At 62.0% G+C, this 41,533-nt stretch carries 51 protein-coding genes (1 of these 51 only partly in view); 27 read left to right on the top strand and 24 right to left on the bottom strand.

Annotated features, from left to right (window positions below; genetic code table 11):
• Nucleotides 1-313, top strand: a 313-nt coding sequence (locus F3H98_RS11860) for a transposase (protein ID WP_149760332.1), incomplete at its 5' end; no start/stop codon positions are given.
• Between the two features lie 90 nt (nucleotides 314-403).
• On the opposite strand, the gene F3H98_RS11855 is transcribed toward F3H98_RS11860, so the two are convergent.
• Nucleotides 404-931: a gamma carbonic anhydrase family protein gene (locus F3H98_RS11855; protein ID WP_149760331.1), complete on the bottom strand. Its 528-nt coding sequence runs from the start codon at nucleotides 929-931 to the stop codon at nucleotides 404-406.
• A 304-nt stretch (nucleotides 932-1,235) separates the two neighbouring features.
• Here F3H98_RS11855 and F3H98_RS11850 point away from each other — a divergent pair, with 304 nt between their 5' ends.
• On the top strand, nucleotides 1,236-1,964 hold the full coding sequence (locus F3H98_RS11850; protein WP_149760330.1) for a hypothetical protein: 729 nt from the start codon (nucleotides 1,236-1,238) through the stop codon (nucleotides 1,962-1,964).
• Between the two features lie 15 nt (nucleotides 1,965-1,979).
• On the opposite strand, the gene F3H98_RS11845 is transcribed toward F3H98_RS11850, so the two are convergent.
• Nucleotides 1,980-2,180, bottom strand: a complete 201-nt coding sequence (locus F3H98_RS11845; protein WP_149760329.1) for a DUF3126 family protein — start codon at nucleotides 2,178-2,180, stop codon at nucleotides 1,980-1,982.
• A 267-nt stretch (nucleotides 2,181-2,447) separates the two neighbouring features.
• Here F3H98_RS11845 and F3H98_RS11840 point away from each other — a divergent pair, with 267 nt between their 5' ends.
• Complete coding sequence (locus tag F3H98_RS11840) at nucleotides 2,448-2,933, top strand: CAP domain-containing protein (RefSeq protein ID WP_149760328.1); 486 nt, start codon at nucleotides 2,448-2,450, stop codon at nucleotides 2,931-2,933.
• Nucleotides 2,934-3,003: 70 nt separating this feature from the next.
• Here the strand turns inward: F3H98_RS11840 and cysE are convergent, their stop codons facing one another.
• Complete coding sequence (gene cysE, locus F3H98_RS11835) at nucleotides 3,004-3,849, bottom strand: serine O-acetyltransferase (RefSeq protein ID WP_149760327.1); 846 nt, start codon at nucleotides 3,847-3,849, stop codon at nucleotides 3,004-3,006.
• A 110-nt stretch (nucleotides 3,850-3,959) separates the two neighbouring features.
• On the opposite strand from cysE, the gene F3H98_RS11830 reads away from it, so the two are divergent.
• The 3 genes from F3H98_RS11830 to F3H98_RS11820 all read left to right on the top strand — a co-directional run bounded on the left by F3H98_RS11830 (nucleotide 3,960) and on the right by F3H98_RS11820 (nucleotide 5,922).
• Nucleotides 3,960-4,760, top strand: coding sequence for an enoyl-CoA hydratase-related protein (locus F3H98_RS11830; RefSeq protein ID WP_149760326.1), 801 nt, complete (start codon nucleotides 3,960-3,962; stop codon nucleotides 4,758-4,760).
• Between the two features lie 9 nt (nucleotides 4,761-4,769).
• Complete coding sequence (locus tag F3H98_RS11825) at nucleotides 4,770-5,357, top strand: HD domain-containing protein (RefSeq protein WP_149760325.1); 588 nt, start codon at nucleotides 4,770-4,772, stop codon at nucleotides 5,355-5,357.
• 193 nt (nucleotides 5,358-5,550) lie between these two features.
• The gene (locus tag F3H98_RS11820; RefSeq protein WP_149760324.1) at nucleotides 5,551-5,922 is read left to right on the top strand and encodes an SPW repeat domain-containing protein; all 372 of its coding nucleotides are present in this window, start codon (nucleotides 5,551-5,553) and stop codon (nucleotides 5,920-5,922) included.
• A gap of 58 nt (nucleotides 5,923-5,980) precedes the next feature.
• On the opposite strand, the gene F3H98_RS11815 is transcribed toward F3H98_RS11820, so the two are convergent.
• The 4 genes from F3H98_RS11815 to F3H98_RS11800 form a co-directional block, all read right to left on the bottom strand.
• Entirely contained in the window at nucleotides 5,981-6,835 is an 855-nt protein-coding gene (locus F3H98_RS11815) for an alpha/beta fold hydrolase (RefSeq protein ID WP_149760370.1), read from the bottom strand.
• A gap of 302 nt (nucleotides 6,836-7,137) precedes the next feature.
• Nucleotides 7,138-7,893 (bottom strand): alpha/beta fold hydrolase, encoded by a 756-nt coding sequence (locus F3H98_RS11810; protein WP_149760323.1) that lies wholly within the window; start codon nucleotides 7,891-7,893, stop codon nucleotides 7,138-7,140.
• A gap of 23 nt (nucleotides 7,894-7,916) precedes the next feature.
• The gene (locus F3H98_RS11805) at nucleotides 7,917-8,429 is read right to left on the bottom strand and encodes a DUF192 domain-containing protein (RefSeq protein WP_149760322.1); all 513 of its coding nucleotides are present in this window, start codon (nucleotides 8,427-8,429) and stop codon (nucleotides 7,917-7,919) included.
• A gap of 31 nt (nucleotides 8,430-8,460) precedes the next feature.
• On the bottom strand, nucleotides 8,461-9,057 hold the full coding sequence (locus F3H98_RS11800) for a cold-shock protein (RefSeq protein ID WP_149760321.1): 597 nt from the start codon (nucleotides 9,055-9,057) through the stop codon (nucleotides 8,461-8,463).
• 207 nt (nucleotides 9,058-9,264) lie between these two features.
• Between F3H98_RS11800 and F3H98_RS11795 the strand changes: the two genes are divergently transcribed.
• Both F3H98_RS11795 and F3H98_RS11790 read left to right on the top strand, forming a co-directional pair.
• Entirely contained in the window at nucleotides 9,265-9,705 is a 441-nt protein-coding gene (locus F3H98_RS11795) for a VOC family protein (protein ID WP_149760320.1), read from the top strand.
• 111 nt (nucleotides 9,706-9,816) lie between these two features.
• On the top strand, nucleotides 9,817-11,349 hold the full coding sequence (locus tag F3H98_RS11790; protein WP_149760319.1) for an acyl-CoA carboxylase subunit beta: 1,533 nt from the start codon (nucleotides 9,817-9,819) through the stop codon (nucleotides 11,347-11,349).
• Nucleotides 11,350-11,360: 11 nt separating this feature from the next.
• On the opposite strand, the gene F3H98_RS11785 is transcribed toward F3H98_RS11790, so the two are convergent.
• Nucleotides 11,361-12,374 (bottom strand): hypothetical protein, encoded by a 1,014-nt coding sequence (locus F3H98_RS11785; protein ID WP_149760318.1) that lies wholly within the window; start codon nucleotides 12,372-12,374, stop codon nucleotides 11,361-11,363.
• A 229-nt stretch (nucleotides 12,375-12,603) separates the two neighbouring features.
• Nucleotides 12,604-12,828, bottom strand: coding sequence for a hypothetical protein (locus F3H98_RS11780; protein WP_149760317.1), 225 nt, complete (start codon nucleotides 12,826-12,828; stop codon nucleotides 12,604-12,606).
• Nucleotides 12,829-13,126: 298 nt separating this feature from the next.
• On the opposite strand from F3H98_RS11780, the gene F3H98_RS11775 reads away from it, so the two are divergent.
• Nucleotides 13,127-13,375 (top strand): hypothetical protein, encoded by a 249-nt coding sequence (locus F3H98_RS11775; protein ID WP_149760316.1) that lies wholly within the window; start codon nucleotides 13,127-13,129, stop codon nucleotides 13,373-13,375.
• A gap of 129 nt (nucleotides 13,376-13,504) precedes the next feature.
• On the top strand, nucleotides 13,505-14,530 hold the full coding sequence (locus F3H98_RS11770; protein ID WP_149760369.1) for a DNA topoisomerase IB: 1,026 nt from the start codon (nucleotides 13,505-13,507) through the stop codon (nucleotides 14,528-14,530).
• Between the two features lie 3 nt (nucleotides 14,531-14,533).
• On the opposite strand, the gene F3H98_RS11765 is transcribed toward F3H98_RS11770, so the two are convergent.
• Entirely contained in the window at nucleotides 14,534-15,004 is a 471-nt protein-coding gene (locus F3H98_RS11765) for a hypothetical protein (RefSeq protein WP_342211608.1), read from the bottom strand.
• 346 nt (nucleotides 15,005-15,350) lie between these two features.
• Between F3H98_RS11765 and F3H98_RS11760 the strand changes: the two genes are divergently transcribed.
• The gene (locus F3H98_RS11760) at nucleotides 15,351-15,515 is read left to right on the top strand and encodes a DUF1127 domain-containing protein (protein WP_149760315.1); all 165 of its coding nucleotides are present in this window, start codon (nucleotides 15,351-15,353) and stop codon (nucleotides 15,513-15,515) included.
• A gap of 161 nt (nucleotides 15,516-15,676) precedes the next feature.
• Nucleotides 15,677-16,735, top strand: a complete 1,059-nt coding sequence (locus F3H98_RS11755; protein ID WP_149760314.1) for a DUF1176 domain-containing protein — start codon at nucleotides 15,677-15,679, stop codon at nucleotides 16,733-16,735.
• Nucleotides 16,736-16,797: 62 nt separating this feature from the next.
• Here the strand turns inward: F3H98_RS11755 and F3H98_RS11750 are convergent, their stop codons facing one another.
• The 8 genes from F3H98_RS11750 to F3H98_RS11710 form a co-directional block, all read right to left on the bottom strand.
• Nucleotides 16,798-17,217, bottom strand: coding sequence for a DUF1330 domain-containing protein (locus F3H98_RS11750; RefSeq protein WP_149760313.1), 420 nt, complete (start codon nucleotides 17,215-17,217; stop codon nucleotides 16,798-16,800).
• Between the two features lies 1 nt (nucleotide 17,218).
• Nucleotides 17,219-18,136 (bottom strand): alpha/beta hydrolase, encoded by a 918-nt coding sequence (locus F3H98_RS11745; RefSeq protein ID WP_425294834.1) that lies wholly within the window; start codon nucleotides 18,134-18,136, stop codon nucleotides 17,219-17,221.
• Nucleotides 18,137-18,303: 167 nt separating this feature from the next.
• The gene (locus F3H98_RS11735) at nucleotides 18,304-19,914 is read right to left on the bottom strand and encodes an NTP transferase domain-containing protein (RefSeq protein ID WP_149760312.1); all 1,611 of its coding nucleotides are present in this window, start codon (nucleotides 19,912-19,914) and stop codon (nucleotides 18,304-18,306) included.
• Nucleotides 19,911-20,621 (bottom strand): XdhC family protein, encoded by a 711-nt coding sequence (locus F3H98_RS11730; RefSeq protein WP_149760311.1) that lies wholly within the window; start codon nucleotides 20,619-20,621, stop codon nucleotides 19,911-19,913. Before F3H98_RS11730 ends, F3H98_RS11735 begins: the two co-directional genes overlap by 4 nt.
• A 205-nt stretch (nucleotides 20,622-20,826) precedes the next feature.
• Entirely contained in the window at nucleotides 20,827-21,165 is a 339-nt protein-coding gene (locus F3H98_RS11725) for an XdhC family protein (protein ID WP_149760310.1), read from the bottom strand.
• Nucleotides 21,166-21,194: 29 nt separating this feature from the next.
• Nucleotides 21,195-22,439 (bottom strand): vWA domain-containing protein, encoded by a 1,245-nt coding sequence (locus tag F3H98_RS11720; protein ID WP_149760309.1) that lies wholly within the window; start codon nucleotides 22,437-22,439, stop codon nucleotides 21,195-21,197.
• A gap of 135 nt (nucleotides 22,440-22,574) precedes the next feature.
• Entirely contained in the window at nucleotides 22,575-23,507 is a 933-nt protein-coding gene (locus tag F3H98_RS11715; protein WP_149760308.1) for an AAA family ATPase, read from the bottom strand.
• A 171-nt stretch (nucleotides 23,508-23,678) separates the two neighbouring features.
• On the bottom strand, nucleotides 23,679-24,173 hold the full coding sequence (locus F3H98_RS11710) for a flavin reductase (protein WP_149760307.1): 495 nt from the start codon (nucleotides 24,171-24,173) through the stop codon (nucleotides 23,679-23,681).
• Between the two features lie 942 nt (nucleotides 24,174-25,115).
• On the opposite strand from F3H98_RS11710, the gene F3H98_RS11705 reads away from it, so the two are divergent.
• Together F3H98_RS11705 and F3H98_RS11700 are read left to right on the top strand one after the other, a co-directional pair.
• The gene (locus F3H98_RS11705) at nucleotides 25,116-26,207 is read left to right on the top strand and encodes a branched-chain amino acid ABC transporter substrate-binding protein (RefSeq protein WP_149760306.1); all 1,092 of its coding nucleotides are present in this window, start codon (nucleotides 25,116-25,118) and stop codon (nucleotides 26,205-26,207) included.
• A 2-nt stretch (nucleotides 26,208-26,209) separates the two neighbouring features.
• Entirely contained in the window at nucleotides 26,210-27,238 is a 1,029-nt protein-coding gene (locus F3H98_RS11700; RefSeq protein WP_149760305.1) for a P1 family peptidase, read from the top strand.
• A gap of 11 nt (nucleotides 27,239-27,249) precedes the next feature.
• Here F3H98_RS11700 and F3H98_RS11695 read toward each other — a convergent pair whose 3' ends face one another.
• On the bottom strand, nucleotides 27,250-27,492 hold the full coding sequence (locus F3H98_RS11695) for a DUF2171 domain-containing protein (protein WP_149760304.1): 243 nt from the start codon (nucleotides 27,490-27,492) through the stop codon (nucleotides 27,250-27,252).
• A gap of 133 nt (nucleotides 27,493-27,625) precedes the next feature.
• Here F3H98_RS11695 and F3H98_RS11690 point away from each other — a divergent pair, with 133 nt between their 5' ends.
• From F3H98_RS11690 to F3H98_RS11675, 4 genes are read left to right on the top strand one after another with little or no spacing between them, the layout of a single operon-like run.
• Nucleotides 27,626-28,345: a DUF2259 domain-containing protein gene (locus F3H98_RS11690; RefSeq protein WP_149760365.1), complete on the top strand. Its 720-nt coding sequence runs from the start codon at nucleotides 27,626-27,628 to the stop codon at nucleotides 28,343-28,345.
• 17 nt (nucleotides 28,346-28,362) lie between these two features.
• Nucleotides 28,363-28,875 carry a hypothetical protein gene (locus F3H98_RS11685; RefSeq protein ID WP_244621675.1) on the top strand — a complete coding sequence of 171 codons (513 nt, stop codon included), beginning with the start codon at nucleotides 28,363-28,365 and terminating at the stop codon, nucleotides 28,873-28,875.
• Nucleotides 28,876-28,935: 60 nt separating this feature from the next.
• Nucleotides 28,936-30,243, top strand: coding sequence for an adenylosuccinate lyase (purB, locus tag F3H98_RS11680; protein WP_149760303.1), 1,308 nt, complete (start codon nucleotides 28,936-28,938; stop codon nucleotides 30,241-30,243).
• A gap of 2 nt (nucleotides 30,244-30,245) precedes the next feature.
• On the top strand, nucleotides 30,246-30,983 hold the full coding sequence (locus tag F3H98_RS11675) for a metallophosphoesterase family protein (RefSeq protein ID WP_149760302.1): 738 nt from the start codon (nucleotides 30,246-30,248) through the stop codon (nucleotides 30,981-30,983).
• Nucleotides 30,984-31,006: 23 nt separating this feature from the next.
• On the opposite strand, the gene F3H98_RS11670 is transcribed toward F3H98_RS11675, so the two are convergent.
• Both F3H98_RS11670 and F3H98_RS11665 read right to left on the bottom strand, forming a co-directional pair.
• Nucleotides 31,007-31,501: a GNAT family N-acetyltransferase gene (locus F3H98_RS11670; RefSeq protein WP_149760301.1), complete on the bottom strand. Its 495-nt coding sequence runs from the start codon at nucleotides 31,499-31,501 to the stop codon at nucleotides 31,007-31,009.
• The gene (locus F3H98_RS11665) at nucleotides 31,502-32,317 is read right to left on the bottom strand and encodes a VOC family protein (protein WP_149760300.1); all 816 of its coding nucleotides are present in this window, start codon (nucleotides 32,315-32,317) and stop codon (nucleotides 31,502-31,504) included. It abuts the gene before it with no gap.
• A 217-nt stretch (nucleotides 32,318-32,534) separates the two neighbouring features.
• Between F3H98_RS11665 and F3H98_RS11660 the strand changes: the two genes are divergently transcribed.
• The gene (locus F3H98_RS11660; protein ID WP_149760363.1) at nucleotides 32,535-33,101 is read left to right on the top strand and encodes an RBBP9/YdeN family alpha/beta hydrolase; all 567 of its coding nucleotides are present in this window, start codon (nucleotides 32,535-32,537) and stop codon (nucleotides 33,099-33,101) included.
• On the opposite strand, the gene F3H98_RS11655 is transcribed toward F3H98_RS11660, so the two are convergent.
• Together F3H98_RS11655 and F3H98_RS11650 are read right to left on the bottom strand one after the other, a co-directional pair.
• A complete protein-coding gene (locus F3H98_RS11655; protein WP_149760299.1) occupies nucleotides 33,102-33,875 on the bottom strand; it encodes an HpcH/HpaI aldolase family protein in 774 nt (257 codons plus the stop codon).
• Nucleotides 33,876-33,990: 115 nt separating this feature from the next.
• Entirely contained in the window at nucleotides 33,991-34,311 is a 321-nt protein-coding gene (locus F3H98_RS11650; RefSeq protein WP_149760298.1) for a DUF1476 domain-containing protein, read from the bottom strand.
• Nucleotides 34,312-34,583: 272 nt separating this feature from the next.
• Between F3H98_RS11650 and purC the strand changes: the two genes are divergently transcribed.
• From purC to F3H98_RS11620, 6 genes are read left to right on the top strand one after another with little or no spacing between them, the layout of a single operon-like run.
• The gene (gene purC, locus F3H98_RS11645) at nucleotides 34,584-35,375 is read left to right on the top strand and encodes a phosphoribosylaminoimidazolesuccinocarboxamide synthase (RefSeq protein ID WP_149760297.1); all 792 of its coding nucleotides are present in this window, start codon (nucleotides 34,584-34,586) and stop codon (nucleotides 35,373-35,375) included.
• Nucleotides 35,376-35,405: 30 nt separating this feature from the next.
• Entirely contained in the window at nucleotides 35,406-35,648 is a 243-nt protein-coding gene (gene purS / locus F3H98_RS11640; protein ID WP_149760296.1) for a phosphoribosylformylglycinamidine synthase subunit PurS, read from the top strand.
• 18 nt (nucleotides 35,649-35,666) lie between these two features.
• Nucleotides 35,667-35,924: a hypothetical protein gene (locus tag F3H98_RS11635; protein ID WP_149760295.1), complete on the top strand. Its 258-nt coding sequence runs from the start codon at nucleotides 35,667-35,669 to the stop codon at nucleotides 35,922-35,924.
• Nucleotides 35,921-36,589 carry a phosphoribosylformylglycinamidine synthase subunit PurQ gene (gene purQ / locus F3H98_RS11630; RefSeq protein ID WP_149760294.1) on the top strand — a complete coding sequence of 223 codons (669 nt, stop codon included), beginning with the start codon at nucleotides 35,921-35,923 and terminating at the stop codon, nucleotides 36,587-36,589. Before F3H98_RS11635 ends, purQ begins: the two co-directional genes overlap by 4 nt.
• Nucleotides 36,590-36,623: 34 nt before the next feature.
• Complete coding sequence (locus F3H98_RS11625) at nucleotides 36,624-37,295, top strand: glutathione S-transferase family protein (protein ID WP_149760293.1); 672 nt, start codon at nucleotides 36,624-36,626, stop codon at nucleotides 37,293-37,295.
• Complete coding sequence (locus F3H98_RS11620; RefSeq protein ID WP_244621674.1) at nucleotides 37,292-37,717, top strand: hypothetical protein; 426 nt, start codon at nucleotides 37,292-37,294, stop codon at nucleotides 37,715-37,717. The genes F3H98_RS11625 and F3H98_RS11620 overlap by 4 nt, the downstream gene beginning before the upstream one ends.
• A gap of 282 nt (nucleotides 37,718-37,999) precedes the next feature.
• Here F3H98_RS11620 and F3H98_RS11615 read toward each other — a convergent pair whose 3' ends face one another.
• Entirely contained in the window at nucleotides 38,000-38,233 is a 234-nt protein-coding gene (locus F3H98_RS11615; RefSeq protein ID WP_149760292.1) for a DUF1127 domain-containing protein, read from the bottom strand.
• 95 nt (nucleotides 38,234-38,328) lie between these two features.
• Between F3H98_RS11615 and F3H98_RS11610 the strand changes: the two genes are divergently transcribed.
• A complete protein-coding gene (locus F3H98_RS11610; RefSeq protein ID WP_149760291.1) occupies nucleotides 38,329-39,741 on the top strand; it encodes an aminotransferase-like domain-containing protein in 1,413 nt (470 codons plus the stop codon).
• A gap of 108 nt (nucleotides 39,742-39,849) precedes the next feature.
• On the top strand, nucleotides 39,850-41,533 hold the 5' portion of the coding sequence (gene purL / locus F3H98_RS11605) for a phosphoribosylformylglycinamidine synthase subunit PurL (RefSeq protein WP_149760290.1). The gene runs 542 nt beyond the window's last position; only the first 1,684 of its 2,226 coding nucleotides appear in the window; it begins with the start codon at nucleotides 39,850-39,852; its stop codon lies beyond the right edge, outside the window.

Here is a 41,533-nt window from a genome sequence, read left to right as displayed (position 1 = left end):
GAACGACATGGCGCCGGCTTGCGGCCTCGTCACCGGGCTTGCCTCCGGCAAAGTCATCGCCGACCGCGCCTATGACGCCGACAGCCTCCACGACACCATCCTCGACGAAGGCGGCCAGCCCGTCATCCCGCCACGCCGCCATCGCAAATACCAGCACAGCTACGACAAGATCGCCTACCGGCAGCGCTGGGGGATCGAGGGATTCTTCGCCAAACTCAAGCAGTGGCGCCGCATCGCAACCCGCTACGACAAACTCGCCGCCACATTCCTCGGCTTCGTAAAGCTCGTCAGCATCATGCTCTGGCTCAAATAATTAAATCGTCACTACAACCTAGTGTCCTTTCGATTCTGAAATTCGCAACTGCCCTGATATCGGATTCATGCGAATTTCAGAATCGGGACCCTAGGCAGGCTTGAGACCGGCCATGAACCGGCGCGCGTTGGCGACATAATGTTCGGCCGAACCACGCAACATGGCGATCGCATTGTCGTCGAGGCCGCGCACCGCCTTGGCCGGGGCGCCGACGATCAGTGAGCCGTCCGGAAATTCTTTTCCTTCGGTCACTAGGGCGCCGGCGCCGACCAGCGAATTCCTCCCGATCTTCGCGCCGTTGAGAACGATCGCCCCCATGCCGATCAGGCTGTTGTCGCCGATAATGCAGCCATGCAGCATCGCCTTGTGGCCGATCGTACAGCCCTTGCCGATGCTGAGCGGAAAGCCGGGATCGGTGTGCATCACCGTGTGTTCCTGCACATTCGTGTCTTCACCAATCTCGATGGGCTCGTTGTCGCCGCGGATGACGGCGCCGAACCAGATTCCGGCGTTGCGCCCCAGCCGCACGCGGCCGATCAGCGTCGCGTCGGGCGCTATCCAGTTGCTTTCCCGGTCATCGAATTGCGGGCTTGTTCCATCAAGTGCGTAGATCGGCATTGCTGCTCCCTCAGGCTGTCGCGGCTCCAATGCATGTCGCCCGAAAGTGTCCTCGGTTTCGGGGGACGCGACATGCACAAACAAGAGCTACAGCGCATCCGCCGAATCCCGGCATGACGCGCTGTAGCCGCCTGTTTAGCCTAGAACATCGGACGAAAAGTGCGCAGCCGTTTTCGGAAAAATCCGACGGGCTTCCCCACGCCCATGTTTACCGTCCATTTACCATGAGAAAGCACAGTCGATTCCGCTACGGCCATTGTGCTGTTTGGACACAACGGCTCCGAAAACACCCGGGAATCGGAATATGAAGCAGGCGCAGGCGCTCGTCGAACCCCAGGTGAAGGCGCCCGATTCCTTCATGGTGCGCGCATTTTATGCTTTTTCCGCACTCGCGGTGCTGTCGATCGGCATCAGCATCGCTGGAAAATGGTTCGGTCAGTCGATCGCGCTTGCCGGGCACACCGAGGATAGGACGATCCACGAGATCGTCATCGGCAACAATGTGCTGACGGTGCCGGCAAACGCCATCCGCTTCGAGCGTGCCCGCCGCGACGGTATCGCCGAGCGGCTCGATCTTTATCTTCGCTGGCCCGCAATGACCGGTTATTCGGCCGCCACGCGCGACGATTTCAACCATGTCGGCGCCGAGAAGAAGATACTGTTCCTCTCCTTCGAGAGCCAGATGATGTCGCGCGACATGAGTGGCCGCTTCGACCCTATCTACAGCGCATTGATCGCCCAGCCGGGCACCCCGGGCCAGGGCGGCGTCACGCTCTACGATTTCACGGAAAAGTCGGGCTATGTGAACGAGGTTCTGGCGGTGGCCGAACGGAACGGCGAAGCGCCCTTCGTCGCCCGCTGCCTTTCCGGCGAAAATGCTGCCCAATCCCTGGCGCCCTGCGAGCGCGACATCCTGGTAGGCGACAATCTCAGCCTGTCCTACCGTTTCCCCAAGGAATTGCTGCCGGGCTGGCGGGCGCTCGACGCGGCGGTGCGAGCGACCGCCGCGGATTTCCTGAAAACCGGCCACTGACCGGCAGGCGGGTGCCTACAGGTCGATGTCGAGGATCGCCATCGAGAAATTGTAGTCGCCGTCGTCCTCATCCTTGTAGACGAGGCCAAGGAATTCGTCGCCGATGTAGAGTTCGGCGGAATCTTCCTTGCGTGGCCGCGCCTTCACTTCCAGGCGGGGATTCTGGAAGGTGCGTTTGAAATAGGCGTCGAGTTTTCTGATTTCTTCGGGCTTCAACGGTTCTCTCCGGTCGCGGCTGGGCGCAAGCTCCCGAAAACCCGAATCGGTTTCCGGCAACGGTCTTGCTGACATCTAGAGTGCTACAACGCCCCTTGCGCGTCCATCCGGACACGGGCGCTGCGGGTTTGAAGGGCGCTTCTGGCATGCCAACAATGGCGATGTAAAGGCGGCACCGGCGATCCGGTGGAGAAGCATCATGAGCCGACCGCCAACCAAAAGCCATGATCTGAGGGGATCACGGGGCAAACGAAAAGTGGGGTCGTCATGAAAGAATATCCGCGCACCGCGGCACACGGCAGGTTGCTGCGCGCCGCTTCCATTGCCGGGCTTCTCGCATTGGCAGCCTGCGGAACCGTGCGGCCGATCGGCGAAGGTGGCGCGGTTTCAGCGGGCGCTTACCTCGGCAGTATCCGGTCTCAAAACGGTCTCACCGCCCTCTCCGCCGATCCGGCGCTCCAACGGGCGGCACTCGAGCAGGCCGGCTACATGGCGCAGACACAGAGGATGTCGCACACGACCCGGCTCGGACGGGATTTCCGGTCGCGCCTGCGGGAAAACGATATCCGCGGCGCCGCTGCCGAAAACGTCGCTTACGGACAGAAAGATCTGGGGAGCCTTTTCCAGGCGTGGATGAATTCGTCAGGCCACCGCCGCAACATGCTCGACCCGCGCTTCAGCAGATACGGGCTGGCTTATGCCGCAGCGGAAGGCAGCGGCCGACGCTATTGGGCGCTGGTTCTCGCGCGCTGACGCCTCGGAGGCTGTTTGATAACGCGCTGCGGTGAGTTGGCCGCCGCAGTAGAGTTAGCAAACGGATCTCTCAGATGTCGAAGCTGACGACGTGATCCATCGACTGCGACGGCAGCAACTGGTCCATCTGCCGCGACGGCTGGTCGCAGCCGGTCTCGCCGACCACCCTAGCCGGCACGCCGGCGACCGTCTTGTTGTGCGGCACAGGCGAAAGCACCACCGAACCGGCGGCGATCTTCGAGCAATGGCCAACCTCGATATTGCCGAGGATTTTGGCGCCGGCGCCGATCAGCACGCCGTAGCGGATCTTCGGATGCCGGTCGCCGCCGGCCTTGCCGGTGCCGCCGAGCGTCACGCCGTGCAGGATCGAGACATTGTCCTCGATCACCGCCGTTTCACCGACGACAAGCCCGGTCGCATGGTCGATGAAGATGCCCTTGCCCATGCGCGAAGCCGGGTTGATGTCGGTCTGGAACACCGACGACGAGCGGCTCTGCAGATAGAGGGCGAAATCCTTGCGTCCTCCGTTCCACAACCAGTGCGCCAGACGATGCGTCTGGATGGCGTGAAATCCTTTGAAGTAGAGGACAGGCATCAGGAAACGGTCGCAGGCCGGGTCGCGGTCGTAATAGGCCTGGATGTCGACGCGCACGGTCGTCGACCAGTCGGGATTGTCGCGCAGCATTTCCTTGAATGTCTGGCGGATCAGGTCGGCGCTGAGATCCTGGTGGTCGAGGCGTTCGGCTAGCCGATGGATGACCACATCTTCCAGATTGTCATGGTTGAGGATGGTCGCATAGAGAAACGCCGCCAGCAGCGGATCGCGCGCGACCGCCTCTTCCGCCTCGGCACGGATGGCGCTCCAGATCGGGTCGATCGGCTGCAATTTGCTGCGCGATGCGCTGATGGAATTCATGGGACCGTCTCCGTAACTTGCGGCCTGCCTGTTTGGACGTGATACATACGCCAGAATATAGGGCGGTTGAACTCAATTTTCCTTAAGCGGCGCTCAAATGGATTTGGTTCATGGAAATTCAGGCTGACAGAGAAAACAAACCTTTGCTGGTCGAGCGGCGCGACAACATCGCAATCGTCACGATCAACCGCAAATCGCACAAGAACGCCGTCAGCTTGGCCATGTGGCATGAACTGGCCGCATTGGCGACTGAATTGAGCGGCGACCGCGAAATTCGCGTCATCGTGCTACGTGGCGCGGGCGATGATTTCTGCGCTGGGGCCGATATCGGCGAGTTCGACAACGTGCGCCGCGATGCGGCGACAGCACGCATCTACGAGGCCGCCAACTCCGCCGCCTTCGCTGCCTTCCGCAATGCGCCCATTCCGGTCGTCGCGGCGATCCGTGGCATCTGTTTCGGCGGCGGCTTCGGGCTTGCCGCAGCCTGCGACCTGCGCATCGCCACCCCCGACGCACTGTTTTCGGTGCCGGCCGCGAAACTCGGCCTCGCCTATCCGCATGACGCCATGGCCGATATCGTGCACGCCTCCGGACCACAGATGGCGAAATATCTCGCCTTTTCTGGAGCACGCATCGACGCACAGGCAGCGCTTGCCGCCGGCTTCCTGCTGGAGATCGTGGAGACGGCAAAATTCGAGGCGCGGGTAGCAATGCTCGCTGAAGAAATCGCCGCCAATGCGCCGCTGTCAAACCGCGCGTCGAAAGCCGCCATCCGGGCGGTTCTTTCAGGTGATGCTGCCGACGCCATGCGTGCAAAGACCCTTGGCGACGAGACGTTCGACAGCGCCGACTATGCGGAAGGCCGCGCCGCCTTCACCGCTCGCCGCAAGCCCGTTTTTGCCGGCCGATAGGGTGCACGCATGCCTCTCGTCGACGACGGCCTGAAGAAGGAGCTTTCCCAGCTCTACGGCGCGCCCGAGCGCCACTATCACGGCCTCGCCCACATCGAGGTCCTGCTGGCGCTGGCCAAGCATCACCGCGCGGATTTGGCCGATCCGGAAGCGGTGGAAGCCGCGATCTGGTTTCATGACGCTGTCTACGACAGCACACGCAAGGACAATGAGGAGAAAAGCGCCGAACTTGCCACCGAACGTCTGTCCGGCCGGGTGGTGGCGGAACGGCTGCGGCGCATCGCGGGAATGATCGAGGCGACCGCCACGCATCGGATACCCGACTTCGCCGATGAAACCGCCCGGCGGGATGCGGCACTTTTCCTCGACATGGACCTGTCGATCCTCGGCGCGCCGCCCGCCGAATTCGATGCGTACGAAGAGGCGGTGCGACAGGAATATGGCTGGGTCGACGAACCAACCTGGCGTGCCGGACGGGCGGCCGTGCTGAAGGGCTTTCTCCAGCGCCCGTTCATCTTCCACTCGGAAATTTTCCGGCAAGGCCGCGAGAAACAAGCGCGCGAAAACATCGCCCGCTCGCTTGCGAGGCTCGGCTAGCTCAGGCCTGTCACGGCCCGACGGCCGCCTGCGACAGGGCATGCGACACAGATTTCATTGCTTTTTTCGGGATTGTTTGGGATAATATTCTTAGTGCGTACGGACGCCCGGTTGAGGAGTTCGGCAACCACACGCATCATCCTCGCTGGCGCCTGAGCTACGCTCAAAAAGTAGCCCTGAGAGGAGTATCGTCATGGCAACCCTCGACAAAATGCCGTCGGGCCTTATGGCGCATCGGCGCTGGGAGGACATCCTGTCGATGATCCTCGGCGCCGCGATCATGATTTCGCCGATGGTCATCGATGCAACCGCAACGCCTACCGTCATCGCCATCACCGGCGTGGTCGGCGCGGCAATCTTCGTGCTCGGCGCGCTCGAGCAGTTCTCGCTGCGCCGCTGGCAGGAGTTTCTCTCCCTCCTCGGCGGCATCTGGGTCATGGTTGCGCCATTTGTGCTCAACTATGGTGGCATGCTGCGCAACTGGCATATCGCGCTCGGCGCCTGCGTGGCCCTGCTCGCCTTGCTTGAACTGTGGCAGGACCGCGACCGTCAGCTCGGCATGTAGCCGCCTGAAGGCAAGAACGCCGCCGGAGTTTTTCTTCGGCGGCGCTTGTTTTGTGGCCTTACGCTGCCTCTCGGTCGGTGAGAAAATCCAGAATGGCGCCGCAGAAAATGTCGTTCTTGTCGCCGGCCACCATGTGACCCGCGCCGCCGACATCAACATAATTCGCCGAAGGCGCCAGTTCGACGAATTCGCGCGCATAGGCCTCGTGCACCAGCTCGGACTGCATGCCGCGCACCAGGAGCACCGGCAGGTGCAGGCCAGGCAGCCCCGCCATCAGCTCTTCCATCAATTCGCGCGCGTGGAGATTGATGTTGCGTTCGCTGGTCATGAAAGCTGGGTCCCAGTGCCAGCGGTATCGCCCGTCTTGCGAACGACGGAGGTTTTTGCGCAAGCCATCGAGCGAAGTCGGCCGCTTGCGGTGCGGCAGATAGCTGGCGATCGCTTCTGCCGCCTCTTCCAGCGTGGCGAAACCTTCCGCCATGCGCTCGCCCATGAAGCCTTGCACCTTGGCGACGCCATCCGGGTCCATGCGCGGCGTGATATCGACCAGCACGAGTGAATCGAGCAATGGCCCGTGCCGGCTTTCCGCCGTCAGCGACGACAGGCCGCCCAGCGATGCACCGACCGCCGAGGGTGCGGCGTGGAACTTTTCTGCCGTCTGGCGCACCACCGCAGCCACGTCGTCGGCGAAATCGGCAAAGGTATAATTGCCGCTCTTTACCCATTCGCTTTCGCCGTGACCGCGCTGGTCGACCGTTATCGCCCGCATACCGGCCGCCGCAACACGCCTGGCGGTGGCATCCCACGCCCGGCGGGTCTGCCCGCCACCGTGGAAAAACAGCACCGGGTGCCCGCGCCCGTCCCATATGTCGGCGGCAAGCCGGTTGCCTTCGGCTCCGGTGAATTCGGTCATATGCGGTCCGCTCAAGCCGCCCTCCATGCCTTTGTCATTTATTATATTTATTTAGCAATTGCCCGGTCGGGGCAAGACCGGTGCCGGCGACGCCAGTGGTCCGATTCCGACATTTGCATCCCTTTGGGGGTGGGCGTTCGAGCAAATGTCGGAATCAAAGGACCACTCGCTAAACATTTGAATCCAGTGGAGCTTACAATTTGACATTTGATATCGAGTTCTCCGTCAAGCGGGAATCAAATGTCAAATTTGCTCCACCGGGGCAGTCGAAACACGGTGCCATTGCCCCTACCCCGGCCGCGCTACAGCGGATGTTTTTTCAGGAATTCCAGCACCTTCTGCTTGAACGCCTTGTCGCCCACCGCAAGCATATGGTCGCGGCCATCGATGCGAAAACTTTCCGCATTCGGCATCAGCCCGGCCAGTTCCTCCGGCGATCCGCCGATGTCATCCCTGCCGCCGACTGCAACCAGCGCCGGTTGGGTGATGCGTCCCATGTCGGCTTCGCTCAAAAGTTCGCGCGAATTGGCGATGCAGACCGCCAGCGCCCGGCGGTCGCTCTTCGTCTTGTCGGCAAATGTTCGAAACATCTTTCCTCGCGGATGCGTGACGGTCTCGGGATCGTCAGCCATCAACGCGTCGGCGATCGGGTCCCAGTCGCCGACGCCGTCGACCATGCCGATGCCCAGGCCGCCGAAAATCACTGTAGCCACCATGGTCGGCTCGGCCAGCGCCAGAAAAGCGGCGACGCGGGCGCCCATCGAATAGCCCATGACATGAGCCCGGTCGATGCCGAGATAGGAAAGCAGGGCGGCGGCATCGCCGGCCATCCTGTCGGGATAATAGGCTGCAGGATCGTAGCTCTTCGACGTCTGGCCATGGCCGCGATGGTCGAAGGCGATCACCCTGTATCCCGCATCGTTCAGCGTCTTCACCCAGCCCGGCGACACCCAGTTGACGAAATGCGTGGAGGCGAAACCATGGATCAGCAGGATGGGATCGCCCTCGCCCCGGTCGATGAACGCGAAGTCGAAGCCGTCATGAGAGAAAAATTGCATGCTTGCCCTGCCTGGTGAGCGGTCTAGCCTGTAGCGCCGGTCACCTTGTCGATTGCTGGATGGCGAACGCGGTCGCCGCTGGCGATACCGGCTTTTTCGGCGATGCCCGCCTTTAGTTCAAGCACGAAACGGCCGGGTTCCGGTCCGCCGATAACGGCTTCCGACATTGGCTCGCCGTGTCCGATGTAATTCACCACGCCATCCTGGCCAATGAAGATCAGGTCGAGCGGCATGGGCGTGTTCTTCATCCAGAAGGCAAGCGGCTGCGTCGCCTCGAACACGAACAGCATGCCGTGATCGTCATCCATCGACTGGCGGAACATCAGCCCGCGTTCACGCTCGTCGTGACTGCCGGCCACCTCGATGCTGAAGGATATCTTGCCCGTCCTCGTCTCGATGACCAGCGGCGCCGGGTCGACCGGAAGCAGCATTGCGGTGTCGCCGCCTGCCGTCTGTTCCTGCACATTGAAATAGAGAAACGCCGCGACGATCGCGGCGGCAATCGCGCCTGCGGCCAGCCAGATTTTTCGAGACATCGGCATTGCCAGTCAGCCGGGGGCGCGGCTTTCAGTGCGCGACCGGCAAAGTACCTATATCGGGGTGGATTTCGGCCGCCATGAGACCCTTGTCGCCACGTCCGAAACGCACCAGGACGACCTGGCCGGGGCGAAGCTCGGTGACGCCGTAACGCCTGAGCGTCTCCATGTGGACGAAAATGTCTTCCGTGCCCTCGCCGCGGGTGAGGAAGCCGAACCCCTTGGTGCGGTTGAACCATTTGACCAGCGCGCGTTCCAGGCCGCTTTCGGGCGTCACCGCGACATGGGTGCGCTGCTCCTGCATTTCTGCGGGATGCACGGCGGTCGAGTTGTCCATTGATATGACGCGGAAAGCCTGCATACCGCGCTCGCCCTGCTTTACCAGGCAGACGACGCGGGCGCCTTCGAGCGCGGTCTGGAAGCCGTCGCGGCGCAGGCAGGTCACATGGAGAAGCACGTCGCCGATGCCGCCGCTGTCCGGCAGGATGAAGCCATAGCCCTTGGCAACGTCAAACCACTTGATGGCGCCGGATATCTCGACCAAGCCGGCGTGATCGCCAGCTTCGTCCCGGGTCAACGCGTCGCCCCCCGACACGCTGCGCCCCGCGAAAGAGGTTTTGTCCCCCATCCGAACGCACCCTTTCTTCGAAACACTACAACTGATTCTTGTAGTGGAGAATAGCACTCGGCATTCCGGTATGTGCAAGAGCCGCAAAGGACTTTTCAACATTCACACACGAAATACCGTCAGCCCTTTTTCTACCAGCCGAAGCTTGCCGCAACCTGTCCACCCGCCCTATGTTCCGGCAAATATTTTCAAACAGGGAATGGCAGGATGCGTTATCTCCACACCATGGTCCGTGTCGCCGACGTCGACCAGTCGCTTGATTTCTACGTCAACAAGCTCGGATTGAAGGAAGTCCGTCGCTACGAGAACGAGGCGGGGCGCTTCACCCTGATTTTCCTTGCCGCGCCGGAGGATGAACATGACGGCATCACCAACAAGGCGCCGCTGGTCGAGCTGACCTACAATTGGGACCCGGAAGACTACAAGGGCGGCCGCAACTTCGGCCACCTTGCCTACGAGGTCGACGATATCTACGTCACCTGCCAGCGGCTTATGGACAGCGGCGTCACCATCAACAGGCCGCCGCGCGACGGCAACATGGCCTTCATCAAGTCGCCCGACGGTATTTCCATCGAGCTGTTGCAGAAAGGCCCGGCCAAGGAAAAAGCCGAGCCATGGGCCTCGATGGCCAACACCGGCAATTGGTAGAAGCGCACTTCCGCCTTCCCTGCTCCGATGTTCAGCGGGCTGTAGTACCCGTTTGCGCGACTTTGCCGGCGTGCTAACACCGCTGGCAAAACAATTGCCGAGGGAAACGCCATGAAGGAAGTGCTGAACGAGCTCGAACGCCGCCGCGCCGTGGCGCGCGCCGGCGGGGGCCAGCCCCGCATCGATGCCCAGCACGCCAAAGGCAAGCTCACCGCCCGCGAACGCATCGACATCTTCCTCGACGAAGGCACGTTCGAGGAGTTCGACATGTTCGTCGAGCACCGCTCCACCGATTTCGGCATGTCCGAACAGAAGATCGCCGGCGACGGTGTCGTCACCGGCTGGGGCACCGTGAACGGCCGCACCGTCTTCGTCTTCGCCAAGGACTTCACCGTGTTCGGCGGCTCGCTATCGGAAGCCCATGCCGAAAAGGTGGTGAAGGTGCAGGAGATGGCGCTGCGCAACCGCGCACCGATCGTCGGCCTTTACGATGCCGGCGGCGCCCGCATCCAGGAAGGCGTGGCAGCGCTCGGCGGTTACGCGGAAATCTTCCAGCGCAATGTTCTTTCGTCGGGCGTCATCCCGCAGATTTCCCTCATCATGGGGCCGTGCGCCGGCGGCGACGTCTATTCGCCGGCGATGACGGACTTCATCTTCATGGTGCGCAACACGTCCTACATGTTCGTCACCGGCCCGGATGTCGTCAAAACCGTCACCAACGAGACGGTGACCGCCGAACAGCTCGGTGGCGCGTCCGTGCACACGACCAAATCGTCGATCGCCGACGGCGCCTACGACAACGATGTCGAGGCCCTGCTGCAGATGCGCCGGCTGATCGACCTCCTGCCGCAGTCGAACACCGGCGAATTGCCGGAGATCGAGAACTACCAGAGCGTCGACGAGCACGACCTGTCGCTCGACCGCCTCATTCCGGACAACGCCAACAAGCCCTACGACATCAAGGAACTGATCCTCAAAACCTGCGACGAGGCGGATTTCTTCGAAATCCAGGCGTCGTTCGCCAAAAACATCGTCACCGGGTTCGGCCGAGTCGAAGGGCGCACCGTCGGCTTCGTCGCCAACCAGCCGATGGTGCTGGCCGGCGTGCTGGACTCGGATGCCTCCCGCAAGGCGGCGCGTTTCGTCCGCTTTTGCGATTGCTTCAACATCCCGATCGTCACCTTCGTCGATGTGCCCGGCTTCCTGCCGGGTACGGCGCAGGAATATGGCGGCCTGATCAAGCACGGCGCCAAGCTGCTCTTCGCCTATGCCGAGGCGACGGTGCCGAAGATCACGGTTATCACGCGAAAAGCCTATGGCGGCGCCTATGACGTGATGGCTTCGAAACATCTGCGCGGCGACATGAATTATGCCTGGCCGACGGCGCAGATCGCAGTGATGGGGGCAAAGGGCGCGGTCGAGATCATCTACCGCAAGGACATCGGCGACAAGGACAAGATCGCCGCCCACACAAAGACCTATGAGGACCGCTTCCTGTCACCCTTCGTCGCCGCCGAGCGCGGTTACATCGACGAGGTCATCATGCCCCATTCGACCCGACGCCGGGTAGCGCGGGCGCTGCGCATGCTCAGGAACAAGGACCTCCAGAACCCCTGGAAGAAACACGACAACATTCCGCTGTGAGGGGGGCGTGTTCACCCCGCCCACTGTGCTACGAAGCCTGCCGTGTCCTGGTGCATGAGGTATCCGTAGAGATCGTGCGGGTTTGAGACCAGATTGCCCTTCTTGACATCGACGTAGTGCCAGCAGTTGTGGATCTTCTTGTCGGAAATCGCCCGGCAGAATTTCCTGGCAAGCATTTTCGCAAAAGCGGTCCGCATCCGCTCGGCGTGCGCTATGTAGTCGTCTTCGGCATAGACGTTCACCCAGTCGAGAAACTGGTTGCGCGGGTATTTTTCCTCTTCCAGCGCCGGTGCGTCGAGAAGGTTGCGCTGCACGCCGAGCTCGCCAAGCGGACAGCCGAGCGTCACCCACAGGCTGACCGGCTTCTTCGGCTTGCGCATGGACTCGTATTCGCTGCGGAACGAGTATTTCCAGAAGAGGTCGTAAGCCACCATGCAGCCCATGCTGTGGGTGATGAGGCAGATGTCGTCGCCGGCAACCATGGACGGCTGCAACACGTCCTGCAGTCGCTGGCGGACCCTCGAGCCGACCACCTGCGAGGTCAGGTAGGCGGTCAGGTCGGATTTCACCGTGTCGATCAGGAGTGTGTTGAGCAGACCGAATGTCAGCAGGCTGCCGAACATGCTCGCCGCATCAGCCGCTTCGTCGAGAAAACGCCAGTCGTCGGCAATCTTGAGCACTTGGCGATAGGACGCCAGGTTGAAGGTTTTTATCGCGTCGGTGCGCTTGAACGCGTCTTTCAGCGCCGCACTCGGGAAACATGGCTTGAAAGTGTATGCGGCGTCGTTCTGCGCGGTCAGCAGCGCCTTCGTCTTCTTGCTGAAGGAGGCTTCGATCTCGTTGTTGATGTCGCCATAATAGGCGGACGAGAACTTGATACCTCCCTGCTTCAGCTTGTTTGCGGTGGCCGCCTTGCCTGTCCGCTCGAGCCCGCGCGCCAGAGCCTGCCTGGCAAGCGCCGTAAGTTCGGAACCTGCCGGTTTAATGTCCCTGCCGTGAACGACGATGATATGTTTTGCAGCCATGACCACCTCCAAACAAAGGAGCGATCATACCATGCATATCTTTTCTTCTATACTCTGCTACAGCGTCAATTCGAGCGCAATGCACGGAATTTTCTTCGTCAATCCTTCAAGCACTACAGTCTACGCTAATATTCCGTAGGCGGATGGAAATACCTGGCGTCGCGCAATGGCTAAAACAAGAGCGGAGCGCTGAGTTAACCCGGCACTCCGCTCCAAAATTCTCAGCGCCTCAGGCGTCCAGCGGCGACTTTTCAAACACCATGGGCGCGCTGACGCTCTTGGCGTAATGCATCAGCCATTCGGAAATGTCCTCAAGGGCGACGTTCTCGGCCTCGTTGCGAATGCGGATCTGTTCGGCGAGCACCGGAATATTGATGATGCGGTTTTTCTGCAACTCGGTACGGAAACTCGCTACCAAATCGTCCTGAAGTTGGTTGGACAAGATCCTTCGCATGACACACCTCCGCAGTTGGGCCTCGTGAGTCCCTCTTCACTTCGGCGTCTTTCCACTGTGCCAGCACAATGCACCTCCCTCTTGTCGAAAGCAAGGCAAATTTTGAAAAATTTGCTAGTTTTTTCAATAAGTTAGTAGGTTTAGGCACCATCTAATATATACCCATGTGCTCATTGATCCAAAGATGTGCAGGTGGCCCCAAAAATGACATTGCATCAATATGGCGATCGGATACAGAATGGGTGGAATAGGTCGATTACTCATTCGTCGTATTGGACTATTTTTGAGGAAGTCTAAGATGGCTGACCTTGAGAGGCCTGAACGTTTGCAGGTCATGCTGAGCGGCGAAGAACTCCAGGCGTTAGAGAACTGGCGTTTCGAAAAACGCATGCCGTCGCGCGCCGCTGCCGTGCGCGAACTTCTGCGGCGCGGCCTGGCCTCCGAGGGTTTCCTGACGGCCGGTTCCGGCATCAAGTCGCAGGATTTCGGCGTGATCGACCATGACAGCCAAGCCAAATCGACGGAAGGCGAAGGTTCGGACGCCTGAGGACCTGTTTCCGGCGTCCGGCTAGAGGCCCGGTGGAACCAACATTCCCGACAACGGTTACCGTGCGGATCGCCTCCCGTCGGAGTTCCTGTGCTGGACAGCCCCAAACCGCTCGAAAAAGTCCTGCCCATGCCGGAAGCCTCGGCCAGGCGCGCATCGCTCATCCATACCAGCGACGAAGAACCGGGCATCCGCCGCAAGGGCAGCCCGCGGCGCTTCTTCTATCTCGCTCCGGGTGGAAAAAAACTCGGCGAGGGCGAGACACTGGCCCGCATCCGCGGCCTGGCCATCCCACCGGCCTGGACCGACGTGTGGATCTCTCCGGAGCCGGATGGCCATATCCAGGCGACCGGCCGCGACCAGCGCGGCCGCAAGCAGTACCGGTACCATCCGCGCTGGTCGACCTGCCGCGACGAGGTGAAATATTCGAGCCTTGTCGCCTTCGCCAAAGCCCTGCCCCGGTTGCGCGCCCGGGTTGACGCGGACCTGCGACGGCGCGGGCTGCCACGCGAGCGTGTCATCGCTTCGATCGTCTGGCTGCTCGACAACACCATGATCCGCGTCGGCAACGCCGCCTACGCCCGCGACAACAAGAGTTTCGGCCTCACCACGCTGCGCGACCGCCACGTTGAAATCACCGGCGCAACGCTGCGCTTCACCTTCAAGGGCAAATCCGGCAAGGAATGGCGCCTGAAGCTTGCCGACCGCCGCATCGCCAAGGTCGTGCGCGGCGCCCAGGATATTCCGGGCCAGCACCTGTTCCAGTATCTCGACAGCGATGGCAGCCGCCGCGCGATCCGCTCGCAGGACGTCAACGACTACATTCGCGAGGCGACGGGCGCCGATTTTTCCTCAAAGCATTTCCGCACCTGGGGCGGCACGATCCACGCCGCCACGCTGTTTGCGTTGGAGCCGCCGCCGGACAGCAAGGCGACAAGCCGCCGCGTGATGAACCGTCTCATCGACCAGGTGGCGCACCGGCTGGGCAACACCCGCGCTGTCTGCCGCAAATGCTACATCCATCCGCGTGTCATGGAGACCTGGGAAGCGGGCAAGCTGGCCGAGGAAATACTGGCTGCCCGTCGCTCCTTCCGAAAGCCCCTGTCCAGTCTCGATGAAGAAGAGACGCTGATCCTGAAATGGTTGTCCCGGTAGAACTTACGAACGGACCTTGGCGAGCGCCCGCCGCTTGGCCTCGTCTATCAAGACGTTCGCCACCTGCATCCGCTGGATGGCGCGCTCCCGCAGATGCGGTGCGACACGGTCGGGATGGTTGCGGAAGGCGAAATCGCGTCGGACCCGGCTGAAATCGCGCACAGCCTTCAGTTTCTCCAGTCCGAGTTCGCGGGCGATCGCTTCAGGCTCGATGGGTGGCAGTTCAGCGACCGGCGGCAGTTCCGCCGCAGCAAGCAAAGCGTCGAACGCCATTTCCGGCGCGGCCGCGATATCGCGATATTCCGCCGCCGCTTCGTTAGCGACCTTGATTCGGCCGGAGTGCAATTCGTCCGCCACCGAAAGATAGTCGAAAGGAATGGTTGGGCGCTTCTCGAAATCTTTTTCCGGCTCGGGCGCCCGAAAAAGATCATCAAGCAACGAAGCAAAATCGTGCTTGCCGTTTGTGCCCATCATTCCTCGCCGAAAACTTGCCTCACCGATGCATGGGACCGTAGGCAAGGCTGGTTAAGATTCGTTGCCGCAGATGCTGCGCAATTTACGCGATGGAGAGAATTCCGGCCCTTTTTCTCCTCCAAAAAGCCGGGCTGCGCGAGCAGCCCGGAATTTCGCCAGGATGGCGAGGAAAGCCGGCGCTAGCCGGCAAATATGCCAACGGCGTAACGCTTGAAAAAGTTTCAGAGCCGCCGCGTTTTTCTCAGGGCGCGGCAGGTCGGCATGGCAGCCATGCGGATGCTGCACTGCACAATTTTTTGGAATCGCCTATTTATTGCGGTGGGAGGACCCAACAGGAGCCTGGATCATGGGGTTCTTTACAGACTTGTTCGCCCGCCCCCGCCCGAAAGAAGAATTGCGCTATCGTGCCGCCCTTGCGGTGCTCAGTTCGATGAGCAACGCCGACCGCGCCGATATCGGCGTCAAGCCCGCGGATTTTCCCCGCATTGCCCACGAAATGGCGGAACGCTGAGATTGCACATCGCCGGGGATAGCCGAAGCTAGCTGGCGTATACCGCATGACACGCCGGCCCAGATCATCGCGCGGATCATCCACGCCACGAGGGCGGACGTAGGGCCGCCGCCAGGCTGCCGCATTCGGTGCTAGACTTGGCCATCGTTCGGAGATTCGCGATGAATGCGCCTCGCCTCGCCGTTGCTGCAGCCGCCCTTGCCTGCTCGCTGGCCCCGTTTGCCGCCGCGCAGGAACAGCAGCCGCCCTATCTCGACAACCGTTCCGATGCCGCCGAACTGGTGCGCTCGCTCTACAACGCGATCAGCCGCGGCGAATATGGCCGCGCCTGGGATTATTTCGGCGACGAGAAGCCAGCAGAGGACTTTTCCGCCTTCGCCGAAGGCTATGCCAGGACGGCGCGCGTCGAGGTCGAAACCGGCACCGTTTCAGAGGAAGGGGCAGCCGGCAGTATTTATTATTCAGTTCCCACCGCGATCAGGGCGGTCGCCCAGGATGGCAGCGAAACCATCTTTGCCGGCTGCTACACGGCAAGGCTTGCCAATCCACAGATCCAGTCGACGCCTTTCGTGCCGTTGCAGCTGGAAAGGGGCGCGCTGAAGCGCGCCGACGGCGGACTTGCGGAAGCGTTGCCGGCGAGCTGCGGCGATGCTCCGCCGCCACCGAAACAGGATGCAATGCTGGAGGCGGTCAAAAAGCGTTTTGCCGCGGACTATACCGATACCTGCCAGACACTCGAACCGGACGCCGAAGCGGGCGCCGCCAACCCGAGCGAGCACGTCATCGGCTTCCACTACAAATCCGATAGCGAAACCGATCCTGAACGCCAGGCGCGCCTGTTCCGCTTCCCCTGCGGTTCGGGCGCCTACAACACAATGGAAGTCTACTATTTCGCCGACGACACCGGCGAGATGCGGCAGTTGCAGTTCACCACGCCCGAACTCGACATCCACTATGAAAATGACGATTTCGAAGGCAAGGTCGAAGCCGTCAACATCATCGGCTACCGTGTGGACGACCAGCTGATAAACTCGGAATATTCGCCCGAAACCAAGTCGATCGAGTCTTTCAACAAATGGCGCGGCGTCGGCGACGCATCGTCGATCGGCCGCTGGATTTTCCGAGACGGCAATTTTTCGCTGGTCAAGTACGACGTCGACGCCGCCCATGACGGCGAAATCAACCACGAAACGGTGCTCGACTACGACACACCGCCATGAGCGAGACGCGCGTCATGGAGGAACGTCACCGCTGCTCGATGTGATGCCTGACTGACCTGTGGCTACTCGCCAAATCCGGCGCCGGCTGCTTTCGGCGCCATCCGGATCAGCCGTGAGTCGGCGACCGCAGCCTGCCGGTGGATCACGGCCTTCTGGTATTCGGGATCCTTGACCATCGCGATGAAGGCAGCAGCGGAAGGGTATTCGGCTATGAAGCAGATGTCCCAGCGCTCGGTCTCCGGACCGATCAGCATCAGCCGGAAATCGCCACTCCAGGCGATGCGGCCACCGACTCCGCGGAACACCGGTACGCTCTCGCGGCCGTAGGCAGCGTAGGCTTGCGCGCCGCTCGCTTCGCGGCCATCCGCATATTCCGCTCGATCCCGCAGCCGGATCAGGTTCAGCATGTGAACCGGGCCGTCGTCTGGCAATGCGCGGAACGCGCCGAATTTCTCCCGGGTCGGATCGATATGGCCTACCATTTCAACGCACTGCCAGCATCCAGTTCAGCGTTTCGCGCCAGTCCATCATGCGGATCGGCGTGCCATGGGTGCCGTTCTCGAAACGCACGAACTTCACGGGATAACCAGCTGATTTTGCGCGAATTGCTCGATAAAACGCTTCCTGCTTTTTGACGGGAAACACCGTATCCTTGCTGCCCTGTCCGATAAACACAGGCACCTTGCGCTTGAACGCCGCACTGCCGAAAAAGCCGTCGTCTCCGTGCGAGCCGAGCAGCAGCAGCCCGCCCAATTTTTTCGCGATATTGCTGTTCCCCGCGAGATCCCAGCACAGCCCTCCCCCCATCGAGCCGCAAGCGACGAAGACCGGAGCGCCAGGCGATTTTTCCGCATAGTGCGAAATCAGCGCGGCGACTTCAGCCGCCCCCTCATCACCGAAATCGGAAAAATCCGGCGACAGGTAAAGCCCGCCATTGTTGGCGGCGAGATTTTTCACCCGGTTGAAATTGCCCCCGAAGGTGAAGTCATCGACGCCTTGCTTGCGGCTGCCGCCCTGCCCATGCAGGTAGATGACGATAAGCTTGGCCCCTTCCACCCGGCCAACCGCGACATGGCGGACATTGCCAGCGGCGGTTTTCAGCATCAGGTCCTGCTGCTGCCGGCGTACGCCAAGCGATACATATTTCGCCTTGACCCGCCGTTCCGGCACCTGGTCGCGTTTGTCGATGTCGCGGCTCTCCTGGTAATCGACGACGGAAAAGGCCCCATTGTCTTTGCTCGACAGGATGCCGGGATAGGCGAACAGATCGTCCTTCTGCGACGAAAGCGTGAGCGCGTGGGCGGCCGAGGCAAGAAAAAGTGCCGTAAACGCGGTGGCAAAGAAGTGGGTGAATCTTCTCGGCTTGCTCCTTACGTTGCCCCCCTCTGTCCTGCCGGACATCTCCCCCACACGGGGGGAGATCACGCCTTCATTTTCGGTTGCCTCAATTTTCGATGTTGCAAAAGGAAGGCCAAGATGGCGGCCGGCCAATCTCCCCCCGTGTGGGGGAGATGTCCGGCAGGACAGAGGGGGGCGCGAAAGAGCGCTAACACTTGTAGTGTTCACGGCTAATCCTGCAGAACGCCGCCGGCCATACGCAGCGCTTCCGGTGTGTCGACATCCACGCTGGCACCGGCGCCGATCTCGACGTCGATCACCGCCAGGCCTTCCTGCTCCACGATATGCCTGGCGCCGGTGTCGCCTTCAAGCATCGCCACCGCCGGAAATACCGAACGCGGCAGGATGACCGGGTTGCCGCGCTTACCATTGTGCGTCGCGCGCACGATCGAGGTGCCGCCTGCCGCGGTGAACGCGGCGACCAGACGGTCGAGATCGGTCGACGAAACGTCCGGCATATCGCCAAGTACGACCAAGGCGCCGGCGGCGCCGTCCGGCAGCGCCGTGATACCGGCCTTCAGCGAACTGGCAAGCCCAGTTCGGTAGGCGCTGTTTTCGACAAAGGTCAGGTCGAGGCCGAAAAGTGCGGCGCGCACGCGGTCGGCCTGATGACCGGCCACCACTACGGTCCCGCCGACATGGCTTGCCGTCGCGCGCTCCACCGTACGGCGGATCAGCGGCTGTCCGCCAAACAGCGCGAGCAGCTTGTTGGGGCCGCCCATGCGGCTCGACTGGCCAGCTCCCAGCACGACGGCATGAACCGCGTTGCGCGCAGTGGTGCGAACAGCTTCGCGCGGCTGCGGCCGCGTCGGGATTTCCATCAAAAGCCCGCCGACCCCCATGCCCGCGATGTCGGCATCGGTGACGTCGATGCCGGCTATCAACCGGTCGAGCACCCAGTCGAAGCCGTTTTCCTTGGGACTGCGCGCGCAACCTGGCGCGCCGAGAACCGGCTTGCCCCCGAATTCGCCGACCACGATCAGGTTGCCGGGGTCGACTGGCATGCCTGTCCGCAAGACACTGCCGCCCGCCGCTTCGATCGCCGCTGGAATGACGTCGCCCGGATCGCTCATCGCCGAGGCTCCAAACACCACCACCATGTCGCTTTCGCCAGCCAGCGAACGGATCGCCTCGGCCACCGGCTCGGGCCGATGCGGCGGGCGCCGCTCGCCGACGATGCGGCTTGCCGAACGCTGCAGCCGCGCCTGCGTGATTTTAACCGTCTTGTCGAGCACGCTGTCCTTGATGCCCGGCAGAACGGTCTGCACGAGGCCGACCTTCAGCGCCCGATAGGAATGCACCGCGAAAGCCTCGCGGCCGGCAGACAGCGCAACGACCTTGGCAACGATATCGGCAGGCACGGCGAACGGGATAATCTTCACCGTCGCCACCATCTGGCCTCTTTCGACCGCCGCGTGCTGGGCGACGGTGGCGACCGTGACCGCCGGGTCGACGGCGTTGATGGCGTCGATCAGCGCCTTGTCGACGGTGAAGACACCCGACGACAGGGCGTGCAGGTTCACGCGGCCGGTGGCCGCAGCCTTCGTCTCGATATTCCCGAAAGTCAGCCCCTCCACAATCTTCTCGGCGGCGCGATCCTCCGAAAGATCGTCTGGCGCCAGCACCGCCGCGATCACTTCGGTGATGCCGGCGGCGCGCAACACCGCAACATCGTCTGCGCTCAGCACATGCGCCTTGCGGAAGCGGCGGTCGCCCGTGGTCAAGGCATGCGCAAGAACCGCGCCTTCGGCCTTGGCGATTGCAACCGGTCCGAACTTCACGCCGCTTCACCTTTAGCGTCACGGCCCGATCCGCGCGACCGCAGCGCCTGGATCACCTCGGCAAGCACGGCAACCGCGATCTCGGCGGGGCTGGCGGCGCCGATGTTGAGGCCGATCGGCGCGTGGATGCGCTCGATGGCTTCGGCGCCGGCCCCCAGCGCCAGCAGCCTTTCGACGCGCTTGGCATGCGTTTTCCGGCTGCCCAGCGCCCCGACATAGAAGCAGCCGGCGTCGAGTGCGGCCTTGACAGCGAAATCGTCGATCTTGGGGTCATGCGTCACCGCCGCAAGCGCGGTGTAGCCGTCGAGCGGCTGCCGCTTCAGCACATCCTCCGGCCACTCCGCATGCAGCGCCACGTCGGGAAAGCGGTCGTCGGTGGCGAATGCGGTGCGCGGGTCGATGATCTCCATGTCGTAGCCGGCGATTTTGGCCATCGGCGCCAGCGCCTGGCTGATATGAACCGCGCCGATCACCACCAGCCGCGGCCGCGGCACATGCACATTGAGGAAAAAGGTCAGCCCCTCGGCTTCCACCAAACCGGAACTTCCCGACCGGAATGCCTTGGCGATCGCCTCGCCCAGCGCGCCTGCAACGGCGTCACCTTCCCTCACCACCCGGTCGCGGCCGTCGCCGAGATCAGTCACCAGGATCGCCGCACGGCGAGCCCGGCGTTCTGCATTCAGAGTCTTGAGGACGAATGGGTCCATTGTCAGTGCTCCTTGCCAGGAGTTTTTCGCTCCCGGACAGGGACTGTTCTACGTTGCCCCCCTCTGTCCTGCCGGACATCTCCCCCACAAGGGGGGAGATTGGCTAGCCGCAAAGGCTGACGCGCGTGATCTCCCGACCTGTGGGGGAGATGTCCGGCAGGACAGAGGGGGGCGCGAAGGAACACGACACAAAATTCCATACGTTTTAACCTAAGCGCTCCACATAGACCTTGATGCGCCCGCCGCAGGACAAGCCCACCTGCCAGGCCGTTTCGTCGGCGACGCCGAATTCCAGCATTTTCGCTTTGCCGCTTCCGATGATGTCGACGGCTTCCGAAACCACCGCGCCCTCGACGCAGCCGCCGGAGACGGAGCCGTGGAAATTTCCCTCCGCGTCGATGACCAGGTGGCTGCCGACCGGCCGCGGCGCCGAACCCCACGTCTCGACCACCGTCGCGATGGCGACGTCCTTGCCGTCCTTCATCCAGTTTTCAGCGATGATCAGGGGATCGCGGCTCTCGTCGAGTGCTGTCGGGTTGTCCATGGCAAAAAATCTCCTCACCGGAAATATGGTCACGCCGCGCGCCGATTGCCAAGCCACAGCCTGGGGTCGCTGCCGCGCGTCCTCGCAGCCCCCAGCGAGGCTACCAGGTCGGAGAGCGCGTTGAGGTTGTGCACCGGCCGGAACTCGTCCACATAAGGCAGCATCGTGCGCACGCCGCGGGCACGCGCCTCGAAACCGTCGAAGCGCAGCAACGGGTTCAGCCAGATCAGCCGCCGGCAGGATTTTTTCAACCTCTCCATCTCCTCGGCAAGCCCGGCTACATCGTCGCGCTCCAGTCCATCGGTGATCAACAGCACCACCGCGCCCTGCCCCAGCACGCGCCTCGACCATAGCCGGTTGAACTCGGCCAGCGTGTCGCCGATGCGGGTGCCGCCCGACCAATCCTTCACCGCGCTCGAGCAGTTGGCCAGCGCTTCGTCGGGATCGCGGTGGCGCATCTGCCGCGTTAGGTTGGTCAGCCTTGTGCCGAATACGAAGGTGTGGACGCGCCGCCGCTTCTCCGCCAGCGCGTGCAGGAAGTGCAGGAAGATACGGGTATACTGGCTCATCGAGCCGGAAATGTCGGCAAGCACGACCAGCGGCGGATGCATCTCGCGCGGCGAGCGGAATTTCGGCACGATCAGATCGCCGCCGGTTCTAAGCGCGGAGCGCATCATGGCGCGCGGATCGGCTCGCCGGCCGTGCGGATCCGGCCTGAAGCGGCGCGTCCGCACCATGTCGAATGGCAGCCTGAGTTCGGCAATCGCCCGCTTCGCGTCGGCGATCTCGGCAGCGCTCATCTGCGCGAAATCCTTGCCGCGCAGCACCTCGTTGCCGGAAAAGGTGAAGCGCGCGTCGACCTCGACCTCGGGAACCTCCTGCGGCTTCCGGTTCTTGTTGTGGCCTTCGAACATGGCGTCGGCGACCCGCGATTCCGCCGCCCGCGGCTTCTGCTTCTCGCGGTTGTCGGGCGCCACCGGCGAAAACATCGCCAGCATCTTCTCGATCAGCTCGCGTGATTTCCAGAACAGCCGGAACGCTTCGTCGAACGTCGCGTGGTCCTCGTGCCTCGACACCAGCACCGCATGCAGCGTCCAGTAAAAATCATCGCGGTTGCCGATGCCGGCGGCCAGCACCGCTTCGATCGCATCCTTCACCGAAGCCGGCCCCACCCGCATGCCGGCCTTTCTGAGCGCGCGGGCGAAATAGACGATATTGTCGGCGATGCGGCCGTCGGGCTTGGCTAGGTTTGAGCGAGCGTGGACGTTTTCCATGCTGGGGCCGACGCAAAATGCTTCAAGACGCGGCGAAAACGGTGATTTCGAGAACCGGAGCGGAGCGTACATTTTGGTACGTGAGCACCGGAAGCGCAGAAATTGCCGTTTGCAGCCAGTCTTCAAGCATTTTGCTCACTCCGCCGCGGCGGAAAGCTCCGCCTTCACCTCGTTGAGGATACGCCTGCCTTCGCCTTGCGCGATGCGGGCGATGTCGTCCTGGTATTTCAACAGGACGCCGATCGTGTCGGAAACAGTTTCCGGATCGAGCGCCACCTTGTCGAGTTCGGTCAGCGCACCGGCCCAGTCGATCGTTTCGGCCACGCCCGGCACCTTGAAAAGCTCCAGCTCCCGCAGCTTCTGGATGAAGCGCACCACCTCGGCCGAAAGCCGCTGGTTCGCCTCCGGCACCTTGCGGCGCACGATTTCCAGTTCCCGCACCGCATCGGGGTAGTCGACCCAGTGGTAGAGGCAGCGCCGCTTCAGCGCGTCGTGGATTTCGCGCGTGCGATTGGTGGTGATGATGACGATCGGCGCTTCTTCCGCCTTGATGGTGCCGAGTTCGGGCACTGTCACCTGGAAGTCTGAGAGGATTTCGAGAAGGAACGCCTCGAATGCCTCGTCGGTGCGGTCGAGTTCGTCGATCAGGAAGACAGGGGCTGCCCCCTTCTTGCCCGTGAGGGCGTCGAGCACCGGCCGGCGTATAAGGTACTTTTCGGAAAAGACGTTCTTTTCCATATCCTTGCGGTCGACTGCTCCAGCAGCCTCTTCCATCCGGATCTCGATCATCTGGGCGGCGTAGTTCCACTCATAGACCGCCGACGAGACGTCGAGCCCTTCATAGCACTGAAGCCGGATCAGCCTGCGCCCAAGTGCTGCCGCGAGCACCTTGGCGATCTCGGTCTTGCCGACCCCCGCCTCGCCTTCAAGGAAAAGCGGCCTGCCCATGCGCAGGCTGAGGAAAAGCACCGTCGCCAGCGCGCGGTCTGCGACATAGTCGGCGCTGGTCAGCAGCGCCAGCGTCTCATCGATCGATTGCGGCAGGCCGCGCGGTTTCGGATCGGACATTTCGTCTCCGGAGGGATCGGCCGCCGTGTCAGAGACCGTTTGAAATGCGTCAGGGCGTAGCGAAAATGGTTATTTCGAGAACCGGAGCGCAGCGTACATTCAGGTACGCGAGCACCGGAAGCGCAGAAATTGCCATTTGCAGCCCGCCATCATGCATTTCCAAACGGTCTCTCAGAGCACGTGATAGGCGCGATCATGGTAAAGCAGCGGCCGCAAATTATCGCCGATGCGCAACCCTGTCACCTTGCCAAATAGCACACGGTGGGTCGCCAGATCCTTGCTGTCGATCAGTTCGCAGTCGAACACGGCGATCGCTTCGCGCAGCGTCGGCGCGCCGGTGGTTATTGTGTCCCAATGACCTAGCTTGAACCGCTCCTGCGTCGGCAGGCCGGTCAGGCCTGAAAACGCCTCCGACAGGTCCTGCTGGTCGGCGGCCAGCGTGTTGAGCGCAAACCTGCCATTGGCGACAAAACAGGCATTGTTGGGGTTCTCGCGGTTGAGACAGGCAAGCACGGTCGGCGGCGAATCCGAAACGGAACAGGCGGCAATCACCGTGACACCGCGTTTTCCGGCCGCGCCATCGGTGGTGATGATGTGAACCGCACCCGCGAAACGCGCCATCGCGTCACGATAGGCCTGCGGCCCGACCTCGTTCATCTTGAGCACTGGCGAAATTCCAAAAAAGCGAGCTCCCGCTCCCGTATATAAGGTTACGGGCCAATGTCACAAGCATGGAACGCCACCGCATGCGGAACCGTGCGGAACCCATACATTGTCAGCATCTGTCAGCAATCTTTCATTTTGTTTTGTCCACACCCCTTTCGGGCTGCCGCATACTCATCGGCAGTTTCTCCTGCGGGAACGCCGATCATGACGGTGGTTTGCGGGGAGGAACCGGCGCTTCGGGCAAGCGGCTAACGTGGCCGTGGAGACGAAGGGCTGTCCCAGAGTCTCTACGATTTCCCGCGTTGACGGGAACCAGGCGCGGTATGATCTGGCGCTGACACGTAGAAACCACCGGTGCATACCGGAAGGTCCGATGTTGGGAGATGGGATGGCCGAAAAACGCCGGCGGGGCGCTGGGAAGGCGCCAGATTACTTACTTACGAGGTGCTGACCCAGCGCCCCGCTTCCCACTTTCTTTCCACCCAATGGCCAGACCGGAAACGGGGCGTGGCGATGGAGACGCTTGTGATGAAAGTTGCCCCTCATCCGCCTGCCGGCACCTTCTCCCCGCAAGCGGGGCGAAGGCGGAAGCTTCAACACCTGCGCGCCCTCTCTTCTAAAACGGGGCAAAGGAGGCTGGCCGCAACGCCGCCGCCCCTCCTCCCCCTCGATGGGGGAGGTGCCGACCCTGAGCTTGTCGAAGGGAAGGCGGAGGGGGCGATATCCGCACATCAGCCATCACCCTACCCGGCCCTGCGGGCCACCCTCCCCAGGGGAGGGAGACAGGTGGAGACAACAACGTGTCAATCCCCCTCTCCCCGTCCTTCACGGGGAGAGGGCCCGGGTGAGGGGCAGCGTTTCGCTGGCAAACAGCCCGCCACGCCGCCTCCCAAATATTCCCGTGTTGCGCCCTGCTCCACCACACTTTACCTGTTGCTCGACATGGCGAACCGCAAGATCACGATAACATCGCGAACACACCCGACCCGGCTCTGCGCCGCCGGATTTCTGGCGTTTTCCGTGCTGTTGCCGGCAATCGCCAATGCGGCGGAGGTTGGCGTCGCCGCTCCGCTCAGCGGGACATCCGAGCTTCTGGGCGTTCAGGTTCGGGCGGGCGCCAGTTCCGCCGCCGGAAAATCGGGCGTCAGGCTGGAGATCGTAGACGACGCTTGCAGCGCCGAAGGTGGCGCGGCCGCGGCCCAAAAATTCGTCGCGGCCGAGGTCAAGATTGTCGTCGGCTTCCTCTGCGCCGAAGCGCTCGAAGCCGCCATGCCAACGCTGAAGCAGGCCGGCATTCCGGTCATCACCGTCGGCGTGCGCACAGACAGCCTTACCGATCGCCGCGAAAAGACCGGTTGGCCAGTGTTCCGGCTGGGGCCCCGCGCCGACAGCGAACAGCAGGCGGCGCGTGCGCTGATCCCGCCGCTGTGGCGGAGCGAACTTTTCGCCATCATCGACGACGGCACCATCTACGGTCGGGAACTTGCCGAAAGCGTTCGCGCGGCGGCCGAAGAAAATGCGTTAAAGCCTGTCTTCGTTGATACTTTTCGCCCCGAGCTCGATAATCAGGTCGGCCTCGTCGGCCGGTTGCGCAAGGCCGGCGCCACGCATGTCTTTGTCGGCGGCGACCGCGACGACGTCGCCATCATTGGCCGCGACGCCAAGGGGCTCGGCATGAATGTGACGCTTGCTGGCGGCGAGGCGCTTCGCGCGGCAGCCGGCGATACCCCCTTACAGGCGGGGACACTGATGGTTGGGCTGCCCGAGCCCGCAGAGGTCGCATCGCCCGACGCGATTGCCGCGCTCAAGGCCGAGGAAATCATCCCGGAGGGTTATGTGCTGCCGGCCTATGCCGCGGTGGAAATAGCAGCGACGGTCCTTGCCGGCGCAAGCACGTCGCCCAGCGAGCGTCTCGGCGTCGACGAATTCCAGACCGCGCTTGGCAAAATCCGTTTCGACGCCAAGGGCGACCTCAACCAAAACCCCTATCGCCTGTTCCGGTTCGACGGGACCCGATTTGCCGAGGTGAAGTAGAAATGCCATTCCGTACCGGGCCGCGCAATCTGATCACCGATGTCGCCGGCCTTTCGGTCGGCAATGCCGCCGACGCATCGCTCAAGTCGGGCGTCACCGTGCTGATCTGCGACGAACCGGCGGTCGCGGGGGTTCAGGTTCTGGGCGGCGCACCCGGCACGCGCGAGACCGATCTGCTCGAGCCGCACAATTCGGTCCAGGCGATCGATGCACTGGTGCTGGCAGGCGGCTCGGCCTTCGGCCTCGACGCGGCATCGGGCGTGCAGGCGGCGTTGCGGGAGAAAGGCGCCGGTTTCGAAGTCCGCGGCGTGCATATTCCCCTCGTGCCAGCGGCGATCCTGTTCGATCTCGTCAACGGCGGCAACAAGGATTGGGGCCGCTACCCGCCCTATCGCGAGCTTGGCTACGAGGCCGCGCAGGCCGCATCGCGCGATTTCGACATCGGCACCGTTGGCGCCGGCACGGGCGCGCTTTCGGCCGGCTTGAAGGGCGGCCTCGGCTCGGCTTCGACAAAACTCGACAGCGGCATCACGGTCGGCGCACTGGTCGCCGCAAATCCGACCGGCACCGTCACGATAGGCAGCACCCGGCATTTCTGGGCAGCACCCTTCGAAATCGGCGACGAATTCGGCGGGCTCGGCCTGCCATCGCCACTCCCGGCGGACGCTCAGGACCTGTCGATCAAGTACCGGGATCTGATGCGTGCCGGCGCCAACACCACCATCGCCATTGTCGCCACCGACGCGGTGTTGACCAAGGCGGACGCCAAGCGGCTGGCGATGGCAGCGCATGACGGCTTCGCCCGCGCCATCTGGCCGGCGCACACGCCGGTCGATGGCGATCTCGTGTTCGGCGTAGCGACCGGCGCCAGCGGCATCACGCCCTCGCCCGACACGACAGTCGATCTTTACGCGGCCGCGGGCGCCACCGTTGCCCGCGCCATTGCGCGAGCCATCTTTGCCGCCACACCTGCGGAAGGCGACCTTCTGCCTGTCTGGTCGTCGCGGAAAGGCGGCCGGGCCAGGTCGTGAGGAAAAGCGCGCTACTTTTCTTCCTCGAATGTCACCGCGACATCCGAATTCGCGGAGAGGCGAACCTTGTTTCCTTCGACCTCCGCGATAAGGCTGGTGGAAATATAATGGTGATGTCCTCTGTGGGAGCCTTCGCCGCTATCCTTCTTGGTCAACTTGATCCGGCTGCTCTCGACCTTGTCGACGGTTCCGACGTGGACGCCGTCGGCGCCGATCACTTCCATATGTTCGCGGATTTTGCTGGCGTCGCTCATGACATGCTCCTTTGAAAACTTTGCAACAACGGCTGAGGCGGGAATTGGATGCACCGGTTTCGCCTATCGGACGGCGCGACGTAGGCGCCTGATCGTGATAGGTGACGGGCCGACGACTTTTACGCGGGGAATGATGCGGATCCTGTTTGCCACGATGCTGCTTGCGCAGTTCGCCGTTCATTCCGCAGCGAATGCGGGCGACGCCGCCAATCTCGAAATCCTCGGCTTCAGCGAAGACGGCAAGATCTTCGCCTTCGAGGAATACGGCATTCAGGACGGTTCCGGCTTTGCCTATGCCAGTCGTTTCTACATCGACACATCGACAGACAAGTTCCTTCCGGGCACGCCGGTTCGCGTCCGGCTCGACGATGAAACCGCGGGCATAGACAAGGCACGGTCGCAGGCGCGTACCGCCGGTGAAAAGATCATGGCCGATGCCGTCCTGGCTGCTCACCGCGGCAACACTGTCGGCATGAATGCGCCGACCGAGCTCAACGCCGACCCGTTTCGCATGGTCGTCAACCCGCGGCCGGTTTTCCCCCAGATCGACCCGACGCTTGAATTCCGGCTGGAGCAAATCCCGCTAACCGCTTCCGAAGTTTGCGAATCCCAGGGCCCGGCCGCCGGCTTTCGGCTGCTGCGCATCGACCCGACGGACGGCGGAACGACAAAGCTCCTCCATGAAGACAAGACGATCCCGAAGAGCCGCAACTGCCCGCACGGCTATTCGATCGGCGGGGTCCAGACTTATTTCGACGGCGAGGCGCCGGTGTTCGCCGTGCTGATCTCCGTTCGGCAATATGGCTTCGAGGGGCCCGACCATCGGTGGATCGCAGTGACGGGGCGCCTGTGAAGTCCGCGGCCGCCAAAATGCCCGAGGCGTCCCGATCAGGCTTCGGCCAGCGCTTGAAGCGCTCGCTGCCTGATCCCGTCGAGGCTTTTGTCGGCGGCGCGGTCTGGGCGGCCGCCATGGCAGCAAGCGCCTTCGTCGCCATCCTCATGCAGGAATGGGAGACATCGGCGAAAATCCAGTCGATTGCCGTGCTTTTTGCGCTGGGCGGCGCGCTGTCCTTCCCTTTGGCGCTGCTTGCGGCTCGGTTCCTTTCGCTCGGTCGTTCGGGTGAAGCGGCCTTCGCGGCGGCGTTTTTTTCGTTCGCGGCGGTGACGGTTTCCGTCACCGGGCTCATTTTCGCGTTCGACTACCGGACCTATTATTCGGAATGGCATGCCGACGCCGGCTCCATAACCTGGGTGTTCCAGCTGGTCTTCACCACGCTTGCCGCACTCTATCAGTTCGCCGTGCTTGGCGTGCGCCTGCTGTTTCCCGTGGGTTTCATCGCGTTGTTTGCGGTCAGCCTCTGGTTTGCGAGAATGCCGCGTTGAGGATTTGCCGCACCTCTGTTAGGACGCGCCCGTCCCCTTTCCTCGATTTCAGGACCTGACATGATCCCGCGCTATTCGCGGCCGGAAATGGTCGCCATCTGGTCTCCCGAGACAAAATTCCGCATCTGGTTCGAGATCGAGGCGCATGCCTGCGATGCGCTGGCCGAGCTCGGCGTCATCCCGGCGAGCGCTGCAAAAACCATCTGGGAAAAGGGCGGCGCCGCCACCTTCGATGTTGCCCGCATCGACGAGATCGAAGCCGTCACCAAACATGACGTTATCGCCTTCCTCACTCATCTGGCGGAGTTCGTCGGTCCCGACGCGCGGTTCATCCACCAGGGCATGACCTCGTCCGATGTGCTCGACACCTGCCTCAGCGTGCAGCTTGCCCGCGCCACCGACATCCTGCTTGACGATCTCGACCGGCTGCTCGCAGCACTGAAGAAACGGGCTTTCGAGCACAAGGATACCGTCACGATCGGCCGCAGCCACGGCATCCATGCCGAGCCGACGACATTCGGCGTCAAGCTGGCCCAGGCCTATGCCGAGTTTTCGCGCTGCCGCGAGCGGCTGGTCCACGCTCGCGAAGAGATCGCCACTTGCGCCATCTCCGGCGCAGTCGGCACCTTCGCCAACATCGATCCGCGCATCGAGGAACATGTCGCCGAAAAGCTCGGCTTGAAGCCGGAACCGGTGTCGACGCAGGTTATCCCGCGCGATCGCCACGCCATGTATTTCGCCACGCTCGGTGTCATCGCCTCGTCGGTCGAGCGCCTGGCGATCGAAATCCGCCACCTGCAGCGCACCGAAGTACTGGAAGCCGAGGAATATTTCGCGCCGGGCCAGAAGGGTTCGTCGGCAATGCCGCACAAGCGCAATCCGGTGCTGACCGAAAATCTCACCGGCCTTGCCCGCATGGTGCGCGCCTTTGCAATGCCGGCGATGGAAAACGTCGCGTTGTGGCATGAGCGCGACATTTCGCATTCGTCTGTCGAACGCATGATCGGCCCGGACGCCACCATCACCCTCGACTTTGCCCTGTCCCGGCTGACCGGCGTCATCGAAAAGCTGCTCGTCTACCCCGACAACATGCTGAAGAACATGAACAAGTTCCGCGGCCTCATCCATTCGCAACGGGTGTTGCTGGCCCTCACCCAGGCCGGCGTCAGCCGCGAGGACGCTTACCGGCTGGTGCAGCGCAACGCCATGAAGGTCTGGGAACACGGCGCCGACTTCCTCGAAGAACTGCTGGCCGACAAGGAAGTGACAGCCGCATTGTCGGAAGCCGAAATTCGCGAAAAATTCGACCTCGGCTATCACACCAAGCATGTCGATACGATTTTCAGGCGGGTTTTCGGAGAGGCCTGACGATGCGGCTGGCGATTGTTTCCGACATTCACGGCAATCTTCGCGCGCTCGAGGCCGTTTATGCGCACATCAGGCAGAACGCGCCGGACGTCATCGTCAATCTGGGCGACTGCCTGTCCGGTCCGCTCTGGCCGGAAGAAACCGCACAGTACCTGATCGCCGAGGGCTGGCCGACCGTCCACGGCAATCACGACCGAACGGTTGCCAGGACGCCTGCCGATACGATGGAGCCGGTAGACCGCTTCACGCATGAGACACTTTCGGCTGGTTCCCTCGCCTGGCTCTCGGGGCTCCCGTTACGCGCGGCCCTCGATGGCGACATCCTGCTTTGTCACGGCAGCCCCACCGACGACGAAACCTTCCTCCTAGAAGAGGACGGCGACACGCATTTCTTCCCGTCCAATGAAGCCCAGATTAGGGCCAAGCTCGGCGATTTCGACGCAAGCCTGGTGCTGTGCGGTCATACCCACACCCCGCGTGTCGTCTCGCTGTCTGGCCGGCAGGTCATCGTCAATCCGGGCAGTGTCGGGGTCCAAGCCTTCCCCGGCCTCACAGTCACCGGCAGCCCGCACGCCCGTTACGCGCTTGCCACCCGCACCAACGGGACCTGGTCGGTCAGCCATCACACCGTCGGCTATGATTGGGCCGCAGCCGCCGACCGGGCGGTCGCTTGCGGATCGCCCGACTGGCGTCATGGCTTGCTGACAGGCTATGCGGCTCGGTCGATCCAAAGCCAGTAGCCGCCCGGTCATTGGGGAAAAGCTTAGTCTCCGAAGGCCGGCGCGAACTTTAGCGCCCCACTTGGGGCCGGTCCGCGCAGAACGATCCGCTGGACGAACTTCGTATCGACATCCTGGTATTTCAGCTGCCCATCGCTGGCGAAACCGGCGCGGCTATAGACCTCCGGATTGCCGATCAGCGCACAGCCGCTGGCGCCTCGCTCTTCAAGCAGTCTCAGTCCTTCGGCGATCAGCGCCTTACCGATGCCCTGTCGCTGCAGTTCAGGTTTGACAGCTATCGGACCAAGGCCGAACCAACCGCCATGCGAGCCATCGATTGTGACTTGCGAGAACGCCACGTGGCCAATGACTTCGCCATTCTCTTCCGCGACCAGCGAAATCGTCAGATCGCCGTCGGCACGAAGCGCCCGAATAATATCGGCTTCGCTGCCATCGCTGAAAGCCATGGACTTAAACGCGATCGACGTAAGCTCATGGATCGCGTCAAAATCCGCCGGCGTTTCGTAGCGGATGAGCATCTAGGCCAGCATCCCCGGCACCGTACGGATCACCGTCCCCCAGGAATCCTGCAACTCCGATGGCTTTTCCGCCAGCGACGATCGCATCTCGACCCAGGCAAGGCCGGTTCGGCCTTCGTCGCGCGGTCCGGCACCCCGGCTGCGCCAGGAATTAGCGCCGATGTGGTGGTGGTAACCGCCTGAAGCCAGGAACACTGCATCCGCGCCATATTTCGCCATCGTGTCGAAGCCGAACTGCGAATGCCACCATTCTTCCGCGACGACGGGATCTCCGACCCTCAGATGCACATGGCCGACGACGCTGTTTTCGGGCGCACCTTGCCATCCTGCATCGTCCGCTGGGACGTCCGCAAGGAGACTCGGGATGTCGAGCTTGTTGGTTGCTATCGCTACCCCGCCGCCGTCTCGCATCCACGTGTCCTTGGCGCGGTCGGCATAAATCTCGATGCCGTTGCCTTCGGGATCGGTCAGGTAAAGCGCCTCGCTGACAAGGTGGTCCGACGCGCCGTCGATGGGAATTCGCTTTTCGATGGCACGCTTCACCCAGCGGCCGAGATCGGCGCGGCTCGGCAGAAGGAACGCAGTATGGAACAGGCCGGCACTGTGTGGATCGTCCGGGCGCGCCGAAGGATCGGCCTCGAGGACCAGCAGCGGGCGCGTGCCGACCCCCAGCGAAATCGTCCCGTTGGAACGCGAAAGCTCGTTCAGTCCGACTATTTCACGATAATAGCTCGCCAGCGTCTCGGCATCCCTGGTTTTCAGGCCGACACGGGCGACGCTGATCGGGGTGGTCGCGGCAAATGGCAACTGGCTCATGATGGCTCCGTTCGGCGATAACCGGCTTGGAATGCTGCTCTTGCATCAGCCCAGTGGCCGCTCATTTTCTGCAATATCTTTCACTAAATTCGGCCTGGAACAGAAGTTGCGCAAGAACCGAAACAGCGAACACGCTGTTCAGTGCGGAGCATGGCCGCGAAACGAGTCGGTCAGCAGATCAGTTGCATCGCGCCGTCGTCGTGGCTACATGCGCGCCATGAAAGTCAAGGACGCCGAAATCCTCATCGTTCCCGGATACACCAATTCCGGTCCCGACCACTGGCAGACCCGCTGGGAGGCCAAACTGTCGACAGCGCGCCGCGTCGAACAGGCCGAGTGGACGAAGCCGGTGCGCGAGGACTGGACCGCCAATGTAGCGCAAGCGGTCAATGCCGCCGAGAGGCCGGTGGTGATCGTTGCCCATTCCCTCGGCGTCTCGACGGTGATCCAGGCGATCCCGCAATTCAGGAAGCCGGTGGCCGGCGCATTCCTCGTCGCCCCGCCGGATGTCGCCAATCCGAGCATCCGGCCACGCCATTTGATGACGTTCGGCCCCTACCCGCGCGACCCCTTGCCATTTCCGTCTGTCGTCATTGCCAGCCGGAACGACCCCTACAGCACGTTCGAGGTCGCCGAGGACATCGCCGCGGCGTGGGGTTCATTGTTCATCGACGCGGGAGAGGCCGGCCACCTGAACGCCGATTCGGGCCACGGCCCCTGGCCGGAGGGCTCGATGACCTTCGCGCACTTCCTGTCGCGACTGGAGCCGCCGAAATTGCATTAGTCAGGAGGCGATCGATTCGCGCACGCTTTTCAGCAGGTTTTCCGCGCCGAGCGAGATGAGCTTGTGTTCCGATCCCATGGCGAGCAACTGGTAGCCCATCGACACGACGCGGCCGGCAATCGCGGGCTCCATCACATAGATGGCCGCATGTTTTCCGGCCTTCCGCGCCCGCCCGGCGATCGACTCGATGGTTTCCATCATGCTTTCCAGCGTGGAATCGACGGTCTCGCCATCCGTCCAGGCTATGGAGAAATCGGATGGTCCCAGGAAAATCCCATCAATCCCCGGCGTTTCTAGGATGCCGTCGAGAGCGTCGAGTGCGGCGCGCGTTTCGATCATGGCGAAAGCCAGCGTGCGCTGGTTGCTCTCTTTCAGCCAGTCGGACTGGGTACCCTTGCCATGGCGCGGAAATGCGTAGGTTGGGCCCCATGAGCGCTCCCCGAGCGGCGGATATTTCATTGCGGCGGCAAAGCGCCGAGCATCCTCGACCGAATTGACCATTGGCGCGATCACGGCTTCCGCGCCGAAATCGAGCGCCCGGCTCGCCATATCGAAGCGGCCGACGGGAATGCGGACCAATGGATGCTTGCCGGCTTTCAGGATCGGCACGATCCCGCGAAGCACGCTGTCCTCATGATGACCGCCATGCTGCATGTCGAGCGTGATGGCGTGAAAACCCTGATTGGCGACGATTTCGACCGTTAGAGCGTCCGGAACGCCGGACCAGGCCGTAAACAGTGTTTCACCGGCATCGAGGCGCGCAACCAGGGACATGTTGGGAAATTCCTGAAAATCGAGACGAGCCATTCAAACAGAAGCCGTCCGAACGGCAAGAAAAAACCGCCCGGATTGCGGGCGGTTCGGCAAGCTTCGATTGTACCAGGAGGAATCAGGAATTCCTGATCTGCTCAATGGCTTCGGCCAGCAACTCTTCCATGGTGCGGCGAATCTGGTGGTCGGACTGCTCGACGCCGGCAGCGTCGAAATCCTTGCGCACCTTGCGGAACACGTCGTGATCGCCGGCTTCTTCGATGTCGGCAACGACGACTTCCTTGGCGTAGGCGTCGGCATCCGCGCCGCTTTTGCCGAGTTTCTCGGCAGCCCAGAGGCCGAGCAGCTTGTTGCGACGAGCAATCGCCTTGAACTTCAATTCCTCGTCGAAGGCGAATTTGCGCTCGAAACCTTCTTCGCGATCTTTCATCGTGCTCATGGCAATCCTCCGGAGGTGGCCGCCGACTCCTCGGCGTCAATATGGGTTCTCCTTGCACAAACCAAAAGCCTCGCGCCCGGTCAATATGCAGCATGTCTTTGTGCGGTGCGGCATTTGGGGCGGAAACCAGTTGACATCAGACAATTGCGCATTGAGCAATCACCGCGATTGGGGTAGACAGCGCGCGTGAGAAGCTCCGCCGCACTGCCCTGCCGCGCAAGAAAAGGGACCGGTTGCTTGCCGCATGCCCTTGAAACCAGAGAAAACAATCGATGAATCGTCGCCGCCGCATCTACGAAGGCAAGGCCAAAATCCTCTATGAGGGACCCGAGCCTGGCACCCTGATCCAGTTCTTCAAGGACGATGCCACCGCTTTCAACAAAAAGAAGCACGAAGTCGTCGATGGCAAGGGCGTGCTCAACAATCGCATTTCCGAGCACATCTTCACCCACCTCAACAGGATGGGCATTCCGACCCACTTCATCCGCCGGCTCAATATGCGCGAGCAGCTGATCAAGGAAGTCGAGATCATTCCGCTCGAGGTGGTGGTGCGCAACATCGCAGCCGGATCGCTCGCCAAGCGCCTCGGCATGGAGGAAGGCACCGTCCTGCCGCGCTCGATCATCGAGTTCTATTACAAGGCCGACGCGCTCGACGATCCGATGGTCTCGGAAGAGCACATCACAGCCTTCGGCTGGGCGAGCCCGCAGGAAATCGACGACATCATGGCGCTCGCCATCCGCGTCAACGACTTCCTGTCCGGCCTCTTCCTCGGTGTCGGCATCCAGCTCGTCGATTTCAAGATCGAATGCGGCCGCCTGTTCGAGGGCGACATGATGCGCATCGTCGTCGCCGACGAGATCTCGCCGGATTCCTGCCGCCTGTGGGACGTTGCCACCCAGGACAAGCTCGACAAGGACCGTTTCCGCAGGGACATGGGCGGCCTGGTCGAAGCCTATCAGGAAGTTGCGCGCCGTCTCGGCATCATGAACGAGAACGAACCGCCGCGCCCCTCCGGTCCCGTCCTGGTGTCTTCCGACAGCGGCAAAGGCAAACCGCACTAACTCCTTCAGAAATCGCAGGGAATATCTGACTTGATCAAGGCCCGCATCACCGTCACCCTCAAGAACGGCGTGCTCGACCCGCAGGGCAAGGCCATCGAACACGCGCTCGATGGCCTCGGCTTCGCCGGCGTCGGCTCGGTTCGCCAGGGCAAGGTTTTCGATATCGAGGTCGACGGCACCGACCGCGCCAAGGCGGAAGCCGACCTGAAGGCCATGTGCGACAAGCTTCTGGCGAACACGGTGATTGAGAACTATAGTGTGGCCATTACCTGAGGTTGTGCCGGAGGCACGATGGCGGAAGTTACCAATGAACTGATGTACGAGCTATTGAAGCGAATGCATCATGAGATATCGGAAACCCGGCAGGACATTGGCGAGCTGAAACGCGAGGTCAATGTCATTCGCGGGCATATCGTTGCCATCCAAACCGACATTCACAACGTATATGGCATCTTGGCGCGACACGATGATCGCCTCGACCGCATCGAGCAACGCCTCGAACTGCGTGAACTTGCCGAACTTCAAAGGCCATTCGATCCAAAATCATGAAATCAGCCGTAGTCCTGCTCCCCGGCCTCAATCGCGATCGCGACATGATCGCGGCGCTGACGAAAATTTCCGGAACCGCGCCGGTTACCGTCTGGCAGACCGACACCGAAATTCCGGATGTCGACCTGATCGTCATTCCGGGCGGCTTCTCCTACGGCGATTATCTGCGCTGCGGCGCCATCGCCGCCCGCATGCCGGTGATGCGGGCGATCGCTGAAAAGGCCGAAAAGGGCGTTCAGGTGATGGGCGTCTGCAATGGCTTTCAGATCCTGGTCGAGGCCGGGCTTCTGCCCGGCGCGCTGATGCGCAACGATCATTTGAAATTCGTCTGCCGCGAAGTGAAGTTGCGCGTTGAAAACGTCAACACATCCTTCACCCGCGGCTATGCGCCCGGACAGATCATCCGCAGCCCGGTCGCCCATCATGACGGCAACTATTTCGCGGACCCGGAGACGCTTGCCCGCCTCGAAGGCAACGGCCGTATCGTCTTCCGCTATGCGGAAGGCACCAATCCCAACGGCGCGATCAACGATATCGCCGGCATCATCAACGAGCGCGGCAATGTGCTCGGCCTGATGCCGCATCCCGAAAACCTGATCGAACCTGCGCATGGCGGTACCGACGGCCGCGCCTTGTTCGAAAGCGCCCTTGGGATCGCTGCTTGAGCGAAGCAACTCCGTCTCATCGAAAGGTCAGGCCATGAAGCTCTATTCACGGCCGCTGTCTCCCTACTCCTCCATCGTGCGCGCCATCGCCTACATCAAGGATGCGCCGCTTAAAATCATGACCCCGCCGCCGGGCTTTCCCATTCCGGAGGAATTTCGCCGTATTTCGCCGCTCAACCGGATCCCAGTACTGATCACCGGCTCGGGCGTCACCATCGTGGAATCGAGCGTTATCGCCGAATATCTGGAAGAACATTTCCCGGAACCGCCGCTGCTGCCGGCCGATTCAAAAGACCGCGCGCTGGTGCGTATGTTTGCGCGGATCGTCGACCTCGACGTGCTGGTGCCGACGATGAAGCTGTTCGAACTCTATTCGACGGCCGCCCGTGACAATGACGCGATCGATGCGCAGTTCAAGAAGCTGAAGCACGGTCTTCGCACGATCGAAGCCCGCATGGCATTCGGCCCCCATGCGCTCGGCGATCAGCTTACTTTCGCTGATGCATGGCTGACCCCGACCCGCTTCATATTCAACAATTTCCGCACGTTGACAGGTCGCGCTGATCTGCTCGACGCCTACCCGAAATTCAATGCCTACGAATCCATCGCAATCCAGCATCCGCAGTTGTCGCGTGTCTGGAGCGAGATGGCCGACGGGCTGAAGGTTTTCCTCTCGGAATTCAAACCAGAAAAAGCTTCACAATGATCTTCGCCAATGCCGCCCGCCGGGCGTACCACGTCGGAATTTTTGCCGGCATCGCACTTGTCCTTGCATCCTGCCAGTCCGAGCAAAAAACTCCGTCGGGAGGCAGCGGCAAAAGTGCGTCGCTTCGGATCATGGAACAGACCGCTATTGCGGCCCACAAATGCTGGTTCGCCAGCAAGGACAAGGCATTCCGCCCCTACCGGTTTGCCAACGAACTCAATTCGATGAGCAGCCAACCGCGTTTCCTGCTTGTGCCGGCAAAGAATTTCGGCGGCCTTCCGGCGCTGGTCGTCCAGGCTCGCGGCAGTTCCAGCAAGGTGGAGGTTTTTGGACCGTTGCTCTCCGAACCACTCGGCGCGCGTGTGTCGGCCGACATCAACCGTTGGAGTTCCGGCGATTTGAGCTGCGCCGCGACTGGTTAAGTTGAGTCCCGGCCGATACGCGGCGGCACACACCGATTTCCATCAACTGTCCGTCGCTCAATTCCATCAGGCCGCGACGGGTAAGCTGCTTTGGCGGAAGCCTGTTCCATAAGCTAAACGCCAAGTCGACTCGCGCAAGGAAGCTCGCCAAAATACCGCTAACAGTCATGTTTCGTTCCGACGCGCGAATGCCCAGGGACGTCCGTTGAAAATTAGCTTCTCGCGTGCGATGCCGCTGAAGCTGGACGCCCTGGCACTGCGCCCCTTCCCGTTTGCGCCACATCAATCCCAGAACCGCCGTGCTGCTTCACCATCCGCGTCCGCCCGCGAGATTCCGATATCCTTCAGCTGATGTTCGGTGAGTTCGAGCAGCAGGCGCCGGCTGTTCCTCTTTTCGATCTGTCGCTCAAGCCGACCGAACGCAGCCCGGACCGTCGCGAAAAAGCTCGTCTTCAAGTCGGGCGTTGAAGAAACGCCCCTTCTAGCCGAACTATTGATTGCCTCGATTGAACTCATTATCCTGTCTCCTGGATTGGCCCTTTTTCAAACAATGTTAGGGTACATTCTTATCGCTTGACTCAAAAATTGTAGCAATATACAAAATTGTCACTATGACAAATTGGATCCCTGATCTTCGCGAAGGCTCCGGCCCTCTCTATCTGCGGCTCGCAAACCGTATCGAGGACGACATCGGGTCAGGCGTGCTTCCCGAAGGCGCGAAGCTACCGCCGCAACGCAATCTGGCTTACGATATCGGGGTGACCATCGGCACAGTCGGACGCGCCTATGCACTGGCGCGCGAGCGAGGCCTGGTCAGCGGCGAAGTCGGCCGCGGCACATATGTGCTTGGCCATGACGGCCCCGGAGAAATCGACGCAAAATCTCTGCTGCCCCGCTCGACGGGAGGTCATGGCAATATTGCACATGGAAAACTGAGGATGGACAGCACCGCGGCTCCGGACGTGGGGCAGGCCGCCATCCTCGAAAAGCTCACCGCAAGGATCATTCGGGAGCATCCGGACGAGATCGGCACTTACACGCGGACATGGCCGTCATCCTGGATGGAAGCGGGAAAAAACTGGCTTTCAACGGGCAGTTGGATGCCGGATGCGGCCACTGTGGTGCCCACGCTCGGCGGGCATGCAGCACTTCTGGCCGTCATCGCCGCCGTCACGAATCCCGGCGATAAGGTTGCCTTCGAACAGCTGACCTTCTCTTCTATCGCACGCAGCACCAATCTGATCGGCCGACGGGGCGTCACAATTGAATCGGAAAGCGGCACAATCGACGCGGAAAGCTTCGAACGTCTCTGCGCCCAGCAGCATCCGAAAGCCGTGTTCCTGATGCCGACGATCCACAATCCGACGCTGGCCATCATTTCCGAAGCTGAGCGACGCGACATTGTAGCAATTGCACGCAATTACAATGTCTGGCTGATCGAGGACAACATTTACGGCAGCCTGCTCGACGATGTCCCTACCCTGCTGGCAGAACTGGCGCCGGAACGAACCTTCCACGTCGGCAGCCTGTCGAAGACCGTGGCGGCCGGCGTGCGCGGCGGTTGGGTTTCCTGCCCGGCAAATCTGGCCGCACGCATTACCACGGCGCACAAGATGGTGACCGGCGGCATGCCGTTCCTGCTCGGCGATCTCGCGGCAAAGCTCATTCTCTCCGGCGAAGCCGCCGCGTTGCGCACCAGAGTGAAAGCGGAAATAGCGGCACGCGAGGCGCTCGCCAGAAAACATCTCGCCGGCCTGGATTTCGCTTCGCACCCCGACATTCCGTTTCTGTGGATGAAGCTGCCCGAGCCCTGGCTTTCCGGCAATTTCAAGAAAGCGGCTGAAAACGAAGGCGTGCTGATCGACGACGAGGACGAATTCAAATCGGGCCGGCCGGAGCGCGCCTTCCACCGGGCACGTTTCGCCTTCTCCATGCCGAGAACCAGGAGCGAGATCGAGGGCGGCCTGACAGCGCTGCGCCGCCTGCTCGACAGCGGCGGCATCGGCCACGATCCCTACACCTGATCCATCAGACTGCCGTTAAGGTTGTTTTTCCATCTTTTGCCGGTGTAAACGGCGGCTTCTTGCGCTAAGGGAGCGCCAGCAGCACGCCAACGGAATCGACAGCCACCGATGAGCATCTCGAACGACGTCAAGATCACCGGCGACCTGATAGCCGCGCATGGGCTGAAGCCCGACGAGTACCAGCGCATCCTCGACCTGATCGGGCGCGAACCGACTTTCACGGAACTCGGCATCTTCTCGGCCATGTGGAACGAGCATTGCTCGTACAAATCCTCGAAGAAATGGCTGCGCACGCTGCCAACGACCGGACCACAGGTCATCCAGGGCCCGGGCGAGAATGCCGGCGTCGTGGATATCGGCGATGGTGATTGCGTGGTCTTCAAGATGGAGAGCCACAACCACCCGTCCTACATCGAGCCTTACCAGGGTGCGGCGACCGGCGTCGGCGGCATCCTGCGCGATGTCTTCACGATGGGCGCACGGCCGATCGCTGCGATGAACGCCTTGCGCTTCGGCGCGCCGGACCATCCGAAAACCCGCCATCTCGTTGCCGGCGTGGTGGCAGGCGTTGGCGGCTACGGCAATTCGTTCGGCGTGCCGACGGTCGGCGGCGAAGTCAATTTCGACGCCCGCTACAATGGCAACATCCTGGTCAACGCCTTTGCCGCGGGCCTGGCAAAGAGCAATGCCATCTTCCTGTCGCAAGCCAAGGGCGTCGGCCTGCCCGTCGTCTATCTCGGCGCCAAGACCGGCCGCGACGGCGTTGGCGGCGCGACGATGGCGTCGGCGGAATTCGACGACAACATCGACGAGAAGCGCCCGACCGTGCAGGTCGGCGACCCCTTCACCGAAAAATGTCTGCTGGAAGCCTGCCTGGAATTGATGGCGTCCGGCGCAGTCATCGCCATCCAGGACATGGGAGCCGCAGGCCTCACCTGCTCGGCAGTCGAGATGGGCGCCAAGGGTGACCTCGGCATCGAACTCGACCTCGACCAGGTGCCGGTGCGCGAGGAGCGCATGTCGGCCTACGAGATGATGCTTTCGGAAAGCCAGGAACGCATGCTGATGGTGCTGCGTCCCGAAAAAGAGGAAGAAGCAGAGGCAATCTTCAGAAAATGGGGCCTCGATTTCGCAATTGTCGGCAAGACGACCGACGATTTGCGGTTCCGTATCCTTCATCAGGGCGACGAGGTCGCCAACCTGCCGATCAAGGAACTCGGCGACCAGGCGCCTGAATATGACCGGCCATGGGTCGAATCGAAGAAGCGGGCGCCGCTCGCGGATACCGATATTCCGCAGGCCGACATCGCCGACGCGCTGCTGAAAATGCTTGGCGGCCCGGATCTCTCCAGCCGGCGCTGGGTGTGGGAGCAATACGACACGCTGATCCAGGGCAATTCCATGCAAATCCCCGGCGGCGACGCCGGTGTCGTGCGGGTCGAGGGTCATGCCACCAAGGCGCTCGCCTTTTCCTCGGATGTGACGCCGCGCTATTGCGAGGCCGACCCCTACGAAGGTGGCAAGCAGGCGGTGGCCGAGTGCTGGCGCAACCTTACGGCGACAGGCGCCGAGCCGCTGGCTGCGACGGACAATCTCAATTTCGGCAATCCGGAGCGCCCGGAAATCATGGGGCAACTGGTCGGCGCGGTGAAAGGCATCGGCGAAGCCTGTCGGGCGCTCGGTTTCCCGATCGTCTCGGGCAATGTCTCGCTTTACAATGAAACCAACGGCCAGGGCATTTTGCCGACCCCGACCATCGGTGGCGTCGGTTTGATCCGCGACTGGTCCAAGA

Source organism: Neomesorhizobium albiziae, from assembly GCF_900114255.1.
GTDB lineage: Bacteria > Pseudomonadota > Alphaproteobacteria > Rhizobiales > Rhizobiaceae > Neomesorhizobium > Neomesorhizobium albiziae.
This window is presented reverse-complemented; position numbering and strand designations above follow the sequence as displayed.

Excerpts from the sequence above, each read along its gene's own strand:
- F3H98_RS11855 (WP_149760331.1), bottom strand. The coding sequence starts at position 931 with ATGCCGATCTACGCACTTGATGGAACAAGCCCGCAATTCGATGACCGG.
- F3H98_RS11850 (WP_149760330.1), top strand. The coding sequence starts at position 1,236 with ATGAAGCAGGCGCAGGCGCTCGTCGAACCCCAGGTGAAGGCGCCCGAT.
- F3H98_RS11840 (WP_149760328.1), top strand. The coding sequence starts at position 2,448 with ATGAAAGAATATCCGCGCACCGCGGCACACGGCAGGTTGCTGCGCGCC.
- cysE (WP_149760327.1), bottom strand. The coding sequence starts at position 3,849 with ATGAATTCCATCAGCGCATCGCGCAGCAAATTGCAGCCGATCGACCCG.
- F3H98_RS11830 (WP_149760326.1), top strand. The coding sequence starts at position 3,960 with ATGGAAATTCAGGCTGACAGAGAAAACAAACCTTTGCTGGTCGAGCGG.
- F3H98_RS11825 (WP_149760325.1), top strand. The coding sequence starts at position 4,770 with ATGCCTCTCGTCGACGACGGCCTGAAGAAGGAGCTTTCCCAGCTCTAC.
- F3H98_RS11820 (WP_149760324.1), top strand. The coding sequence starts at position 5,551 with ATGGCAACCCTCGACAAAATGCCGTCGGGCCTTATGGCGCATCGGCGC.
- F3H98_RS11815 (WP_149760370.1), bottom strand. The coding sequence starts at position 6,835 with ATGACCGAATTCACCGGAGCCGAAGGCAACCGGCTTGCCGCCGACATA.
- F3H98_RS11810 (WP_149760323.1), bottom strand. The coding sequence starts at position 7,893 with ATGCAATTTTTCTCTCATGACGGCTTCGACTTCGCGTTCATCGACCGG.
- F3H98_RS11805 (WP_149760322.1), bottom strand. The coding sequence starts at position 8,429 with ATGTCTCGAAAAATCTGGCTGGCCGCAGGCGCGATTGCCGCCGCGATC.
- F3H98_RS11800 (WP_149760321.1), bottom strand. The coding sequence starts at position 9,057 with ATGGGGGACAAAACCTCTTTCGCGGGGCGCAGCGTGTCGGGGGGCGAC.
- F3H98_RS11795 (WP_149760320.1), top strand. The coding sequence starts at position 9,265 with ATGCGTTATCTCCACACCATGGTCCGTGTCGCCGACGTCGACCAGTCG.
- F3H98_RS11790 (WP_149760319.1), top strand. The coding sequence starts at position 9,817 with ATGAAGGAAGTGCTGAACGAGCTCGAACGCCGCCGCGCCGTGGCGCGC.
- F3H98_RS11785 (WP_149760318.1), bottom strand. The coding sequence starts at position 12,374 with ATGGCTGCAAAACATATCATCGTCGTTCACGGCAGGGACATTAAACCG.
- F3H98_RS11780 (WP_149760317.1), bottom strand. The coding sequence starts at position 12,828 with ATGCGAAGGATCTTGTCCAACCAACTTCAGGACGATTTGGTAGCGAGT.
- F3H98_RS11775 (WP_149760316.1), top strand. The coding sequence starts at position 13,127 with ATGGCTGACCTTGAGAGGCCTGAACGTTTGCAGGTCATGCTGAGCGGC.
- F3H98_RS11770 (WP_149760369.1), top strand. The coding sequence starts at position 13,505 with ATGCCGGAAGCCTCGGCCAGGCGCGCATCGCTCATCCATACCAGCGAC.
- F3H98_RS11765 (WP_342211608.1), bottom strand. The coding sequence starts at position 15,004 with ATGATGGGCACAAACGGCAAGCACGATTTTGCTTCGTTGCTTGATGAT.
- F3H98_RS11760 (WP_149760315.1), top strand. The coding sequence starts at position 15,351 with ATGGGGTTCTTTACAGACTTGTTCGCCCGCCCCCGCCCGAAAGAAGAA.
- F3H98_RS11755 (WP_149760314.1), top strand. The coding sequence starts at position 15,677 with ATGAATGCGCCTCGCCTCGCCGTTGCTGCAGCCGCCCTTGCCTGCTCG.
- F3H98_RS11750 (WP_149760313.1), bottom strand. The coding sequence starts at position 17,217 with ATGGTAGGCCATATCGATCCGACCCGGGAGAAATTCGGCGCGTTCCGC.
- F3H98_RS11745 (WP_425294834.1), bottom strand. The coding sequence starts at position 18,136 with ATGTCCGGCAGGACAGAGGGGGGCAACGTAAGGAGCAAGCCGAGAAGA.
- F3H98_RS11730 (WP_149760311.1), bottom strand. The coding sequence starts at position 20,621 with ATGGACCCATTCGTCCTCAAGACTCTGAATGCAGAACGCCGGGCTCGC.
- F3H98_RS11725 (WP_149760310.1), bottom strand. The coding sequence starts at position 21,165 with ATGGACAACCCGACAGCACTCGACGAGAGCCGCGATCCCCTGATCATC.
- F3H98_RS11720 (WP_149760309.1), bottom strand. The coding sequence starts at position 22,439 with ATGGAAAACGTCCACGCTCGCTCAAACCTAGCCAAGCCCGACGGCCGC.
- F3H98_RS11715 (WP_149760308.1), bottom strand. The coding sequence starts at position 23,507 with ATGTCCGATCCGAAACCGCGCGGCCTGCCGCAATCGATCGATGAGACG.
- F3H98_RS11705 (WP_149760306.1), top strand. The coding sequence starts at position 25,116 with ATGGCGAACCGCAAGATCACGATAACATCGCGAACACACCCGACCCGG.
- F3H98_RS11700 (WP_149760305.1), top strand. The coding sequence starts at position 26,210 with ATGCCATTCCGTACCGGGCCGCGCAATCTGATCACCGATGTCGCCGGC.
- F3H98_RS11695 (WP_149760304.1), bottom strand. The coding sequence starts at position 27,492 with ATGAGCGACGCCAGCAAAATCCGCGAACATATGGAAGTGATCGGCGCC.
- F3H98_RS11690 (WP_149760365.1), top strand. The coding sequence starts at position 27,626 with ATGCGGATCCTGTTTGCCACGATGCTGCTTGCGCAGTTCGCCGTTCAT.
- F3H98_RS11685 (WP_244621675.1), top strand. The coding sequence starts at position 28,363 with ATGCCCGAGGCGTCCCGATCAGGCTTCGGCCAGCGCTTGAAGCGCTCG.
- purB (WP_149760303.1), top strand. The coding sequence starts at position 28,936 with ATGATCCCGCGCTATTCGCGGCCGGAAATGGTCGCCATCTGGTCTCCC.
- F3H98_RS11675 (WP_149760302.1), top strand. The coding sequence starts at position 30,246 with ATGCGGCTGGCGATTGTTTCCGACATTCACGGCAATCTTCGCGCGCTC.
- F3H98_RS11670 (WP_149760301.1), bottom strand. The coding sequence starts at position 31,501 with ATGCTCATCCGCTACGAAACGCCGGCGGATTTTGACGCGATCCATGAG.
- F3H98_RS11665 (WP_149760300.1), bottom strand. The coding sequence starts at position 32,317 with ATGAGCCAGTTGCCATTTGCCGCGACCACCCCGATCAGCGTCGCCCGT.
- F3H98_RS11660 (WP_149760363.1), top strand. The coding sequence starts at position 32,535 with ATGAAAGTCAAGGACGCCGAAATCCTCATCGTTCCCGGATACACCAAT.
- F3H98_RS11655 (WP_149760299.1), bottom strand. The coding sequence starts at position 33,875 with ATGTCCCTGGTTGCGCGCCTCGATGCCGGTGAAACACTGTTTACGGCC.
- F3H98_RS11650 (WP_149760298.1), bottom strand. The coding sequence starts at position 34,311 with ATGAGCACGATGAAAGATCGCGAAGAAGGTTTCGAGCGCAAATTCGCC.
- purC (WP_149760297.1), top strand. The coding sequence starts at position 34,584 with ATGAATCGTCGCCGCCGCATCTACGAAGGCAAGGCCAAAATCCTCTAT.
- F3H98_RS11635 (WP_149760295.1), top strand. The coding sequence starts at position 35,667 with ATGGCGGAAGTTACCAATGAACTGATGTACGAGCTATTGAAGCGAATG.
- purQ (WP_149760294.1), top strand. The coding sequence starts at position 35,921 with ATGAAATCAGCCGTAGTCCTGCTCCCCGGCCTCAATCGCGATCGCGAC.
- F3H98_RS11625 (WP_149760293.1), top strand. The coding sequence starts at position 36,624 with ATGAAGCTCTATTCACGGCCGCTGTCTCCCTACTCCTCCATCGTGCGC.
- F3H98_RS11620 (WP_244621674.1), top strand. The coding sequence starts at position 37,292 with ATGATCTTCGCCAATGCCGCCCGCCGGGCGTACCACGTCGGAATTTTT.
- F3H98_RS11615 (WP_149760292.1), bottom strand. The coding sequence starts at position 38,233 with ATGAGTTCAATCGAGGCAATCAATAGTTCGGCTAGAAGGGGCGTTTCT.
- F3H98_RS11610 (WP_149760291.1), top strand. The coding sequence starts at position 38,329 with ATGACAAATTGGATCCCTGATCTTCGCGAAGGCTCCGGCCCTCTCTAT.